Source organism: Arthrobacter sp. AOP36-C1-22 (genome assembly GCF_052377515.1).
In the GTDB taxonomy this organism is placed as follows: domain Bacteria; phylum Actinomycetota; class Actinomycetes; order Actinomycetales; family Micrococcaceae; genus Arthrobacter_H.
Map to the genome: position 1 here is coordinate 1 of NZ_JBQSWW010000007.1, position 57330 is coordinate 57330.

Genomic DNA, 57330 nt, shown 5'->3' on the forward strand with positions numbered 1-57330 from the left:
ATCTAACTTACCCGGTGGCTGGATCCCGGTCAAATCGACCGTTTCTCCAACTTTTCGGAAGTCTGCACCGTCCCGTGGGCCTCTCCGTGGAGAAGTTTTATTGGCGACCGGCGCGGGAAATAACTATACCCATATCCTGCTGGTTCACCTAATCGGAGGCTTCCTCCCCGACTGGCCGCCCCAAGAACCCCGTGTTTCCGGGGTTCTTGGGGCCGGGTCAGCTGATGCTGCCGGGGACCAGGTAGATCACGCCCAACGGGGGCAGGTCCACGGTGGCCGAAACCGGCTGGCCGTCGTGGGCGGGGCCATCCGCCTCGAGCGTTCCGGGGTTGGCGACCCCGGAACCACCAAACTCCTCGGCATCTGTATTGAGCGCCTCGGTCCAGGCCCCGGCAGCCGGCAGGCCGAGTCGATAGCCGCTGTGGGGTTCGCCCGAGAAGTTCGCGACGCAGACCATCGCCTCGCCCTGCTCGTCCCGCCGGATGAAGCTCAGGGTGTTGCCCGCTGCCTCGTGGTCATTGATCCAGGCGAAGCCCGCCGGGTCGTGATCCAGTTCCCACAGTGCCGGCAGTTCCCGGTAGATTCCGTTCAGCGCCTTCACGGTCAGCTGGACCCCGCGGTGCTGGTGGGTATCGGCCACCCACCAGTCGAGCCCGTGCTGTTCGCTCCACTCCCCCTCCTGGGCGAATTCGGTGCCCATGAAGATCAGTTGCTTGCCCGGGTGGGCCCATTGGAAGGCCAGGTAGGCCCTGACCTGGGCGAGCTGGCGCCAGCGGTCACCGGGCATGCGGCGCAGCAGCGAGCCCTTCCCATGGACCACTTCATCGTGGCTGATCGGCAGCAGGAAGTTCTCCGTATAGGCGTAGGCCATGGAGAAGGTGATCTTGTTGTGGTGGTAGGAGCGATGGATCGGGTCCTCCGACATGTACTCCAGCGAGTCGTGCATCCAGCCCATGTTCCACTTCAGCCCGAAGCCGAGCCCACCTCCGCTGGTGTCGCCGGTGACCCCGGGGAAGGCCGTAGATTCCTCGGCGATCATCGCAATGCCGGGATTCAGCCGGTACGCCGTGGCGTTGAGCTCCTGCAGGAAGGCGATCGCTTCCAGGTTCTCCCGCCCGCCATGGATGTTGGGTTCCCATCCTCCGTCTTCGCGTGAATAGTCTAGATAGAGCATGGATGCCACGGCATCCACGCGCAGCCCGTCGATATGGAACTCGTCCATCCAGTACAGCGCGTTGGCCACCAGGAAGTTGCGGACCTCGTTGCGTCCGAAGTCGAAGACCAGGGTCCCCCAGTCGGGATGCTCCCCGCGGCGCGGATCGGGGTGCTCGTAGAGAGGCTGCCCATCCATCCGGGCCAGGGCCCATTCATCCTTGGGGAAATGGGCGGGAACCCAATCCATGATGATCCCGATACCCGCCTGGTGCAGCCGGTCCACGAAGTATCGGAAATCGTCGGGGTGGCCGAAGCGCGAGGTCGGGGCATAGTAGGAGGTCACCTGATAGCCCCAGGATCCTCCGAACGGGTGTTCGGCCACGGGCATCAGCTCCACATGGGTGAATCCCTGCCAGGTCACGTATTCGCTGAGCTGCTCGGCCATTTCGCGGTAGTCCAGTCCGGGGCGCCAGGAGCCCAGATGCACTTCATAGACGCTCATCGGGCCGGCATGCGGGTCGGTCTGGGCCCGGGACGCCATCCATTCGGCGTCCTGGAAGCCATAGGAGGATTCCACGACGACGGATCCGGTCAACGGAGGGATCTCGGTGTGCCGGGCCATCGGGTCGGCCTTCTGCCTCCAATGGCCGTCCTGGCCGAGGATCTCGAATTTGTAGATCGCCCCGGCGACGACCCCGGGGATGTAGAGCTCCCAGACCCCGGACCGTCCCAGCGAACGCATGGCGTTGCCGGTTCCGTCCCAGTCATTGAAGTCCCCGACCACCCGGACCGCCTGGGCGTTGGGGGCCCAGAGGGCGAACCCCGTGCCCTCGCAGTTGCCCATCACCGTGTGGTATCTGCGCACCCGGGCCCCGAGGACCTGCCAGAGGCGCTCATGGCGCCCCTCCCCGATGAGATGCAGGTCGATCTCCCCCAGCGTGGGCAGGTAGTGGTAGGCATCGTCGACCAACACCGGGGCAGACCCCGGATAGCCGACCTCGAGCCGGTAGTCGGGCACGGTCCCTTCGCGTCCCGTCGGAGGAGCCAACACCGCCACCCAGACGCCGTCGTACTCATGGGTCATCTCCCGGCGGTCGTTGTCGGTGACCAGGGTGACGGTGCTCGCAAGTTTGCGCAGGGTGCGCACGGTGATCGAGCCGTCGTTGCCCAGATGGGCCCCGAGGACTCCGTGGGGTGCATGGAAGCGGCCTTCGGCGACGGCTTCCAACACCTCGGCCGTGATCGGGCGGGGTGTCGAGGCGCCCTCCGCGGCACCGGGGGTTGCTGCGGCGCCTGTTTCGGCCCGCCGGGGTGAATCCGCTGGGTGCTGCATGGCTGAGAGGACCTCCTGGACCGCCGAGGCCGGTACCTGTTCCCAGGTCGGCCTGTTTTGCCGTTCGTACACGACTTCATAGAGGGCCTTGTCCAGCCAGAGGGCCAGAAAGAGCGGCGACTGGATGTCGACGGCCTCGCCCGTTTCCTCACGGTACCCCCTCAGGAACGCCTTGCGGGTCCGCGCCGACCATTGGCGGGCCGCCTGGTGGGCCGCCTCGGGAGCCGGGGCAGCGGTTGAGGAGGACACCTCGGGGTGGGTGGCCCGTCCCGCCGCGTAATCGAAGGACCGCAGCATGCCCACCACGTCGCGCAGCGCCACATCCGGCGCCCGCCGCTCCCCTGCACTGCGCAGAGGTTCGCCTTCGAAGTCCAGGACCACCCATCCGTGGTCTTCGGTGGCCAGGACCTGGCCCAGATGGAGGTCCCCGTGGATCCGCTGCAGCAACGGCAGCCGGCCCAGGGCGCCCAGTGATTCCAGGACCTCGCCGAACGCATCGGCCAGGGCCCCGTCGGCAGGGGCCGCCCGTTCCCACCCCCAGACGAGCCGGGCCCGCAGGGCCGCGATGAACGCCGCGGTTTCCGCCGCGCTGGCCACGGCGGTGGGGGCGACCTCGGTCAGTTGGTGGTGCAGACGGGCCACGGCCCGCCCGAGTTCGGCGGCCTCGGTGGTGAAATCCCGGTCGTCGAGGGCCGCGAGGCTGGCCAGCCGCCAGGCGTCGCGGGCCGCGTCGAAGAATTCACGCATGACGGACAGGGTTCCGCCGACCTCGGCCCCGCCGGCCGTCCACCGCCCGTCCAGCGTGGCCACGGTCCGGGGCACGTCCTGCGATCCGGCCTCCGAGAGCAAGGAGCCCAGTTCCACATCGGGGTTGGTCCCCGGCGACGGGACCCGGAAGAACTTGATGATGACCGGGCCGCGGGGCCCCTCAAGCACCACCGAGGTGTTGGATTGCTCCCCGTCCAGGACCCGCATCGGGGCCAGCTCCGGCCCCTGGCCGGGCGGGCTCTGGAGCATCAGGGCGGCCCAGTCGTTGACGAAGCCCTGATCCTGGGTTCCATCGTGGACCAGCCAGCTGCCCCCGGCCCGCAGGCCGGTCGTTTCCGGGGCCAGCGACCGGACGGCGTGATCGTCCAGGACCCCCAGGACGGGCGGCGGTTCCTGGGCGGGAGATCGCCGCAACACCACGGGGACCTGCACGACCGAAACATTATGAGTAGATGATTTATCGCCTGGTTGCCCGGTCTCCTCATCGGAGGTTCTGCTGGGGTGGATGGCCAGCAGGAGGCTGAGCATCAGGGCGTCGGGATCCGGCTGCGGGACCGGCTGCACCCCGACCACCGACAGCGTGAACGTCCCCCGGGGTGCCGGACACCACCGTTGCTCCCCCACCCAACCGGCCAGCGCACCGGTGATCTCGGCGTCGGACCTCATCGCCGCCGCCCCGGGTCGATGACCGGAAGCGTCGAGGTCGAGGTGGCATTGACGTCCGAGCGCACCGAGCGCAACCGCAACCAGTAGAACCCCTGCGAGCCCAAGGCCAGTGACAACCGCCCTTCGGGGGACACCGGAGGGAAGGGGGAGCCGCCGAAGATGTCCCGCAGGCCGCGCCCCGCATAGTCGGGCAGTTCCAGTTCGGTGGCCACCGGGTGTTGGGACAGGTTGTAGACGCAGAGCAGCGTCTCCATCTCCTGATCGGTCTCCTCGGGGGTGGATTTGTGGCCCCCCAGGTCCTCGGGGAAGCGCAGGAAGGCCAGCACGCTGGGGCTGGAGGCCGGGACGTTGCGGTAGTCCCCCAGGCCGAAGACCGGATGTTCGCGGCGCACCCCCAGGATCTGCCGCACCCAGTGCAGGAAGGACCCGCTGTGCTCGAGTTGCTGTTCGACGTTGATGCTCGTGTACCCGTAGACCAGGGATTGGACCACCGGAAGATAGAGCTGGCCGGGGTCGGCGACGGAGAACCCGGCATTGCGGTCGGGGTTCCATTGCATGGGGGTGCGCGAGGCGTCGCGGTCATCGAGCCAGATGTTGTCGCCCATCCCGATTTCGTCCCCGTAGTACAGGAACGGGCTGCCGGGCAGACCAAAGAGCAGGGCATGGATCAGTTCGAGTTCGGACCGCGAATTATCCAGCAACGGGGTCAGTCGGCGGCGGATGCCCACGTTGGCGCGCATCCGCGGGTCCGGGGCATACCAGCCGAGCATGGCTTCGCGTTCGGTGGGGGTCACCATTTCGAGCGTCAACTCGTCGTGGTTGCGCAGGAAGGTCCCCCATTGGGTGCCGGACGGGATGTCGGGGGTCTGGCCCAGGGCCTCGATGATCGGGGCGGCGACCTGGTCGCGGAGGGCATAGAACAGCCGCGGCATGATCGGGAAGTGGAAGCACATATGGCATTCCGGCTCCTCGGTCGTACCGAAGTATTCAACCACTTCCTGCGGCGCCTGGTTCGCCTCGGCGATGATGATGCGCCCGGGATACTCGGAATCCACGAGCTGTCTGAGCCGGCGCAGGAAGTCGTGCGTCGCCGGCAGGTTCTCGCAGTTGGTCCCCTCCTCCTCGAACAGGTAGGGGATCGCGTCGGCACGGAATCCGTCCACCCCCAGATCAAGCCAGAACCTCACGACGTCGAACATGGCCTCGTGCACCCGGGGGTTCTCGAAGTTCAGGTCCGGCTGGTGGTCGAAGAAGCGGTGCCAGTAGAACTGGCGGCGCACCGGGTCGAAGGCCCAGTTCGATTCCTCGGTGTCCACGAAGATGATGCGGGCCTCGGAGTACTTCTCGTCGGTATCGGACCAGACGTAGAAATCCCCGTATTCGCCTTCCGGGTCCCGGCGGGAGGCCTGGAACCACGGGTGTTCATCGGAGGTGTGGTTCATCGGCAGGTCGATGATGATGCGCAGCCCGCGCTCGTGCGCTTCGGCGACCAGGCGGCGGAAATCGCCGATGGTGCCGAATTCGTCAAGCACGTCGTAGTAGTCGGAGATGTCGTAGCCGCCGTCACGCAGCGGGGATTCGTAGAACGGGGGAACCCAGAGGCAATCCACCCCCAACCATTGCAGGTAGTCGAGCTTGTCGATCAACCCGGCGAAATCCCCGCTCCCGTCGCCGTTGGCGTCGGAGAAGGCCCGGACCAGCACCTCGTAGAACACCGACTTGCGATGCCATTGCGGATCATGGGTCAGACCCGGAACGTTGAGCTGGTACGGGTTGGCCATCAGGTGCCCCGGCGGATGTGCAGGATATGGGCCGGTTCCTGGTGCGGATCCAGCCGGACGTAGTTATGGGCCGACCACTTCCAGCTTCCCCCGGTGAGCAGGTCGTCCACGGTGAACCTACCGTCCTCGTCCAGGTCCTGCTCTCGCAGGTCCAGCGCCTCCAGGTCCAGGCTCACGGTGCATTCGCGGGCGCCATGGGGGTCCGTATTGACCACGATGATGAGGGTGTCGATCTCCTGGCCCTCTTCCTGTGGGGGCTCGACCGGCGCTGCCGCGGAGGTCCCCGGGGCGGGCAGGCCCACGGGGTGGGTCCGTCGGGATTTGGAATAGGCGATGGTGGCGTCGTCGCTGGTGGGGTGGATCACGAGGTTCTGCAATTCGCCCAAGGCCGGGTGGTCGGCGCGGATGGCGTTGAGCCGACGCAGGTAAGGGGCCAGGGAACGGCCCTCGACCTCGGCGCTGTCGAAGTCGCGGATCTTGTATTGGAACTTCTCATTGTCGATGTACTCCTCGGCTCCGGGCCGGGCGACGTGTTCATAGAGTTCGTATCCCGCGTAGACCCCCCAGAGCGGGGACGCCGTCGCGGCGAGGGCGGCCCGGATCCTGAAGGCCGCAGGTCCCCCGAACTGCAGGTACTCGGTGAGGATGTCGGGGGTGTTCACGAAGAAGTTCGGACGGAAGAACGCCGAGGTCCCGGTGGAGACCTGCGGGAGGTACTCCTCCAGCTCCTCCTTCGTGTTCCGCCAGGTGAAATACGTGTAGGACTGCTGGAACCCGGCCCGCCCCAACGCATGCATCATGGCCGGCCGGGTGAACGCCTCGGCCAGGAACACGGTGCCTGGGTGATCCTCGGTGACCTCGGCGATGAGCCACTCCCAGAACCCGACGGGTTTGGTATGGGGGTTGTCCACCCGGAAGATCCGCACCCCGCGTTCGATCCACACGGTGACGATGCGCAGCACCTCGGCGCTGAGACCCTGCGGGTCGTTGTCGAAGTTCAGCGGGTAGATGTCCTGGTATTTCTTCGGCGGGTTCTCGGCGTAGGCGATGCTCCCGTCGGCCCGGGTGGTGAACCATTCGGGGTGCTCAGCCACCCAGGGATGATCGGGAGAGGCCTGCAGGGCCAGATCCAGGGCCACTTCCAGCCCCAGTGCCTCGGCGCGTTCCACGAACGCGGCGAAATCGGCTTCCGTGCCCAGATCCGGGTGGATGGCGTCGTGGCCGCCGGCGGCGGAACCGATGGCCCAGGGTGAACCGGGGTCGTGGTCCCCTGCGGTCAACGTGTTGTTCGGGCCCTTCCTGAAGGTCCTGCCGATCGGGTGGATCGGCGGCAGGTAGATGACGTCGAAGCCCATCCCGGCCACCGCTTCCAGCCGGTCGGCGGCCGTGGCGAAGGTCCCCGAGGTGTAGGTCCCCGTGGCAGGGTCGAAGCGGGCCCCCTCGGAGCGGGGGAAGAATTCGTACCAGGCGCCCCGGCCGGCCAGGACGCGTTCGACCAGCAACGGGAACCGGCCGCTGCCGGTGACCATGCGCCGCAGCGGACGCTGGAACAGTTCGGCGCGGACCTCCCCGCTGGAGGCGGCGGCCATCCGGGTGGCGTCGGGCAACGAGGTATCGGCCGCGGTGGCCGCGGCGGTTTCCAGTATCCGGGCGTTCGGGGATGCGGCGGCGGCCTCGCGCAACAGCAACACCCCTTCGGCGAACATCAGTTCGGTGTCGAGGCCCGCGGCGACCTTGATTCCGGCGTCGTGCCACCAGGTGCCCAGCGGGTCGTCCCAGGCTTCGACCTCGAAAGTCCAGTCGCCCTCGGTGGTGGGGCGCAGGCTGCCGACCCATTCATCGAGCCCGGGGGCCCCGGGACGCATCCTCACGCGGTGGGCTTCGCGGTCCTGAGGGTCGTAGAGGACCGCCTCCACGGCGAGGGCGTCATGGCCTTCGCGGAAGGCCGTCGACCGGATCAGGACATCCTGGCCGGTGATGGCCTTCGCAGGGAACCGTCCGCCCTCGATGACCGGGAAGACGTCGGTAACGGGTATGCGGCCGAATCTGGACCTGCGCCTGATGCTCACGTCATAGACGCTAGTCAGTCCGGGCGGTAAAGCCAAGGACTCTGTGCCGCCCGCCGTCCTGTGGTGGCTGCCGCGGCGCAATATGACGGCCGGCCGTCCACATTGGCGACTTTCTAGGCTAGCGTTCAGCACGTGAAGGCCATTCGAGGTTTTACCGTCCATACCGTCCTGCCGGAGAAGATTTCCGGGCTGGAACGCCTTGCTGCGAATCTTCGGTGGTCGTGGCACCGACCCACCGCCGAGCTGTTCCGTGATCTCGACCCGCTCGGCTGGGAGGCCGTGGGGCAGAATCCGCGGGCCCTGTTGAGGCGTTTCGATCGGGCCGGACTGGCTCGCCTGGCCGACGATGCCCCGCTGGTGGCCCGGATCCGGGAGCAGGCCGGGGAACTCGAAGAGTATCTTCGGGCCCCGCGCTGGTATCAGGCCCTGGAATCCCCACCGCCGGCGGCCATCGCCTATTTCTCCCCCGAGTACGGGATCAGTGCCATGTTGCCGCAGTATTCGGGCGGCCTGGGGATCCTGGCCGGCGACCATCTCAAGGCGGCCAGCGATCTGGGGGTTCCGCTGGTGGCCGTCGGGCTGCTCTACCAGGCCGGCTATTTCAGGCAATCACTCTCCCGCGAAGCCTGGCAGCAGGAAACCTACCCGGTCCTGGAACCGGCGGGGCTGCCCCTGTCCGTCGTGCGTGAGGCCGACGGCTCCGAGGTGACGGTGACCCTGCCCTTGCCCGACGGCCGGCAGTTGCACGCCCGGATCTGGCGGGCCGATGTCGGCCGCGTGCCGTTGCTCCTGTTGGATTCGAACGTCCCGGCCAACGACGAGGCGGCCCGGGCCATCACCGACCGGCTGTACGGCGGAGGCGGGGACTACCGGTTGCAGCAGGAACTGCTCCTGGGCATGGGCGGGGTCAAGGCCCTGCGCGCCCATGCGCGTCTGACCGGGACGGCCGCCCCCGAGGTCTTCCACACCAATGAAGGCCATGCGGGATTCCTGGGCATCGAACGCCTCCGCGAACTGATGGGTGACGGCCTCGATTTCGAGACGGCCTTGGCCGCGGTGCGGGCCAGCACCCTGTTCACCACCCATACCCCGGTCCCGGCGGGGATCGACCGGTTCGAGGCCGACCGGGTCGCCCGTTTCCTGGACGCGGGCCTGGCCCCCGGGGTGCCGACGGCTTCGGTGCTGGCCCTCGGCTCAGATACGGCGTTGGGCGGTGGGCAGGACGTCTTCAACATGGCCGCCATGGGTTTGCGGTTGGCCCAACGGGCCAATGGGGTCTCGAAGTTGCATGGGCAGGTCTCCCGCGACATGTTCTCGGGTCTGTACCCCGGATTCGAGGCGGAAGAGACACCGATCGGGTCGATCACCAACGGCGTCCACGAATCCACCTGGGTCGATCCGCGGATCACCCGGCTCACCGCAGCCCGGCAGTTCACCGACGAGGAGCTGTGGGCGGTGCGCCGGGAACTGCGCGTCCAACTCATCGAGGAGGTCCGGGCCCGGCTGAAGGCCTCCTGGCTCGACCGTGGTGCCGGTGCCGCGGAGCTGGGATGGACCGATGCGGTGCTGGATCCCGACGTGCTGACCCTGGGCTTCGCCCGCCGGGTGCCGACCTATAAGCGCCTGACCCTCATGTTGCGCGATCCGGCCCGCCTGAAGGCTGCCCTGCTGCATCCGACCCGGCCCATCCAACTGGTCATCGCCGGCAAATCGCATCCGGCCGACGAGGCCGGAAAGCAGATGATCCAGGAACTCGTGCAGTTCACCGACGATCCCGAGGTCCGCCACCGGATCGTCTTTTTGCCCAACTACGACATGGCCATGGCCGGGACGCTCTTCCCCGGCTGCGATGTCTGGTTGAACAACCCGTTGCGCCCGCTCGAAGCGTGCGGCACCTCGGGGATGAAGGCCGCGCTGAACGGCGGGCTGAACCTCTCGGTCCTGGACGGCTGGTGGGACGAGATGTACGACGGCGACAACGGCTGGGCCATTCCCACGGCGCCCGAGGGCTCCGCGGCCGAGGACCGCGACGATTTCGAGGCCACCGCACTGTACGAGCTGATCGAGGCCACCGTGGCCCCGCGTTTCTACGCCCACCAGCCCGGGCAGTCCGTCGACGATGGTTCGGCCCCCGGTCACGGGCCGGTGCCGCGGAAGTGGTTGGCGATGATCCGCCATACCCTGGCGAGCCTGGGACCGCAGGTCTCGGCCGAACGCATGGTCCGGGACTATGTGGAGACCCTGTACCTGCCGGCGGCCCGTTCGGGGCGCGTTGCCGGGGCCGAGGACTTCGCCGGGGCCCGTTCGGTGGCTTCCTTCATCCGGGAGGTCACCGCCGCCTGGCCGGAGGTTGTCATCGAACACGTCGAGGCTCCGGGGCTGGGACCCGACCCCTCCCTGGGGGATGTCTTCCGGCTCGAGGCCTACCTGCGGCTCGGCGGGCTCTCTCCCGCGGCGGTGCAGGTCGAGGCCGTCCAGGGTCGAATCGACGCCGACGGCCAGCTGACCGAGTCCACGAGGCACCCCTTGGAGGTGGCCGGGGATCTGGGCCACGGCCGGTTCCGCTTCCGGGGCAGCTGGTCCCTGGAGCGCGCCGGTGAATTCGGGTACGCGGTCCGGGTGGTTCCGGGACACCCGTTGCTGGCCTCGTCCGCCGAACTGGGGCTGGTGGCCACTACGGGGTAGTGGTCCCCCGGCTCCGGGGCGCCTCACAGCGATAGATGCTGATCGTATTGGCTTCCACGGTGTCCTGGTCCCCGGCGGTGAAGACGGTGCCCTGGCGTGACCGCAGGCCCGTCCCGGTGCCGTAGCGCAGTTCGAAGGTCGTTTCGGCGGCTTCGGAGGGGCGGAAATCCTTCAGGGAGTCCGCGGCGGGAAGGCGGATCCCCTGATCGTCCAGATGCCCGTTGAACACGACCAGCCCGTCGATGCTGCCCGAGGCGGAACCCATCAGCAGTTGCACCAGCCGGGTGCCGCCGTCGGTCCACTCCTCCTGGCGCATGGGCACGCCCTCGGCGTTGAGCCACAGCAGGTAGGAGCTCTCGGCGATGGTCGGATAGACGAACGGCTGATGCTGCAGGAATTCCTTGCGGATCCGGGAGAAGGCCTTGGTGCGGCGCAGGATCTTCTCGCCGAAGTCATCCGGGTCCCAGTCCAACCAGGACAGTTCGTTGTCCTGGCAGTAGGCGTTGTTGTTGCCCCGCTGCGTCTTGCCGAACTCGTCACCCGCGGTGATCATCGGGACCCCCAGCGAGAGCAGCAGCGTACCCATGACATTCGAGGCCGTCTGCAGGCGGGCCTCGTCGATGGTTTCGTCGGCGCTCATGCCCTCGATGCCGTGGTTGTAGCTGCGGTTATCGTCGGACCCGTCCCGGTTGGATTCGCCGTTGGCCTCATTATGTTTGCGGTCGTGGCTGACCAGGTCCCGCAGTGTGAAACCGTCGTGGGCGGTGACCAGGTTGATCGACGCCAGCGGGCCCCTCCCCGAGGCGGCAAAGGTCTCCCGGGAGCCCGCCAGCACGCTGGCCAGCCGGGCGACGTTCGGCGCCTGTCCTCCGCCGTCGAGGGCCCCGCGGCCGGCGACCCAGAATTCCCTGACCGTGTCGCGGTATCCGTCGTTCCAGTCGGCGAAGTCCGCGTTGAAGCGGCCGGTCTGCCAGCCGTCGTAGCCCACATCCCACGGTTCGGCGATCAGCTTCACGCGCGAAAGTAACGGATCGGTGGACAGGGCCTCCAGGAACGGGTGGTGCGGGGTGAAACGGTTCTCCTCGTCACGGCCCAGGGTGACCGCCAGATCGAAGCGGAAACCGTCGATATGGTAGTCGGCCACCCAGTGCCGCAGCGAGGCCAGGGCCATCTCGATCACCGGCAGAGTGGAGAAGTCCAGGGTGTTCCCGCACCCGGTGGTGTCCACATAGTTGCCTGCGTCGTCGTGCCGGTAGTAGGCCAGGTTCCCCAGCCCCCGCCACGAATACGTCTTCTGGTCGGCCCCGCCTTCGGCGGTGTGGTTGTAGACGACGTCCAGGATGACTTCCAGCCCCGCCTGGTGCAGCAGCCGGATCATGCCCTTGAGCTCGTCACGGACCGCGGCCGGTCCTGCCTCACGGGCGGCGGCGCTGGCATAGTCGGGGTGCGGGGCGAAGAAGCCCAGGGTGTTGTATCCCCAGTAGTTGGGCAGCCCGAGCTCCTGGAGGTGGGGTTCGTCCAGGTGGAAGTGGATCGGCAGCAGTTCCACCGCCGTGACGCCCAGGGACAACAGGTGGTCGATGACGGAAGGGTGGGCCATCCCGGCATAGGTGCCGCGCAGTTCCTCCGGCACCTCGGGGTGCAGCATGGACTGCCCGCGCACATGGGCTTCGTAGATGACGGTGTTGCGCCAGGGAACCATCGGCGGGGCGTCCCCGCCCCAGTCGAAGTCTTCGCTGACGTGGACCCCCCACAGGACCCCGTCGTCGTCCTCGGTGATGGCGCGGGCGTAGGGATCCAGCAGGAGCTGCCCGTCCTGCGGCAGCTCGGCCCCGTGGGCCCAGAAGGCATAGCTGGCGCCGGGGCGCAGGCCCTTGACCAGACCATGATGCGTCTGTCCGGTATGCCCGGTCAGCACGGTGAGGACCGGTTGCCCCGAGGGGTCCGTGTAATGGACGTCCACGGAATCCAGGTCCGGGGCGAAGACGGCGACGTTCACGGCGTCGTCCACCGTTTCGCCCCCCGGGCCCGGAACCGCCGCGGAGATCCCGGAGATCACGGCCGTGGATCCACCCGTCGGGGGGTCCAGGCGTGTGCTTCCGGCCTCGGGATTGTGCTTCATCTGCTCGTCCAGCTCAGTCGTTGCGCAGGCGCGCGATCTCGTAGAGCGTGATACCCACCGCCATGGAGGCGTTCAGCGATTCCATCGCGGATTCGATGGGGATCGAAACGATCTGGTCGCAGTTCTCCTTCACCAGACGCGACAGGCCCTTGCCCTCGGATCCGACGACGATGCACAGCGGTTCGGTGGCCAACGGCAGGCCGGTCAGGTCCACGTCCCCGTCCCCGTCGAGTCCGACGACATACACCCCGGCCTGCTTCATGGCCTTGAGCGTGTTCGTCAGGTTGGTGGCGCGGGCCACGGGGACCCGGGCCGCTGCCCCGGCGCTGGTCTTCCATGCCGAGGCGGTCAGTCCGGCGGAACGGCGTTCCGGGACGATGACCGCGTGGGCGCCGAAGGCCGAGGCCGACCGGATGATGGCCCCGAGGTTGCGCGGATCGGTGATCCCGTCCAGGGCGATGAACAGCGGGGTGTTGGCCAGATGGCCCTTGGCCACCTTCGCCAGTGTCGCCTTCACCGTTTCCAGTGCGTCCGGGTAGTCGTAGGGAGGCACCTGCAGGGCCAGGCCCTGGTGGATGGATTCGTCGGTCATCCGGTCCAGCTCGGGTTTGCCGGTTTCCATGACGGCCAGTCCCCGGTCGGCGGCCAGCTTCAGGATCTCCCGCACCCGGTCGTCCACATCGATGCGGATGGCCAGGTAGAGCGCCTTGGCCGGGATGTCGGCGCGCAGCGCCTCGAGCACCGAGTTGCGTCCGCTGACCATTTCCTCGGCGTTCCTGCTGCGGCCACCGCCGCGGCCGGCGGGGCGTTGGCGGGTCGCGCCGGGCTTGGCCGCCGCCCGCTCGGCGAGCTGGCGGCTGCGGTAGGCCTGATGGTAGGTCCGCTCCTCGGCCTTGGGCGTGGGGCCCTTGCCTTCGAGTGACTTGCGGCCGTGGCCGCCGGTGCCCACGGTGGGGCCCTTCTTCTTCTTCGGTGCGCCGCCGTGACGCTTGGGTGTTGCCATGGGATGAAATCCTCGATGTTGGTGGGGTCGGGGTCCGCGCGGTCGCAATACCCGCCAACCTTCCATTTTACAGGTGGAACGGCAGGTTTTTGACGAACCCTATTTCAGCGTCCACCGGGCCCCGTCCGCGGAGTCCTCGACCACGACGCCGGCGGCGGACAACGTATCGCGGATGGTGTCCGCCCTCGCCCAGTCCTTGGAGGCGCGGGCCTGGTCGCGTTCGGCCAGTTGGGCCCGCACCAGATCGTCCAGGACGGCATTGCCGGGGACGGCCCCGTCGCCGGCGCCGACGGCGTCGTCGAGCCCGAGCGTGGAGGTCATGGCCATGACCTGTTGCAGCGCCCGGTCGGCGGTGGACAGATCATTATCGGCCAACGCCGTGTTCCCCGCCCGGACCACCTCGTGCAGTGCGGCGAGGGCCTGCGGGACGTTGAGGTCCTCGTCCATGGCCGCGGCGAAATCGTCGGTGACCGCGAAATGCTCCAGCTCCAGGTCGAAGTCGGCCCCGGCGTCGACCGCGTAGAGACGGTGCAGCGCGTGGGAGACGAAGCTGTCGATGCGTTCCAGGGCCGCACCGGCTTCCTGCAGCGAGCTGGGCTTGTAGTCCAGCTGTGAACGGTAGTGGGCCTGGCCCAGGAAGTAGCGGACCACGCGGGCCGGAGCCTGCTCGAGCATCTCCTCGGGGGAGATGGTGTTGCCGATCGATTTCGACATCTTCTCCCCCTCGTAGGTGACCATCCCGTTGTGCATCCAGAAGTTCGCGAAACCGTCGCCGGCCGCCGTGGACTGGGCCAGTTCGTTTTCGTGGTGCGGGAAGCGCAGGTCCAGGCCGCCGCCATGGATGTCGAAGGAGGCCCCCAGGTATTTGCGGGCCATGGCCGAGCATTCCAGGTGCCAGCCGGGGCGTCCGCGACCCCACGGGCCGGGCCAGGAGGCGCTGGCCGGGTCGGTGGATTTGCTGCCTTTCCACAACGCGAAGTCGCGGGGGTCGCGTTTACCGCGCGGGTCGGCATCGGCGGCGTCCTGCAGGTCCTCGAGCCGTTGCCGGGTCAGGGCCCCGTAGTCGGGGAAGGACCTCACGTCGAAGTAGACGTCGCCGGAATCGTCGTCCGCGGGGTAGGCGTGCCCGGCGTCGATGAGGCGGGTGATGAGTTCATGCATTTCGGTCACATGGCCGGTGGCCCGCGGTTCGTAGGTGGGCCTGCGGACACCGAGTCCGTCGTAGGCCCGGGTGAAGGCCTGCTCGAACCGGTAGGCCAGGGCGAACCATTCCTCCTCGGGGAGGTAGTGGTCGTCTCCCTCGAAGTCCCCGGCGAAGGAGGCGGCTGACTTGTCGAGGATCTTGTCGTCGATGTCGGTGACGTTGCGGACCACATCGACCCGCAGGCCGCGGTATTCGAGCCAGCGCACGAGGATGTCGAAGGCGATGGCCGACCGGACGTGCCCGACATGCGGGACGCCCTGGACCGTGGCACCGCAGTAGTAGAGGCCCACCCGTCCCGGTGTCAGCGGGACGAAGTCGCGGACCTGTGCTTGCCTGGTGTCATAAAAACGGATGCTCACCGCACCAGATTAGCTGACGGGCGGGTGGACCAATGCCGTGGCGTAGACGGTCAGCCCCTCACCGGCCCCCTCGTAGCCGAGCCCGTCCGAGGTGGTGGCGGTGACGGTGATGCTGGCCCCTGCCGCCGCGGAGAGCACCGCGTTGGCCTCTTCGCGGCGTGCGGCGAATTTGGGTCGCCGGGAGACGAACTGGATGGAGACGTTGCCGATCTCCCAGCCCGCCTGACGCACCAGCCGGGCCGCTTCGGCCAGCAGTCGGGGGCCTGAGGCGCCGGCGAATTCCGGCCGGTCGGTCCCGAAATGGGTGCCCAGGTCCCCGATCCCTGCGGCGGAGAACAGGGCATCGCAGGCGGCGTGGGCCACGGCGTCGCCGTCCGAGTGGCCGCTGAGCCCGCGTTCGCCGGGCCAGTGGAGCCCGGCCAGCCGGAGTTCGCGCGTCCCGGTCTCGTCGAAGGCGTGCACATCCACACCGATGCCGGTGCGCGGGATGAGGGGGCGGGGGGTCATGGCTGCTCCTGGGAGGGGGTCGACGGGGTGCGGCTGGCCAGCAGGGCCTCGGCCAGTAGGAGGTCCAGCCCGGTGGTGATCTTGAAGGCGTCGGCGGCCCCGGGGACCACGAGCACCTCCGATCCAGTGGCTTCCATCAACCGGGCATCATCGGTGATCGCTTCGGCTTCGGCCGCGCCCAGCGTCGCGGCCCCGGCATGGGCGGCGTCCAGGGCCCTGGCGTCGAAGCCCTGGGGGGTCTGGATGGCGCGCAGCCCCGAGCGGTCGGGGGTTCCGGTGACCCGGTGGGCCCCGGGGATCCCGGCGGTTGCCGGGGCCTTCGGGTCGATCGATTTGATGGTGTCGGATACGGCGACACCGGGGACGACGGCGGTGGCCCCCGCGGCGAGGGCCGCGGCGACCCGGACGAAGACGTCGGCAGGGGTCAGGCAGCGGGCGGCGTCGTGGACCAGCACGTGGTCGACGTCGCCCAGTTCCGCCAGGCCGGCCCGGACGGAGTCGTTGCGTGAGGAGCCGCCCGTCGCCGTGGACAGCGGAATAGCCGCCTTCCGGGCGGCCTCCGCGCAGAGCTCGAGCAGCCGCTCCTCCCCCGGCGGGAGCACCACGACCATTTCGTGGGCGGTCCGGGAGGTCAGGGCGGCCCGGAGGGCGTGTTCGAGCAAGGTCGTCCCGGCCACTTCGACCAGGGCCTTGGGGATCCCGTGGCCCAGCCGGGTGCCGGAGCCGGCGGCCACGAGGATGATGCCGACACGGGGCCCGGTGGAGGTGGTTGCAGTCACGGGTCCAGCTTAGCGGCGGGCAGCAGAAAGGCCCGTCCACCCGGGTGGGTGGACGGGCCTTTCGACGTACGTGGACGGCCGTGCTGGACGGCCTTCCCTTAGGAGGCCAGCACCTCGTCGAGGACGATTTCCGCCTTCTCCTCATCGAGCTTCTTGGCCAGGGCCAATTCGCTGATCAGGATCTGGCGCGCCTTCGCGAGCATGCGCTTTTCGCCGGCCGAAAGTCCGCGGTCGTTGTCCCGGCGCCACAGGTCGCGTACGACCTCCGCCACCTTGACGACGTCCCCGGAGGCCAACTTCTCCAAGTTGGCCTTATAACGGCGGGACCAGTTCGTCGGTTCCTCCGTGAATTCGGCACGTAGGACATCAAATACGTGATCCAGGCCTTCCTGATCAACGACGTCCCTCACGCCGACCAGGTCTACATTCTCTGCCGGAACCTCGATTGTCAGATCGCCTTGCGCCACCTTGAGCTTGAGATACATCTTCTCTTCGCCCTTGATGGTGCGCATTTTGATCTCTTCGATCTTCGCCGCACCGTGGTGAGGGTAAACAACCGTCTCGCCAACCTCAAAAACCATCTGGATAAACCCCTTTCCCACCATCAAGTTTACCATGAAATACCCCTGCCCTCGGCGAGTTGCCGGTCTTCCTCGGGAAAGGGGACCATAATCAGCCCTTGTCATTTCGGGGATTGATGTTATGTGCGCGCGGTCGGCCGCGGTCCGCTTTAAAACAGGGTTGCTTCATCCGGGGTGCGGCCGAGTCATACTTTTGCTGCGATACCGATTAGGCTGGGGCCAACGCTTATTCACGCCCTGACGCGGGATCACTCGTCCGCAGGGGTGCGACAACACCAGAGATGAACCTTATAGAGGAGTTTGTGCCGTGATCACCGCACAGAAGTTCCGCGGCCGCCGAACCGCATCCGTTGCTGCCGCCGCCCTGCTGGCGGTCGGCCTGACCGGTTGTGGCGCAGTGAACCAGCAAGCCACCACGATGCACTACGCGGCCTCGGATGGCATCGTCTTCGACGTCGCCGATGTCGAGGTGCGCAACCTGCTGCTGGTCACCAACACCGCCGATGAGCCGGCCCGCGCCATCGGCAGCCTGATCAACGACACCTCCGAGCCCGCTTCGGTTGAGCTGGTGGTCGACGGTACCTCCACCAAGATCAAGGTTCCGGCGAAGACTTCGCTCAAGCTCGAGGACGACGAGAACAAGACCGTCATCCCCCAGGCCGGCGCCGAACCCGGATCCCATGTGGACGCCACCCTGAAGGTCGGCTCCAACAGCGTCCAGGAATCGATCCCCGTGGTCAACGGTGCCCTGCCCGAGTACCGCCCGTTCCTTCCGGAGGGCTACAACAAGGACACGGTCAAGCATCTGGAGCCCACCAAGCCGATTCTCGACAGCGAGTAATCCTCCACCACGGCTGGAGATGGCCGGGGCCCGTGGAAGTTCTTCCACGGGCCCCGGCCATTGCTCTCTGGTCCTGCTGCCGGGGCGCCCCGGCAGCTGCTCAGGACTCGAACTTATAGCCCAGCCCGCGCACCGTCACCAGATGCACCGGGGCCGCGGAGTCGGGTTCGATCTTTGAGCGCAGCCGTTTGACGTGCACATCGAGCGTCTTGGTGTCCCCGACGTAGTCCGAGCCCCAGACCCGGTCGATCAGCTGGCCCCGGGTGAGCACGCGCCCGGCATTGCGCAGCAGCATCTCCAAGAGCTCGAACTCCTTCAACGGGAACGACACCGCCTCGCCGTGCACGCTGACGGTATGCCGTTCCACATCCATCCGCACCGGCCCGGCCTGGATGGTGGAGGCCACCAGTTCCTCCGGTTCGCCCTGCCGGCGCAGCACGGCCCGGATCCGCGCAATCAGCTCCCGCGCCGAATAGGGTTTGGTCACGTAGTCGTCGGCGCCGATCTCCAGACCCACGACCTTGTCGATTTCCGCGTCCTTGGCCGTCAGCATGATCACCGGGACCGATGAGCGCTGGCGCAGCTGCCGGCAGACCTCGGTGCCGGATTGGCCCGGGAGCATGAGGTCCAGCAGGACCAGATCGGCCCCGTTGCGGTCGAATTCGGTGACGGCATCGAGGCCGTTGTCGACGACCTGGATCTCGAATCCCTCCTTGGTCAGCAGGTATTCCAGCGGGTCGCTGAGCGACTCCTCGTCTTCGACCACCAGGATGCGGGTCAAGTTCGGTCTCCTTCTGCAATCGCCCGGCGCGCCTCGGCGTCGCCGGTCGGATGGTCGGTGGCGGTCTCCACGCCCGGGGTCGGCCCCTGGTCGCGTGCCGCCCCGTGGGCGTCTTCGTGCCGGGGCATGCGCACCGTGAAGGTGGAGCCCTGCCCCGGGCGGGACCACAGCGTGACTTCGCCGCCGTGGTTGGAAATGACGTGCTTGACGATGCTCAGTCCCAGGCCGGTGCCGCCGGTCTGGCGCGAGCGGGCGGCATCGACGCGGTAGAAGCGCTCAAAGATGCGTTCCTGTTCCTCGGGGGCGATGCCGGGGCCCTGGTCGGTCACCGAAACCTGCACCAGCCCGTCGCGGGAGCGCACGCCCACCCCGACGTTGGTGCCCTCGGGCGAATAGCGGATGGCGTTGTCGATGAGGTTGCGGAAGGCGGTCATCAGCAGATCACGCTCCCCGAAGATCCGGTCCCGGGTCTCCCCGCCGACGGTGATCGTGATGGCCTTGCCCTCGGCGGTGAGCCGGTTGCGGTCCACGGCTTCGGCCACGATCCGGTTCACATCCACCGGTTGGCCCTGCAGGACGACGTCGGTGCCCTGCAGGCGGGACAGTTCGATGATGTCCTGCACCAGGGCCGCGAGCCGATGGGCTTCCTTATACAGCCGGGTGGAAAAGCGTTTGACCGCCACTTCGTCATCCGCGGCCCCGTCGATGGCCTCGGAGAGCAGCTGGATGGCCCCCACCGGCGTCTTCAACTCGTGGGAGACGTTGGCGACGAAGTCATTGCGGATGGCCTCGGTGCGGGTGATCTCGGTCCGGTCGTCGGCCAGCAACAGGATGTATTCCTCGCCCAGCGGAGCCACGCGCACATGCACCACGATCGTCCCCTGGCCCAGCGGGCCCAGGGGCAGTTCGAACTGGCGTTCCTCGATGACCCCGTCCGAACGCACCCTGCGGGCCAGGGCCAGCAGTTCCGCATGGACCACGGTGTGCCCGCGGACCAGCCCGTAGGCATAGGCGGCCGGATTGGCCCGGACGACCCCGTCGATGTCATCGACCACGACGAAGGCCCGTCCGACGACGGAGAGGATCTCCGCGGCGCCGTCGGGCAGTGTCGGCTCTCCGACGTCGGTCACCGCCTCGCGCTGCAGGCGGCTGTAACGGTAGGCCAACAGACCCACGACGCCCAGCGCCAGCCCCACGAGCCCGGCGATCACTATGATCAGTGCATCATCCACGATCCCACCCTAACCGGGCCGCTGTCCGGCTCCTGCCCCTCGGGACGGGCCCCGGCGCCCATTCACCGAATGTTCATGCGCGAGGGCCCGGAGGTTAACGTTGGGGTGGCAGTGTTGATGACTACAGTGCCCGTCCCCTGCCTGACCGTGGGGGAACACCATGATGAAAGGACACCCCATGCGCAAGGTCTTCCAGGCGGAACTCCTGACGATCGGTGAGGAACTGACCCAGATGGCCGGACTCGTGGCCGATGCCATGGAACGCGCCTACACGGCGTATGCCGAGGCCGATACCGAGATCGCCCAGGAGGTCATCGCCGCGGACGCCCGGGTGGACTTCATGCAGACCCAGCTCGATGAGCGGGCCATCGACGTCCTGGCCCTGCAGGGACCGGTGGCCTCGGATCTGCGCATGATCGTCGGTTCGCTGCGCATGAGCGCCTCGCTCGAGCGTATGGGCGATCTGGCCCGCCACGTCGCCCAGCTCACCCGGCTCCGTTTCCCGGTCCCCGTGGCCCCGGCCTCGGTGACCCCCGTCTTCGCGGAGATGGCCGGACTCGATGTGCAGATCGCCCGGAAGCTGATCACCCTGCTCGAAACACGGGATCTGGAGATCGCCCGGGAGATCGTGGCGCTCAACGCCCGGATCGACGACCTGCACGCCAGCGTCTTCAAGACCGTCGCCGGCCCCGAGTGGAACGAGTCGGGGCCCCGCACCGCCGATGTGACCCTGACCAGCCGCTATCTGGAACGCTACGGCGACCACGGGGTCTCCGTGGCCCGCAAGGTCAACTACCTGGTCACCGGGGAATGGGAGCCCGGGAGCGCGGCACTCTGATCCACCTCTGACACAGCCGGGGCCGGTCCGCGTCGATACGCGGGCCGGCCCCGGCTGTGTGGTCTGGATTCCTCCCGGGAACGGGCTATTTGCGTCCCTGGTTGGCAACGGCCTGGATGGCGTCGGCCGCCGCGTCCGCGTCGAGGTAGCGTCCGCCGGGGGTGACGGGGGTGAAGTCCTCGTCCAGTTCGTAGACCAGCGGGATGCCCGTGGGGATGTTCAGCGAGGCGATGTCCTCGTCCGAAATGCCGTCGAGATGCTTGACCATGGCCCGCAACGAGTTGCCGTGCGCGGTGACCAGGACCGTTTTGCCGGCCTCCAGATCGGGGCGGATGGCACTGTTCCAGTAGGGCAGCATCCGCTCGAGCACGTCCTTGAGGCATTCGGTGCGCGGCGCGTCATCGCCCAGGTCCGCGTAGCGGCGGTCCCCGATCTGGGAGAACTCGGAGTCGTCGTCCAGCGGCGGCGGCGGGGTGTCATAGGAGCGACGCCATTCCATGAACTGCTCCTCTCCGAACTCGGCCAGGGTCTGGGCCTTGTCCTTGCCCTGCAGGGCCCCGTAGTGGCGCTCGTTCAGCCGCCAGTCACGCCGGACCGGGATCCATGAGAGATCCGCGGCTTCCAGGGCGAGGTTGGCCGTGATGGTCGCGCGTTTGAGCAGCGAGGTGTGCAGCACGTCGGGGACGAGGCCGGCCTCGGTGAGCAACTCACCGCCGCGGATGGCCTCCGCGCGTCCCTTCTCGGTCAGCGGCACGTCGTACCAGCCGGTGAAGAGGTTCTTTTCGTTCCATTCGCTCTGCCCGTGGCGGAGCAGGATCAGGGTGTGCGTCATGACTTCATCCTATCGGGCGTGAAGTCGGTTACTTTCACCGGCTTCTGGTCATGACGGGGCCCGGGGCGGGTCTATATTTTTTTCGTGGTGCAAAAGTCTCGAAGACTCGGCGGCCGGCATCAGGCCGGACGCCCTGTGGGCAACCCCACCCGCGGGACGACGAATCCGAACAGGATGCGTCGGGTGGACCGCTGGATGACCGGCACGCAGAACTTCCGGCTCCGCCCCGATGTCACCGGCGCACCCCCGATCTGCGTGGATCTGGGCTACGGGGCCTCCCCGCGCACCGCCGTCGAATATTTTCAACGTCTGCGTGCGGTGAACCCCCTGGTCTGCGTCGTCGGACTGGAAATCGATCCCGGCCGGGTGCTGGCGGCGAAGCTGTTGGAGGTCGAGGGGCTTTCCTTCGCCGTCGGTGGTTTCGAGATCCCCACGGACCGCAACCCCCTGCTCATCCGGGCCTTCAATGTCCTGCGTCAATACACCGAGGACGATGTGGCGGCCATCTGGTCTTCGCTGGCCGCCCGGCTGGATCCTGCGGGGCTGCTCATCGAGGGGACCTGCGACGAGATCGGTCGGGTGAGCACCTGGGTGGGCATCTCCCCCGAGGGTCCGCTGACCTTGAGCATCTCGATTCGTTTCGGTGCCGTCCAACGCCCCAGCGAGGTGGCCGAACGCCTGCCGAAGGCGCTGATCCACCGCAACCATCCCGGCGAGCGGGTCCACGATTTCCTGGCCGCGGCCGATGCCGCCTGGCTGGCTACGGCGCCTTGGTCCACGTTCGGGCAGCGGCAACGCTGGATGGCCATGTGCCGGGCCCTGCGGGCGGCGGGCTGGCCGGTCCGTGATGGCCCCTCACGGTGGCGATTGGGCGAATTGACCGTGGACTGGGCGTGTGTGGCCCCGCGGACGGGGTCGTTGGCGCTCCAGGAGCCGGGGCTCTAGTAGTTGTAGTATCCCGGGGCGCCCCTGCCGCCCACGGCAGGCCGCACGTCGGCGAGGTAGACGCAGCTGATACAGGCGGCGATCAATTGCAGGAAACCGGCGCCACCGGGGCCGAGGAAGCTGAAGACGCAGACCACGGCGGCCACGCCGGTCATGCCCATCCAGAAGCCCTTGGTGCGCTTGTTTTCGCGTTCGTAGTTCTGCGCCGGGTGGCGCAGGGCATCGATGAAGGCCCACAGCCCCAGGACCAGGGCCACCAGGCTCAGGGCCTTGAAGAGATAGATCTCGAACAACAATGCGGTTTCCACGTCTGCCAGTCTAGGGGAACCGCAGCCGATCCGTCTTTAGCGCGTGCTCTCCAGCGCGGCGCTCAGATCGTTCCACAAGTCCTCGACGTTCTCGATGCCCGCGCTGAGCCGGATCAGGTTCGCCGGCACGGTATCCGGCTCCCCCGGGTGGCGCCGCCGGCGTTCGGCCAGGGACTCGACCCCGCCCAGGCTCGTGGCCGGGGTCCACAACCGCAGGGCGGCCAGGACCGCCTCGGCGGCCGCTTCTCCCCCGGCGACGGTGAGGCACAGGATCGAGCCGAATCCCTCCATCTGGGCCGCGGCCCGGGTGTGCCCGGGGTCCGCTTCCAACCCGGGGTAGCGCACGGCCTCCACCGCCGGATGGGCGTCGAGGCGGCGGGCCAGCTCCCCGGCGTTGGCCTGGGCGCGTTCGACCCGCAGAGCCATGGTCCGCAAGCCGCGCAGGGTCAGCCAGGTTTCGAAGGGTCCCGGGACCGCCCCGTGCAGCGAACGGTAGGCATGGAGCGTGCTGCGCAGCTCGGCATTGCCGGTGATGACGGCCCCGAGGACGACGTCGGAATGCCCGCCCATGTACTTGGTCGCCGAATGCACCACGACGTCGGCGCCGAGCTCCAGCGGACGCTGCAACAACGGCGTGGAGAAGGTGTTGTCCACGACGCAGAGCACCGAGGCGGCGCGGGCCCCGGCAGCCAGTGCGGCGACGTCGGCGACCTCGAGCATCGGGTTGGTCGGGCTTTCGAGCCAGAGCATGTCGGCGCCCTCGAGCAGGGCCAGGGTGGCTTCGGTGTCCTCGACATCGGCCAACCGGACCTGCAGTCCGATGCGGGCCTGCAGATCGGCCACCAATGACAGCGACCCGTTGTAGCTGTGCCGGGGGATGACGATGGTGCCGTTGCGGGGCAGCAGCGACATGGCCGAGGCGACGGCGGCCATGCCGGAGGCGTAGACCAGCCCGGGCAGCGGGCAGGATTCCAGTTGGGCCAGGGCCTCTTCCAGCGGGTCCCAGGTGGGGTTGGAGAACCGCGCGTACGTCCGCTCCCCCTGGCCCGGGGTCCCGGTGCCCACGAAGGTGGAGGAGAGCACGATCGGTGGATTCACCGGCGCATCGGGTTCGCGCGGGGGCCGTCCTGCGGCGACGACGACGGTATCCGGGGCAAGATCCTGCGGGTGTGAAGTGGGCATGTCAGCATCGTAGACCGCCGGATCGGGCCCCTTCGAAGTCGCGACCGCGTATTACCGGCCCGGGCCGATAGGCTGAACGGGTGAATGAAATGCAGCGCGCGCCCGGAGCCCTGTTCGTCGTCCTCGAAGGCGGCGATGGTGCCGGCAAATCCACCCAGGCCGCCCTGCTGGCCCGCAGGCTCCAGGACGGCGGCCGCGAAGTCGTCCGTACCCGTGAGCCGGGAGGCACCGTCATCGGCGAGGAACTGCGTTCCCTCGTGCTCGAACACGACCGCGGCGAGGTCGATGCCCGCACCGAGGCCCTGATGTTCGCCGCCGCCCGCGCCGCCCATGTCCAGCAGCTCATCCTTCCTGCCCTGGGGCGCGGGGCCACGATCATTTGCGATCGCTTCATCGACTCATCGGTCGCCTATCAGGGGGTCGGACGCGGGTTGGGGGCCGGCGAGGTGCTGCGGCTGAACCGTTGGGCCACCGACGGGCTCCGCCCGGATCTGACCATCCTGCTCGACGTCGATCCGTTGGCCGGCCGGCAACGCCGCACGCAGGGCCACGGGGCCGAGGACCGGCTCGAATCCGAGCCCGACGACTTCCATGCCCGAATCCGTCGAGCCTTCCTGGAGCGGGCCCGGAACGACGACGGCGCCTACGTGGTCCTCGATGCCTCCTTGGAGGTCGAGGACCTGGCCGCCCGCATCGCCACGGCCGTGGACACCGCGATCCAGGCTGCCGGGGCCTCGTCGTGAGCGCCCCCGCCGAACTGACCGGGGTCTGGGCCGACCTGCCGGGACAGGATGCGGCCATCGGCGCCCTGCAGCGGGCCGCGGCCCTGGGCGCCCCCTCCCATGCGTGGCTGTTCACGGGCCCTCCGGGGTCGGGTCGTTCGAATGCCGCCCGGGCCTTTGCCGCTGCCCTGCAATGCGATGCCCCCGATCCGCACGACCGGGGGTGCGGGCAGTGCCACGCCTGCCGCACCGTCATGGCGGGCACCCACCCCGACGTCTCGCTGATCGCCACGGAGAAGGTCAACTACCAGATCGTGGATGTCCGCGAGCTGATCACCCGGGCCCAGGACCGGCCCTCGGCGGGTAAATGGCGGGTCATCATCGTCGAGGACGCCGACCGGATGACCGAACGGACCACCAACGTCCTGCTCAAGTCCATCGAGGAGCCCCCACCGCAGACCGTGTGGATCCTGTGCGCCCCGAGCCCGGCCGACGTGCTGGTGACCATCCGTTCACGCTGCCGACCCATCTCCCTCGGCGTCCCCTCCCGCCAGGCGGTGGCCGAACTGCTGGTCCGCCGCGACGGACTCTCTGCCCACGACGCCGATTTCGCGGCCCGGGTGTCCCAAAGCCATATCGGCATCGCCCGCCGGCTCGCCCGCGATGACGGCGCACGACGGCGCCGCGATCAGACCGTCCGCATGCCCCTGCGGTTGAATTCGGTTTCCGATGCGGTGGTCGCCGCCGGGGAGTTGGTGAAGCTCTCCACCGAGGAGTCCACCGCCTCGGCGGAGGCCCGGGCCCTCGCGGACACCGCCGCCCTGCGCGAAACCCTGGGCCTGGAGGCCGACTCCCCCGTCCCCCCGCAGCTCCGTAGCCAATTCAAGGCCCTCGAAGAGCTCAATAAGCGTCGGGCCAAACGGGGGGTCAACGACTCCCTGGACCGCGCGCTGATCGACCTGACCACCGTCTACCGCGATGTGCTGACCCTGCAGCTGGCCAGCGGGAGCGAACTGGTCAATGACTACCTGTCCCGCGAACTCACGGCGGTGGCCCACCGCACCACCGCCGAAGAAACACTGGCGCGCATCGACTACATCTCCGAGGCCCGCCGTCGCATCACCGCCAACGTCCAACCGCTGCTGGCCATGGAGGCCATGATGGCCGGGCTGCTGCCGGCCAGGAACCAAGGAGACACCACCGCATGATTCCCACCCGACGACGGCTGCGCTGGGCGGCCGCTGCGGCCGCCTCGTTGTTGCTCCTGACCGCCTGCAGCAGCCAACCCGCCGACGACGCCGCGCAGCAGTCCGAGGCGGCCATGCCTTCGGCTCCGGCGGACCTGGGGAAGTACTACTCCCAGGACGTGGACTGGACGAGTTGTTCAACACAGTTCGAATGCGCCGAGGTGGAAGTGCCCCTGGACTACGAGCAGCCGGATCAGAAGTCCATCGACCTCTCCGTCATCAAGCTCAAGGCCAGCGGGAAGAAGCAGGGGACCCTGCTGGTGAACCCCGGCGGCCCCGGCGGCTCCGGGGTGGATCTGGTCGAGGATGCCGGGACGTTGATCTTCTCCGCGGATCTGCGCTCCGGCTACGACCTGGTGGGCTTCGACCCCCGCGGGGTCAGCCGGTCGGCGCCGGTGAGCTGCCGGACCGATGCCCAGCGCGATGCCGATCGCACCCTGGAGATCGACCCCGACACCAAGGCCGGGTTGAAGGAGCTCGAGGAGGAAAGCAAGGAGTACGCCCGGGATTGTGCCGAACGCTCCGGTGCGTCCTTGGGCCATGTCGACACGATCAGCTCCGCGAAGGACCTGGACATCCTGCGGGCCATCAGCGATGCCCCGAAGTTGGACTACCTGGGCTTCTCCTACGGAACGAAGCTCGGTGCCACCTACGCCGATCTCTTCCCCTCCCACGTCGGGCACATGGTCCTGGATGGGGCGATGGACCCTTCGCTGACCAACGAGGAAGTCACCCTGGGCCAGGCTGAAGCCTTCGAGAAGGCGATCACCAGCTACCTCGAGGAGTGCCTCCGCACGCAGGACTGCCCCTTCGACGGGGATGTCGACCAGGCCCGCGACCAGCTCCGGGACCTCTTCGATTCCGTCGAGGAGTATCCGTTGACCGCCGAGGACGGGCGGGAGGTCGGCATCAACGACTTCGTCAGCGGCTTCCTGGTGGCCTTCTACGAGGACGCGTACTGGCCGCAACTGACCGACGCGCTGAACTCCGCGGTGGCGGGGAACCCCACCGCGATGCTCGAGTTGGCGGATATGAGTGCCAGCCGCAACGAGGACGGCTCCTACACCGGCAATGCCGAAGCCGCATTCACCGCGATCAACTGCCTGGACTACCAGGTGGACACGAGCATCGACGGACAGCGCCAGGACGAGAAGGACCTCATCGAGGCCTCCCCGACGATCGGCAAATACCTGGCCTTCGGCGGTTTGGCCTGCAAGGACTGGAAGTTCGAACCCACCGGGGAGGCCGCCCCGGTCTCGGCGCCCGACGCCGCCCCGATCGTCGTCATCGGCACCACCGGCGACCCGGCCACCCCCTACCAGTGGTCCAAGGCGCTGAACCAGCAACTCGACTCCTCCGTGCTGGTGACCTTCGATGGCCGCGGGCACACCGCCTACGGTCGCAGCAACGAGTGCATCGGCGACGCCGTCGACGACTATTTCCTGGACTCCATCGTCCCCGAGGATGGTTTGAAGTGCTGACGAAGAGGCCGGCGGCAGCGCCCGTTTTGACCGCTGGCGAAATGCTCCTATAAACTATCGGCTGGTGGCCCTCCAGGCCACCGTGCCTCCTTAGCTCAGTCGGTAGAGCGTTTCACTCGTAATGAAAAGGTCGCCAGTTCGATTCTGGCAGGGGGCTCCACCACGAAGAACGCCATATGCCTTGACCACCCAAGGAAATGGCGTTTTTTCATGCGTTGGTTGACCGCGCGAACCTCCCGGGCCCTGATCGATGGGCCCACCCGGGCCTGCTTCTACCGAAAGTTGCTGCCGGGGCCTGGCCCGCCGGATGTTTCCCATTCGGGCTCCTGCTCGTTCCGTCGCGTGGTGCGGATCGCCAGGACGATGCTGAGCAGCACGGAAATACCGATGGAAACGAGCAGACGGTGTGCCGTCGTCAGATCCGTGTAGACGTCCAAAATGATGTTGGATCCCACCGCGGTCAACGCGACCATGATTCCGTTTCGAGTCTCCTTCATGCACCCCAGCATGGCAGGGAAACGCCCTGACATGGGCAGTTACCCCGAATCACTCCACATCATGGATCCCTACGGAGCATCCCGTGACAGTGTTCACTCCCCCGGCACGGGCGGTGAGGGTGGGCGCCGACCGCTCGCAGGCGTCCCTAGTTCATGGGCCGGTAGGTGGTGTCGTCTTCGTGGAGTTCGAAGATTTTCGGCGCCCCCTCCTCCCCGGCCACGGCCTCCATGAACATCCGGCCCAGGTTGCCCGTGAGCGAGACGATGTACTGCCGGTCCCGCCCCAGATGGTCGAACACGGTGCTCATCATGTCCTTGGCGATACCGTGCTTGCGGTATTCGGGGGCGACGATGAAGTCGCCCAGATAGGTCAGCCGGGAATCCTCTTCCCAGCTCCGGTAGGCGGCTTCCCCGACGTTCGTGCCGTCTTCGGTGAAGGCTGCCAACCAGCCCGATGATTCTGTTGGTGGGTCGCCGACCCAGCGGATGCTAATCGTCGTCATCCCTACATCTTGGCAGGTTGTGGCTCCTCCGCAATACCGTAGACTTCGACATTTCTTCCGGAAGCCTCCATCCGGGCCGGCCGCGGGAAGCACGGTCTTCCAGTTCGGCCTCCCCCCGATACGGTGCGGCCGGCACGGGCCAGTGGCAGCTCTGCGATCGGTTGGTCCTGCCCGCTGGGTTCAGCGGGGCACCGCGGCCCTGGGGGGTTGTTCATTGGCCGGTATCGACGCCCCTGGCATCGAAGGCTGTGAGTTGAAACACCTTTCAAAAAATCGATTGGCTTTGAGGCCGATGTTGGCCTAATATGTCGCTTCCTACCACACGAAATACCAGGAGTACCGCATGGCTGTCGACTACGACGAAGTCCGCCCCGATGTCGCTGAACGAAGCGAAGAAACCCTCAAGCAGGTCAAGGCGATGGACGCGCCGAACCAGAAGACTGCCGTCCAGCAATTGGACGAGGACGAGCCGCTTGATGGCGGTGAACTGCCCGGAGCCATCATTGATGACGAGTTGGTCGTCCAGGTCCGGCCGCAGGGCCAGGACGAGTTCACGTGCGGCGAGTGCTTCCTGGTGCGCTACCGCTCGCAGCTGTCCCGCGAAAAGAACGGCGTGAAGATCTGCCGCGAATGCGACGGCTGATCAGCCCCGACCCATCGTCGCCTTGCACAGGAAAGGCCCGTCACCCCACGGTGACGGGCCTTTCCTGTTTCAGGGGTGGATCCGAGCGGTTACTCGAAATCGCTCTCTGCGGGGTCCGGGCCGATACGCCCTTCCTCGCCCCGATCCAGTCCGTTGATCGCGGCGATGTCCTCCTCGTCCAGCGTCACGCCCAGGGACTCCCAGTTCTCCACGATCCGTGACGGGGTCTCCGACTTGGGGATCACCACGAGTCCGAGCGCCAGATGCCAGGCGATCACGATCTGGGCGGGGGTGGCGTCGTGCTTGACGGCGATATCGGTCAGCACCTGGTGCCCGAGCAGTTCCGAGCCCTGGCCCAGCGGGGACCACGACTGGTGGAGGATGCCCCGGGAGGCCTCGTATTGACGCAGTGCGGTCTGGGGGAAGAACGGGTGGGTCTCCACCTGGTGGATGGCCGGGACCACCCCGGTGGCATCCTCGAGCTCCTGCAACGCCTCGGCGGTGAAGTTGCAGACGCCGATGGACCCCACGCGACCTGACTTCTGCAACTCGATCAGGGCCTTCCACGTGTCGACGTGCTTGCCCTGCTTCGGCTGCAGCCAGTGGATGAGGAAGAGGTCGACGAAGTCCATCCCCATGCGCTCCAACGACGCGTCGAAGGCGTCGAGGGTCTGCTGGTAGCCCTGGTCGGCGTTCCAGACCTTGGTGGTGACGAACAGCTCGGACCGGTCCAGGCCGGAGGTGGCAACGGCGCGGCCCACCCCTGCCTCGTTGCCGTAGATGCGGGCGGTATCCACATGGCGGTATCCGGCGTCGAAGGCCAGGGAGACGACCTTCTCCGCGACGTCGTCCTTCACCTTCCAGACCCCGTAGCCGAGCTGGGGGATGGTCCTGCCATCGTTGAACGTGAGTTTCGGTGATTCGTAGGTGGTCATCGGCCCATCCTGCCACCGCCATCCGCGGGGGAGGGAAGCGTGCCTCGGCTCTCCGCGTTCGGCGAACGCCCGGCCTCAACCGGCGTCGGCGAGCGCCTCTTCGGCGAGGCGGACCCCCTCGACCACCAGATCGGCACGGAAGGCCACGTTCTCCAGACCCGCGGAGTTGTATCCCCACCGTTCCCCATCCAGTCGCGACATGGCGGCGGCTTGGGCTGCCGCCGCCAGGTCGTTGGCCGCCTTGGACAGGGCCCGGTGGACCGAGGCATGGCTTCCCGGGATGTCCTGTCCGGTGCTGGGCCGCTGGGTCTGGGCTGCCATGCATACGGCGCGGACCCTCGGTTGCAGGTCCGCCAGGTGGTTGGCGATCATCACCAGGGCATTGTGCAGGTCATCGGCTTCGATGCCTTCGAGGACCTGGTGGAAACGGTCCAGTCCCCGCCCGAAACGGTCGTTGGCCCGACGCCAGACACCATCGCCGAGCTCCTGGTCATCGCGGCGGGCACCGCGCATCCGAGCAACCCATCCCATGCTCAGAGGTACTGTCCCGGTCCGCCGTCGGTGTCCTCGTCCGGCGCCTCCCCGGCGCCCGGCCGGCCCGGGGCCACCCGTTCGGGTTCCCCGCGTTCGTTGATGACGATGCCGGGGGCCACCGGGGTCCCCGGCGGCAGCTCGCGCAGCTGGATGCGCCGGGCCAGCTGTTCGCTGGCGACCTGTTGGGCGGCCAGAGCGGTCTGGATCCCGTGGAAGACCCCCTCGAGCCAGCCCACCAGTTGCGCCTGGGCGATGCGCAATTCGGCTTCGGTGGGGGTCTGGTCCTCGGTGAAGGGCAGGCGGATCCGGTGGAGTTCCCCGACCAGTTCGGCGGAGAGCCCGGATTCGAGTTCGGCGACCGAGCGTTCATGGATATCCGCCAGGGTGGCCCTGGCGCCGTCGTCGAGCGGGGCGGTCCTGACCTCTTCGAGGAGCTGCTTGATCATCGAACCGATGCGCATGACCTTCGCTGGTTCCTCCACCAGCCCCTGGACCCTGAAGGAAGACGGGGCGGCGTCCGTCCCGGCCCCGTCGGCCGGGGCGGGCGGAGACTGCGGCTTCTCGTGTTCGTTCATGCTTCCATCTTGCCACGACGCGCTCGGGCCCGTCCCGGTCCCCCGGGCGGCCCTAGACGGTCAGCAGGATCTTGCCGCGGTGTTCCCCGGAGTCGAAGTATTCGTGGGCGGCGGCTGCTTCGGCCAACGGGAACGTCTTCTCCACCACCGGACGGACCGTACCCTCCTCGACCAGCGGCCAGACCCCGGTCCGCACCCCCTCCACGACCCGGCCCTTGGCCTGAAGGCTGCGGGCCCGCAGGGTGGTGCCGATGACGCGCAGGCGTCGGGTCATCAGCCGGGCCAGGTTGAGCTCGGCCTTGGCCCCGCCCTGCAGGGCGATGACCACCAGCCGGCCGTCGGGGGCGAGGACCTCCAGATTCCGTGCGAGGTACTTCGCTCCCATGATGTCCAGGACGACGTCGGCCCCGTGGCCATCGCTGATCGTGCGCATCCGTTCGACGAAGTCCTCCTCGCGGTAGTTGATCCCGTCCACGGCACCGAACCCCCGGCAGTAGTCGATCTTCCCGGCACTGCCGGCGGTGACCACCACCTGGGCGCCGTAGGCGGTGGCGAGCTGGGTGGCCATGGTGCCGATGCCCCCGGCCCCACCGTGGATCAGGGCCCACTGCCCCGCGGACAGCCCGGCCTCCATGAACAGGTTCGACCACACGGTCGACGCCACCTCCGGCAGCCCGGCGGCTTCGACCAATCCGATGCCCGGCGGGACCGGCAGGACCTGGACGGCCGGGACCGCGACGTACTCGGCGTACCCGCCGCCGGCCAGCAGCGCACAGACACGGTCACCGGCGTCGTACCCCTCCACATCGGGGCCGCTGGCGGCGATGGTTCCCGAAACCTCCAGGCCAGGGACGTCGGAGGCCCCCTCCGGCGGCGGGTAGTTTCCCTGCCGTTGGGCGACATCGGCGCGGTTCAGGCCGGCCGCGGCGACCCGGATCAGCACTTCCCCGGCCCCCGGGGTCGGGACCGGGCGTTCGGCCAGGCGGATGACCTCGCTGCCCCCGGGTCCGGAATACTCCACGGCGCGCATGGTGGTGGGCAGATCGGCTGCAGTGTTCGGGCTCAATGGCTGGATCCCTTCAACATGGAAATCGGTGTCCACCCCGAGCCTATCGCCCACGGTTTTCCTGCCCGGGGCCGCTCGCGTATAGTTCTCATGTCTGGAAGGTTGTCCGAGCGGCCTATGGAGCTGGTCTTGAAAACCAGTGTGCGGCAACCCCGCACCAAGGGTTCAAATCCCTTACCTTCCGCGTCGAGGCAGGGAAGCCGGTCCATCATGGACCGGCTTCCCTGCCGTCGTTGACGCCCGGAACTCAGATCCGGGCGGCCATCCTCAGCACCTCGGAAGCCACGGCATCCGCATCCCCCAGCGTCCGGGCCCCTTCGGTGAAACCGGCGCCGGCTTCCGCGGCGATCGCGGTCCCCCATTGCACGCTGGACAGTTGCAGCCCCAACACGAAGATCCCGCGGTGGGCGATCCCTGCCTGGTCGACGAGCCGGTAGGGCTGTCCGACGACGTCGAGCCCCGACCCGTACACCCCCTCGCCTTCGGGGTTGAGCATCAGGCGGGGCCGGGCCATCCCCTCGGCCCACAACTGTTCCAGCAGGGGCGAGGCGCTCTGGGCGACCCGGTTGGCGGGCATCATCGCCTCGACCATGTACCGGGCGGTGATCGGTTCGTCCTGCACCCACGGTGAGGAGGCGGCAAAGCAGGCGGCCTCCTCGTCCAACGAGAACACCGGGTCGGGGCCGATGAACTGCACGATGCCGGCACGCGCCAACGCCGCCAGTTCCTCGATCCGTTGCAGGGGCGGACCACTGGCCAGTCCTTCGACCAGGGGTTCGAACCAGCGGCCGAGCTCGTCGAGCCGGCTGGCATCATCGACCATCCCCTCGGCGACGAGTCGTTTGATGATCCCACGGCCGGCATTCAACGCACCGATCGCCATCTTCAACGGGTCCTCCTCCCCGCGGGCCGAGGTTTCGGCGTCGTGTTCCAGATAGGCCAGCACCGCCCCCTGGTAGGCGGAGTGGCCCACGAATCCCCGGTCGGCGAAGGGGTGCCCCAGTCCGGCGACGTCGAGCCAGCGGACCCCGGGGGCCGCCCGTTCGACGAGTTCGCGGGCCACCGTGCGCCAGACTTCCTGGCCGTTCACATGCGGGGCGTCGAGGATCTCGTCGAGTTCGGCAAGGAAGGGGCCGGGCTCCTCGAACAGTTCGGGTGAGACGCGGGCCAGCGTCGCATAGTAGGTATGCAGCACGTCGCGGTGCAGCAGCGGCCAGACATGGGCGTTGAAACCGACCTTGCCCCTCGGTTCGCCCGGCGCCCCGTCGGCGGCGAGGGCATGGACGGCCTCGAAGCTCAGATGGCGCAGGGACACCGAGGCCGGAAGATAGGAGTCGATGCACGCCTTCGCGCGGTAGGGGGCCCCGCGTCGCGAGGCGGCATGCAGGATTGGTTCGCTGCCGCTGCCCCGGTATTCGAGGGCATGGCCCGGGCCGTCACCGGTGGAAACATAGGATCCGCCGCGGCCGACGGTCATCGCGGTCATCGCATCGAAGAAGTTCAGCCCGAGCCCACGCACCAGCACCGGTTCCCCGGCCGGGTAGAGCCCCCAATCCACGTCGGCAGGCACATTCGGGCCTTGGTAGTGCAAACCCACGGCGGTGGCGCGTTCCCCGGCGGTGCGCTGCAGCGGGTTCGGGTGCGCCGGAACATGTCCGACGGCGAGCACAACGGCTTCGGCCACCAGCTCGGTCACTGCGGGCCCCGACCCCGCTCCCCCGTCCAGGGTCAGGCGGTAGCCGTTGGCTTCGCGGCGGAGGCAGGTGGCTTCGGCACGGATCACGGTGAATGAGGCGACGGCCGGATGGGCCTGGAGCCGGGCCCGTACCCGGCAGAACACATGGCGCAGGTACCTCCCGTAGATCGCCCGGCTCGGGAATCCGCTGGCGGACAGTCCAGCCAGTTCGGCCCGTTCCGCCGGATCCAGGTCGGCGCCGTCGCCGCCCCCGACCCGGAATTCCTCGAACGTCAGTCCCGCCGCGTTCCCGGTCCCGCGTGGCGGGGCGACCGTGGGGTAGAGCGCCGGGGTGTTCATCAAGTAGTAGCGCGGCTGTTCGGGGGCCCAGACGTGCCCGGGCCCGGGTTCGCAAGGGTCCACGACCGTGATCTCCAGGCTCCGGGCCGGAGGCGTGTCCTCGGCTCCGCGCCGCTGGTCGGCGGCTTCAAGCCGGGCCAACACCCGTTCCAGGGTCGAGGTCCCGCGGGGTCCGGAACCGACGATCACCAGGGTGAACGGGGGTGCTGCCACGTGCTGCTCCTTCGCTTCGGCCGTGCGGATGCCCCGCCTGCTTCCCCGCCGATCCGCAGGAGGCCGGGGTTCCCAGCGTACCGCCCGGCCGGGCGGCCACTCGTAGACTGGGGGCCATGGACAGCACCTCAGCAGCCCCGATGGCGGGGCCGACCACTGATTCCGAGACCGACGACCGCTTTGCCTGGCTGGAGGAGATCCACGGGGAAACGGCCCTGGACTGGGTGAGGGCCCGCAATGCCGCGACCGGGAGCATGCTGCACGATCAGGCCTACCAGAGGCTGGAATCCTCGGTGCTGGAGGTCCTGGATGCGCAGGATCGGATCCCGATGGCCACCAAACGCGGGAGCTACTACTACAACTTCTGGCGCGATGCCTCCCACCCGAAGGGCCTGTGGCGGCGGACCACCTGGCAGTCCTACGCCAGTGAAGACCCCGACTGGCAGATCCTGCTCGACGTCGATGCCCTGGCCGCTGCGGAAGGCACCGACTGGGTCTTCGCCGGCGCGGCGCTGCTGCGTCCCGAGACCGGCGGGGACTACCACCGCGCCCTGCTGCGCCTGTCCCCCGATGGCGGGGATGCCGTGGAAGTGCGTGAATTCGATCTGCAGGCCGCCCGGTTCGTCCCCGACGGGTTCTCGCTGCCGGTCGGGAAGACCCAGGTCAGCTGGGACGGCCCCGACGCCTGGTACGTGGCCACCGGGTTCGGCGCGGATTCGCTGACCCGTTCGGGCTATGCTCGCACCGTCCGCCGGGTCGAACGCGGCATGGACCCCGCGCAGGCCCTGGAGGTCTTCGCCGTCGAGGCCTCCCATGTGATGGCCCATGTCTCGGTGGACCAGACCCCCGGCTACCGGCATGTCACCGCCACCGACGTCATCGATTTCTTCAACACCTCCACCTCGATCCTGCGCGAGGGGCACTGGGTGCCGATCGAGGCCCCCACCCATGTGCGGATCGGACTGCACCGCCAATGGGTGATGTTCAGCCCACAGCAGGATTGGGAGCTCGACGGCCAGGCCCTTCCCTCCGGTTGCCTGGCCGTGGCCGATCTGGACGCCTTCCTGTCCGGGGACCGCACCGTGACCCGGGTCTTCACCCCGGATGCCGACACCTCGTTGCAGTCCTCCTCCTTCACCGCCGACCACCTGTTGCTGACCGTGCTGCATCACGTCTCCTCGAAGATCCTGGTGGCGGATCCGGCCGATGGCTGGCGGTTGCGTCCCCTCGAGGTCGGCGGGGAGGAACACCAGGACCTGTCCATCGGGCCGGTCGACGACGAGGACCCGGAGACGGCGAACGACTACTGGTTGGTCTCCACCGGGTTCCTGACCCCGGCCACCCTGTCGCGCGGGACCATCGGTGCGGGGCTCCCGCAAACGGTCAAGTCCTCCCCGGCCCGCTTCGACGCGACCGGTCTGGAGGTCCAGCAGCACTTCGCAACCAGCGACGACGGAACGGCGGTCCCCTACTTCCAGGTCGGCCCGGCGGATCTGGTCCACGACGGGGCCAACCCGGTGTTGATGAACGGCTACGGCGGATTCGAAACCAGCCTGACGCCGTCGTACTCCGGGGTGGTGGGCCGTGCCTGGCTCCGCCGCGGTTCCGCCCCCGGCCGGGACGGGGTCTACGTGCTGGCCAACATCCGCGGCGGCGGCGAATACGGTCCCGCCTGGCATCGGGCGGCACTGCGGGAGAACCGGCCGCGGGCATACGAGGACTTCGCGGCCATCGCCCGGGACCTGGTGCGCCGCGGGATCACCCGCCCCGACCATCTGGCGGCCACCGGACGCAGCAACGGCGGCCTGCTGGTGGGGAACATGCTCACCGTTCATCCCGAACTCTTCGGGGCGATCTCCTGCGGCGTTCCGCTGTTGGACATGCGCCGCTACACCCGGCTCTCGGCCGGGCATTCGTGGATCGCCGAATACGGGGACCCGGATCTCCCCGAGGAGTGGGAATTCATCCGCGGGTTCTCCCCCTACCATCTGCTCGATGAGGCCCTGGAGGCCGGGAAGACCTTCCCCGCCACGCTTTTCTGGAGTGCCACCAGTGACGACCGGGTGGGACCGGTGCAGGCGCGCAAGATGGCCGCGAAGATGCTCGAGGCGAAGGTTCCTCGGATCTGGTACAGCGAGTCGCTGGAGGGCGGCCATGCCGGGGCCTCGGACAACCGTCAGAGCGCCCGGATGCTGGCGACCAGCTACGAATTCCTGTGGCGGTCGGTGAACCGGGAGGCATTTTGAATTTGGGGGCCACTGTTCGGTAGTCTTGGGGGGCTGCCACGGCAGCGCTGGAGACGTGCCAGAGCGGCCGAATGGACTTCACTGCTAATGAAGGGTCGGGGTTAAACTCGACCGGGGGTTCAAATCCCCCCGTCTCCGCTGAAAAACCCCTACCCAGGTAGGGGTTTTTTTGTGCCTACTTCTTTCCGAAGGCCGTCAGCAGTTGTTCGACCATCTCGGCGGGAAGACCCGTATGCCGGTGGACGATCTCCGCGGCCTGCCCCAGTTCCCCGGCCCGGACGAAACCCAGGAAACGGTCCTTGTCCTCCCCCGGGAGGTCGCTGGCACTGAATTGCACGTGGCCTTCGGGGCCGTCCCCCTCGAAGCTGAAGTCCGCGATATCCTCACCCATCGATGCCGGATCCCCATCGACGGGGGCCGTGTCCAACAGTTCCCTGATGGAATCCCGGTCCAGGCCCGAGAACTTGGCCAACAGGTCGGCGGCACCGTCGAGGTCATGGTCCCGCAGCAGCGACTGGAACTGGTCGAATTCCGCCGGGGGAAGCTCATCGGTGCCGAATTCGCGTTTGACGCCGTCTTCTTCAGCGGAGATCCGGAAGTTGGAGGTCTTGCGGCTGGCCCCGCTACCGAATTTCTCGGTCCATTCCTCCGGGATGGTGAAATCGTCGAGGTCCTGGCCCGGGGCGGGATCCGCCAGCGGGGCGGCAGCGGCATCCGCCGCGGGCTCCGGTACCGGTGCCTCGGCGTCGACCGCTTCTCCGGCCACCGGATCGGTGGCCGGCTCGGTGGCCGGACCGCCGGATGGTTCGCTCTCGCCGTTCCCCTCCGGGGGCTCGGTCTGGGGCCCCGGCCCCTGCGGGGCGATCCGCGGGCCGCCCTCCTGATGGACCTGCGGGTGGGCTTCGAGGCTGCGCACGGCGATGATGCTGGCCTTGACCCCAACACCTGTGGCGGCACGGTAGGCCTGCACGGCGCCCATGAAGTTGCCCTGGGCGAGTTGGCGGTACACATCGCGATGGGCTTCAGCCCCCAGCTGCCCGGCGGCCTCGCGTGCCGATTCGGGCCCGACGGAGCCGTTGACCTCCGCAGAGGTCTTCCGACGCAGTCGAGTGACCCACCACCAACCGGCGGCAAGGACCAGCAAGGGGACCAGAACCCATAACAACAACTCCATGCCCCAAGTCTAGGGCGTGGGTCCAATCCCTAGGCGGAGACCGCCAGGACGAAGGGCAGGACGGCGTCGGCCCCTGCCTCGCGCAACACCCGGGTGGCCTCGGTGATGGTCCACCGGCTATCGACGTAGTCGTCGATGAGCAGGACCGGGCCGTCCAGTGCCGCCAGTTCCCCGGCGAGTTCGTCCCCGACGGCAAACTGCCCCCAGACGGCGGCGAGCCGGAAGGCACTGTTGCCTCCCGAAGCCCCCCGAGGTCCGCCGTGCGGATAATCCAGGGCCCCGAGATAGGGAAGCCTGCCGATTCCGGCGATCCCGCGGGCGAAGGAGCCGACGAGTTCAGCGCGGGTGCGTGAGGGCAGGCTGACCACCGCCACCGGCCGTTCGGCCCAATCCCATTCGGAGAGCACCTGCACGCAGGCGCGCAGCATCGCGTCCTCGATGGCTGCGTCGGGGGCCTCGTCGACGGGGGTCGAGAGCAGGGTCCGCAATTTGGCCCCCCAGCCCAGATCGGTCAGCCGGGCCAGGGCCCGGCCGGGACGGGCCTGGTCCGCGGGCTTGATCTTTCCCTTCAGCGGGACCCCGAGGCGGTCCATGCCGCCGGGCCACATCGCCCGGGGATCGACCTGGACCCCCACCCGGCCCAGGGCCGCCTGGGAGCGGTCCCGGGCCTCGTCACCGATCGAGTCCTGGTACCAGGGGCCCGCGCAGTTGTCGCAGCGGCCGCAGGGTGCCGCCGCAGGGTCGTCCAGGACGCGGGAGAGGAACTCCATCCGGCACCCGGTGGTGCGTTCGTACTCCAACATCGAATTCTGTTCGTCCACGCGGGCGGCGGCGACCCGGGCATACCGGGCGGCGTCGTACGCCCAGGGTTCGCGGGTGCGCGCCCATCCCCCGGCGACCCGTTCGACGGCCCCGTCCACGGCCAGGACCTTGAGCAGCAGTTCCAGCGGGGAACGGCGCAGGTTCACCCGGGCCTCCAGGGCCGGGACCGAGACCGCCGTTCCGGCCGCCTCCAATTCGGACAACACGGCATGGGCCCGTTCCTCGTCCGGCATGGAGGAGGTGGCGAAGTACCGCCAGATCTCCCGGTCCTCCGGCCCCGGCAGCAACAGCACATCGGCGTTGTCGGTTCCACGGCCGGCACGACCGACCTGCTGGTAGTAGGCGACCGGGGAACTGGGGGCGCCCACGTGGACGACGAATCCGAGGTCGGGTTTGTCGAAGCCCATCCCCAGCGCACTGGTGGCGATCAGCGCCTTGACCTGGTTCTCCTTCAGCGCCTGTTCGGAGGCGGCGCGTTCCTCCGGGTCGGTCCGCCCGGTATAGGAGCGCACGTCGTGCCCCGCCTCCCGGAGCAGTCGGGTGATGTCCTCGGCCGCCGAGACGGTCAGGGTGTAGATGATGCCGCTGCCGGGCAGATCGGCCAGATGGGTCAGCAACCAGGCCAGTTGCGAACGCGGGCTCGGCAACCGCAGGACCCCGAGCCGCAGCGATTTGCGGGCCAACGGTCCGCGCAGGGTGAAGACCTCCGCGCCTCCGACGGCCAGCTGTTCCTGCACGTCGTGGACCACCCGTTCGTTGGCCGTCGCGGTGGTGGCCAGCACCGGCACGTTTCCCGGAAGGGCGGCGATGAGATCGCGGATCCGCCGGTAGTCGGGCCGGAAGTCATGGCCCCAGTCGGAGATGCAGTGGGCTTCGTCGATCACCAGCAGGCCCATCCGGCGGATCAGTTCGGGGAGCTGCTGTTCGCGGAAGGAAGGGTTGTTCAGCCGTTCGGGCGAGACCAGCAGGACGTCGACTTCATCGGCTTCGAGCTTGGCGATGACCTCCTGCCATTGGACCGCGTTGGCCGAGTTGATCGCTTCGGCCCGCACCCCGGCCCGCGCCGCGGCGGCGACCTGGTCGCGCATCAGGGCCAGCAGCGGGGAGACGATCAGCGTCGGCCCCGCGCCGCGGGCACGCAGCAGCAGGCTGGCCACGAAATACACCGCGGATTTGCCCCAGCCGGTGCGCTGGACCACCAGGGCCCGACGGCCGCCCTCGACGAGGGCCTCGATCGCTTCGAACTGCCCCTCGTGGAATCGGGCCCCGTCGTTTCCGACCAGCCGGCGCAGGACCGCAGTGGCGTCGTCATGCAATTGTGAGTTCCGCGTTTCAACCATGGACCCAGTATCCCAGCGACCACCCACGCATGGGCACCGACCCGGTGGAGTGGTTGGATGATCGCGTGGATACGCCCCGAACGGCTAAGCTCGACCCCGTGAGCAGCGAGATTGATCTTTCCCTTTCCTTCAAGGCCTACGACGTCCGCGGCATCGTCGGCGAAACCATCAATGAGGAGATCGTCGAGGCCGTGGGCGCCGCCTTCGTCGACGTCCTGTCCCTGGCCGGCAAACAGGTCCTCGTCGGCGGTGACATGCGCCCCTCCTCCCCCGCCTTCAGCGCCGCCTTCGCCCGCGGGGCCTCCTACCGCGGGGCCGAGGTCTGCCTGCTCGGGTTGATCTCCACCGATGAGCTCTACTTCGCCTGCGGCCAACTCGATGCCGCCGGCGTCGTGTTCACCGCCAGCCACAACCCCGCGGCCTATAACGGCATGAAGATGGCCCAGGCCGGTGCCGTGCCGGTCTCCTCGGATACGGGCCTGTATGAGATCCGCGATCTGGCCCAGACCTACCTCGCCGAAGGCCTGCCGGTCTCCGGGGACGCGCCCCAGGGGGACATCAGCACCCGGGACGTGCTGGAGGACTACGCCGCCTACCTGCGCTCCCTGGTCGACCTCTCGGGCATCCGCCCGCTGAAGGTCGTCGTCGACGCCGCCAACGGGATGGCCGGCATGACCACTCCCGCGGTCCTGGGCGATGACCTGTTGCCGGCCCTTCCACTGGAGATCGTGCCGCTGTATTTCGAATTGGACGGGACCTTCCCCAACCACCCGGCGAACCCGCTGGAACCGGAGAACCTCAAGGACCTGCAGGCCGCCGTCCTCGAACACGGCGCCGATATCGGTCTGGCCTTCGACGGCGACGCGGATCGCTGCTTCGTCATCGACGAAGCAGGTCTGCCGGTGTCCCCCTCGGCGGTGACCGCATTGGTGGCCCGACGTGAAATCGCCCGGGCGCAGGCCGCCGGCGAGCAGACCCCGGTGATCATCCACAACCTCATCACCTCCCGCGCGGTCCCCGAACTGGTGGAACACGACGGCGGACGGCCGGTGGTCACCCGGGTGGGCCACTCCTTCATCAAGGCGGTCATGGCCGCCGAGGGGGCCGTCTTCGGTGGCGAACACAGCGCCCACTACTACTTCCGCGATTTCTACAACGCGGACACCGGCATGCTCGCCGCGATGCATGTGCTGGCCGCCCTCGGCTCCCAGGACCGTGCCCTGGGAGATCTGGCCGCCGAATACGAACCGTATTTCTCCTCGGGCGAGATCAACTCCGAGGTCGAGGACAAGGACGCGGCCGTGGCCCGGGTGCTGGAGAGCTTTTCGACCCCGGAGACGGTGGTCGATAGGCTGGACGGCACCACGGTGAAGGCCACGGACGGATCCTTCTGGTTCAACCTCCGCCCCTCCAACACCGAACCCTTCCTCCGTTATAACGGGGAAGCCGTAGACACCCCGACCATGGAACGCGTCCGCGACGCGGTCCTCACCCTTGTCAGGAGCAATGCATGAGCGAAAACCCCACGGAAAACCGGCTGGCCGAACTCGGTGAGGCCGCCCACCAGGACCTGAACAAGGTGCTCGGCACCGCCTTGGGCGTCGCCCGCGAACAGCTTGAAACCAACGGGGTCTTCCTGCCCTTCGCCATCGGCCTGGAGCCCGACGGCGAGGCCGAAGGGGAACTGCGCCTGCTGGCGGTCCAACCCGATGAGGACGACGAGGATCCCGAAGCGGATATCGATGCCGAAGTCATGATGGATGACCTGGTCACCTTGCTGATCGGTCAGCGTGAGAACTTCGTGGCCGTGGCCCTGGTCTCCGATGTGACCCTGCTGCAGGAGGATGTCGACGCCGTCCATGCCCTAGCGGAGCACAGCCTCGGCGGGGCAGTGGCCATCATCCAGCCCTATGCCTCCCCCGCCGCCGAAGGCAGCGAGTGGACCTTCCAGGAGCCCACCCCCGAACCAGCTGATTTGAGGATCTGGGCCTGATCCGTGGGGACCGGGCGTCGACATCATGAAGATCAACGCCTTTTCCGATGTGTGCCTGCGCATCCTGATGCTGCTCGCCGCCCGGTCCGATCCCCTGCTGAGGACCCGGGAGATCGCCGAGGCGATCGACATCCCCTACAACCAGGTCTCCAAGGCCGTGCACAAGCTCGGCCAGTTGAAACACATCGACGTCAAACGCGGGCGCACCGGTGGCGTGCAGATCAACGAATCGGGGCTGTCCCTCGGCGCCGGCACGTTGCTGCGCAGCCTCGAGGGGCAGGGCGATCTCGCCCAGTGCACCACCGACGACGGCACGGCCGCCTGCCCATTGATCGCCGGTTGCCGGCTCCGCACAGCCCTGGCGCGCGCCCAGGAGGCCTTCTACCAGGAGCTGGACCACTGGTCGATCCGCGATCTGGCGTCCTCCCCGGCGCTGGTCCCCCTTCCTTTTCCCATCTCGCGATAGCCGATTTGCCCCAGTTTTCTACAAGGTGTAGAAATGTATCATAATACTTGCGGATCAGACGCAAGTAATTCGACCTCGAGGAGATTCGATGCTCTCAGAAACGTCCCGCCCCGTCGTCCAGGCGACACTTCCCGTGATTGGCGAACGGATCGGTGAGATCACCAAGAAGTTCTATGCCGGGATGTTTGCGGCACGTCCTGAACTCCTGGACGGCTTGTTCAGTCGCGCCAACCAGAAGAACGGAGCCCAGCAACAGGCCCTGGCCGGCAGCATTGCCGCCTTCGCCTCCCACCTGATCGAACACCCCGAATCGCTGCCCGAATCAGTGCTGTCCCGCATCGCCCATAAGCACACGTCGCTGGGCATCCAGCCCGACCAGTACCAGATCGTCTTCGACCACCTGTTCGCGGCCATCGCCGAGGATCTGGGCGAAGCAGCCACCGAAGAGGTCGTCGCCGCCTGGTCCGAGGTCTACTGGCTGATGGCCGACGCCCTGGTCAAGATCGAAAAGGGCCTCTACGCCGAACAGGCCAACGACCGGATCTACGCCCCATGGAAGGTCACCTCCACGGAGGCTTCCGGCCAGGATTGCATGACGTTCCGCTTCGAGCCGGCCGATGACACCGCCGTCACGGTGGCCAAGCCCGGCCAGTTCGTGAGCATCCGCGTGCCGCTGGCCGACGGGCTGCGCCAGTGCCGCCAGTACTCCCTCTCCGACAACGTCGAATCCACCACCGAGCGGGTGTTGACCACCAAGCTGGATGAAGGCGGGGAGGTCTCCCCCTTCATGCACCGCAATCTCGAGGTCGGCGACGTCGTGGAACTGTCCAACCCCTACGGTGACATCACCCTGGACATGGAGGGCGGGCCGATCATCATCGCCACCGCCGGCATCGGGTGCACCCCGAGCGCCTCGGCCCTGCAGTCGCTGGTCTCCACCGGGTCGGACCGCCAGGTGCTGGTGCTCCACGCCGAGGCCATGGAATCGAACTGGGCGCTGAAGGACCAGATGCTCGCCGCCGTGGAGCAGCTGCCCAACGTCGAGATGCGCCTGTGGCTCGAGGACACCACCGGCACCACCGCGGACCTGCAGGCCGTCGAGGGGTTCATGAACCTGACCGGCGTCGAGCTGCCCGAGGATGCCCGGATGTACCTCTGCGGTCCGCTGCCATTCATGCGTGCGGTGCGCAGCCAGGCCATCGCCGCCGGCGTGGCCCCGCGGAACATCCACTACGAGGTCTTCGGTCCCGACCTCTGGCTTGCCGCCTAGGCACGAGCCCGCTGCCCCGGAGGGGCGCCACACCGGAGCGGCCCGCGAACTGGATTAGCCAGATCGCGGGCCGCTCCGTTACGCTCGCAACGTCCACACGGGTGCCCCAGGAGGGGCTGAGATCGAGCTGCCACCGCTCGCGACCGTCGAACCTGTCCGGGTCATGCCGGCGTAGGAAGTTGAGGGCTCAAATGAGCGATTCCACAGTAAAACCCACCACCCCGTCCGCCACCGCGTGGGAACAGCACCCACAGCACCGGTTGCAGTGGATCGAGGATCCGGAACACGGCCTGCGGGTCCCGGTCACCGCGATCTGCCTGGCGGATTCCCCCGACGGCAGCGCCAACGAGCCCCATCTGGCGTATCGGACCGCCGGTCCGGGCTCCGAACCGACCGTCGGCCTCCCGCGTCCGCGCACCCGATGGATCACCGCCCGGGGTGACACCGCCGAATACGCCGGTCGCCAACGCACCCTGCACGACGACGGCCGGTCCGCCGTGCGTCGCGGGGCCGCCTCGGCAGAATGGAGCGGCACGACCCCGGTACCGAGGCGCTCGCACCAGGGGCGTACCGTCACGCAGATGCATTACGCCCGACAGGGCACCCTCACCGACGAGATGCGCTATGTGGCGCTGCGCGAGAACTGCGACGTCGAATTGGTCCGCCGCGAAGTCGCCGCCGGACGGGCGATCATCCCGGTGAACATCAACCATCCCGAATCCGAGCCGATGATCATCGGCAAGGCCTTCCTGGTCAAGATCAACGCCAACATCGGCAACTCGGCCATCACCTCCTCGATCGCCCAGGAGGTCGACAAGCTCACCTGGGCCACCCAATGGGGCGCCGATACGGTGATGGACCTGTCCACCGGCGATGACATCCACACCACCCGCGAATGGCTGATCCGCAATTCCCCGGTGCCCATCGGCACCGTGCCGATCTACCAGGCGCTGGAGAAGGTCGATGGGGATGCATCGAAACTGACCTGGGAGATCTTCCGCGACACCGTCATCGAGCAATGCGAACAGGGCGTGGACTACATGACCATTCATGCCGGGGTGCTGCTGCGCCATGTGCCCTTGAGCGCCGACCGGGTCACCGGCATCGTCTCCCGCGGTGGATCGATCATGGCCGGGTGGTGCCTGGCCCACCACCAGGAGAACTTCCTCTACACCCATTACGACGAGCTCTGCGCCATTTTCGCCCGCTACGACGTCGCCTTCTCCCTCGGTGACGGGCTGCGCCCCGGCTCCCTGGCCGATGCCAACGACGCCGCCCAGTTCGCTGAGCTCGATACCCTGGCCGAGTTGACCCGCAGGGCCTGGCAGTTCGACGTGCAGGTGATGGTGGAAGGACCCGGACATATCCCGCTGCATCTGGTCCGCGAGAACGTCGAGCGTCAGCAGGAGCTCTGCGACGGGGCGCCGTTCTACACCCTGGGTCCGCTGGTGACCGATACGGCCCCCGGCTACGACCACATCACCAGCGCCATCGGGGCCACCGAGATCGCCCGTTACGGCACGGCGATGCTCTGCTATGTGACCCCGAAGGAGCATCTGGGGCTGCCGGATAAGGACGACGTGAAGACCGGGGTGATCACCTATAAGATCGCCGCGCATGCCGCCGATGTGGCCAAGGGGCATCCCGGGGCGACGGCCCGCGACGATGCCCTGTCGGCCGCGCGCTTCGAGTTCCGCTGGAACGACCAGTTCGCCCTGGGTCTGGATCCGGCCACGGCCCAGCGGTTCCACGACCAGACGCTGCCTGCGGAGCCGGCCAAGACCGCGCACTTCTGTTCCATGTGCGGGCCGAAGTTCTGTTCGATGCGGATCTCCCAGGACATCCGCGAGGAGTTCGGGGGAACCGAACGCCAACGGGCACTGGCCGATGACATCGAAGCCGGTTTGCAGGCGAAGAGCCGTGAATTCGCGGATTCGGGGTCCAGCATCTACCTCCAGGCGACGATCCCCGTCGGCAACGGCACCGACTGATCCACCGGGTACGACGACGGCGTCCGCACGGGAGGCAACGGGCGCCTCCAACGTTCCGGGCAACTTCTGCAGCTGCTCCCCTGGCAGGAACGCAGGCGGTTGCCCGGAGCGGTCGTCGGTATATGGACTATGTCATGTAGCCGTCCACGGCCCGGAGGTGATACGGCGCGTCCGCACCTGACGCAGCGAAGCCTTGCGGAGACCGCGATCCAGACCAATCAGTCTCCAGCGGGATCCGGGTCTGCCTGGTGGAGCCCGGGAACCCGCCCGAGCCGGGGGTGGACCTCACCGCGTTCGATCCAGGCGCGGACCATCGCGTTGAAGAACAACGGATCCTCGACGCTCCATTGATGGTGCAGCCCCGGGGCCAGACGGAAGACCGTGTCCCGGCGAACCGCGGCCACATCGGCGAATCCCTTGCGCACCAGGGCCGGTTCACGGGCCCCGGCGACCATCATCAGGCGTTCGGTGTAGTCCCCCAGCCCGTCGGGCAGGCCGCCCGCCTGGACCTCGTCCAGCATCGCCTTCATGTTGTCCGGACGCAGGGTCAGCCCATGTTCGGAGTAGAGCCTGCGGGAGTTCGCGGGAATCCCGAAGGCCCCGGCCTGGACCTTCCAGAACCATTCGGCGTCCCCTAATCGCAGTTGCGCCGCCGTGGATAACCGCGTTCCCGCCCCCACCGGCCGGATCCCTGCCCCGGTGAACAGGGCACTGGCGAAGAGCTCGGGATGCCGGGCCAGTACACGCAGGCCCACGACGCCGCCCAGGGACTGGCCAACCAGGTGGACCCGGCCGTCCTCGATCTCTTCGGCGATGAAGGCCGCGACGTCATCCGCGGCGCTATCGAGCCCGCGCCAGTCCTCATCGGCCCGGCCGCCGAACCCGGGCAGATGCGGGGTGAAGATCCGATAGGCAGGGAAGGCCTTGACCTGGGGATCCCACATCCAGTTGGCCACGTTGCCGCCATGGAGAAAGACCAGCGTCTGGGCTGGTTTGCCGTCCGTGCGGGGACGCACCGGGGGGTGGATCTCCGGGTAGCCGGCCGGATCGGGGCGTTCCCCGACGGAGGGAGGCACCGTGGGCTTTTCGTTCATGGCAGATTCCCTTCGACGGAGTCGAGCCAGTTCAGTTCGGCACCGACGTGGGCGATGCCGTGGTCCAGCGTGGCGGCCATCAGGTAGCCGCGTCGGTCGGCCAGGGCGGCCTCGTCCAATTCCGCGCGCAGGGCCCGGTAGGACCGCTGCAGGTCCTCGTCCTCGGTGCGACGTGCCGCAAGCAGTTCCAGGACCTCGTGGCGCTCGAGCTCCCCGGAGAAGAAGATCCGGCCCAGGAAGGGCTCACGGGCGGGCTGCCGGTCCAGCGTTCCGGTCAGCCAGTCCTGCAAAGCCGCCCGCCCCGCCTCGGTGATGTGGTGCTCCTGGCGCGCCGGGTAGTTCTCCTGCGGAACGGTCCGGACCGTGGCCAGGCCCTGGTCCACCAGTTGGGCCAGGGTGCGGTAGATCTGTGCCTTATCGGCATTCCAGAAGTGGTTGATGCTCGAGTCGAAATGCTTCTTCAGGTCGTAGCCGGTCATCGGCGACAAGCTCAGGAGCCCGAGGATCAAACGTGCGAGGATCATGTGTCCATCATGCCAGCCTGCTAGGTGAACTATCGCCTATCGGCCCAGCGTGTGCCTCCGCGCCACCGGGCGGTCCCGCTGAGGGATATGGGGCGGGAACGTCCAGCGGGCCATCCTTGATGGTCCGCTGGACGTTCCCGCCCCTGATGCTCCTCGCGGTGGAACCGGCTAGGCGCCCAGGCGCTGCTTCAGCCCGTCCAGCTCATCCTGCAGGGACTGCGGCAGGGAGGGCCCGAATTTGGCGTACCACTCCTCGATATCCGCCAGTTCGCGCTTCCACTCCTCCGGGTCGACCGTCACGGCCACCTCGAGGTCCTCGGCGGTGAACGAGTCCAGGCCGCTGAGATCCATCGAGTCGCCGGTGGGCACCATGCCGATCGGCGTCTCCTGGGCGTCCGCAGTGCCTTCGATGCGCTCGACGATCCACTTCAGCACGCGGGAGTTGTCGCTGAACCCGGGCCAGGCGAATCCGCCCTCGGGGGTGCGGCGGAACCAGTTGACCAGGAAGATCCGCGGCAAACGCGCCGGATCGGCCTTGGATTCAATGGAGTCCCAGTGCTTGAGGTAGTCACCGGCGTCGTACCCGATGAAGGGCAGCATCGCCATCGGGTCCCGACGCACCCGGCCCACGGCACCGGCCGCGGCCGCCGTGGTCTCCGAGGAGAGCGTGGAGCCCATGAAGACGCCATTGGTCCACGAGCTGGCCTCGGTCACCAGGGGAATGGTGGTCTTGCGCCGTCCACCGAAGAGGATGGCGTGGATCTCCACGCCCTCGGGGTTGTAGAACTCCTTCGAGAGCATGTCGAGCTGGTCGATCGGGGTGCAGAACCGCGAGTTCGGGTGCGCCGCCTTCGTCCCGGAGCCCGGGGTCCAGTCGTTGCCGAGCCAATCGGTCAGGTGCTCGGGCACCTCGTCGGTCATCCCTTCCCACCAGACCCCGCCGTCATCGGTCAATGCGACGTTGGTGAAGATGGAGTTGCCCTTGGTGATCGCGCGCATGGCGTTGGGGTTGGTGCTCCACCCGGTCCCCGGTGCGACGCCGAACAGCCCGTATTCGGGATTGACCCCGCGCAATTCGCCTTCCTTGCCGATGCGCATCCAGTTGATGTCATCGCCCAGGGTCTCGGCGGTCCAGCCTTCGATGCTCGGCTCCAGCAGGGCGAGGTTCGTCTTGCCGCAGGCGGAGGGGAATGCCCCCGCCACGTTGTAGCTCCTGCCCTCGGGGCTGGTGAGCTTGAGGATGAGCATATGCTCGGCCAGCCACCCCTCGTCCCGCCCCATGACCGAGGCGATACGCAGCGAAAAGCACTTCTTGCCCAGCAGGGCGTTGCCGCCGTACCCGGAGCCGTAGGACCAGATGGCCCGCTCCTCGGGGAAGTGCACGATCCACTTCTCCGGGTTGCACGGCCAGGCGACATCGGCCTCTCCGGCTGCCAGCGGGGCTCCGACGGAGTGCACGGCCGGGACGAAGAAGGCATCGGTGGCTTCCATCTTGGCCAGCACGTCATCACCGATGCGTGCCATGACCCGCATCGAGGCCACCACATAGGCGGAGTCGGTGATCTCCACGCCGAATTGCGGGTGCTCGGCATCAAGGGGACCCATGACGAAGGGGATGACATACATGGTCCGTCCCCGCATCGAACCGCTGAAGCGGTCATTGAGGATCGACTTCATCTCCTGCGGGTCCATCCAGTTGTTGGTGAACCCCGCATCCTGCTCGTCCTGGGAACAGATGAAGGTCCGCTCTTCGACCCGGGCCACATCCTTGGGGTCCGAGAAGGCGGCGAAGGAATTGGGGAACTTCGCCTCATCCAGTCGTACGAGAGTCCCGGCGTCGACCAGCTCGCCAGTGAGGCGGTCGACCTCCCCTTGGCTCCCGTCGACCCAGTGGACACTCTCCGGCTGCGTGAGCTCCACAATGTCGCCGACCCAGGCCAGTAGCTTTGCGTGGGTCGTCGGTGCGGTCTGACGCTCTGCGTCGAGGACCGTTTGATCGGAGCGCTCGCTCATGTCCATTCCCTCCATTGGGCTTGTACTGGTCCCTCGATGCTAGGACGGGGCCGCTCCGCTCCGGAGGTGACGCGGATCGCTTCCCTCCCCGGTCGGGGACTCGACCGCCGTCCATCCGCGGATTCTCGGGGTTTCACCATACCCTATTGTGACTAAGATCACGTAGACCGGTATAGTTGGCTTGAGGCTCCCCGGGGGCCACCCGGTCGAGGCCGGCCCCGATTTTGCGACGCCGCCAACTGTCTGTATAGTTATTCGAGGTCAGCGGCGGTGTCGCAGACCAAGCGCCCATAGCTCAGCTGGATAGAGCGTCTGTCTACGGAACAGAAGGTCAGGGGTTCGAATCCCTTTGGGCGCACCATACGAAAAAACCCCGTTTCGACGGGGTTTTTTTGTGCCCGCCCCCTCATGCGACGAGAACCACGACGCCTCTAATTGAACTGACCGGTCAGTTCGATTAGCATGGTGAAGTGCTCATCGCCGACGAACTATCCATCAAGGGCCGCCACGCGCCGCTCCTGGACCCCACCAGCCTCAAGGTCGCCTCCGGCGAACTGCTGCTGGTCCACGCCGAACCACAGACCACCCGCACCGCCCTGGCCCTGGCCCTCAGCGCCCGCATGCGCCCCGACGCCGGCACGGTGGCCTGGGAAGGCGACCCCGCCCTGGACACGGTCCGTGGCATCAGCATGCTCGTCGACTCCCCCGAGATCAACGAACCCGAGGCCCACCTGAAGGTCAGGGATCTGGTCTCCGAGGACCTGGCCCTGCACCCCGGACCCTTTTGGCGCCGCAGCAGCATCGATTCATGGCTCGAACGCCACCGCATCACCCACCTGGCCGGTGAATTCGTCGACGCCATCGATCCCCTGGACCGCCAGAGGATCCTCACGCATCTGGCCCTGGAGGGGCACGACACCTCCTTGCTGATCTTCGACACCCCCGATCGCCATGGCATCAACGACGGTGAATGGGTCGCCCATCTGGAACAGACCGCAGCCGGCCGCCGCCAACCGGCGATCGTCGCCGTCGTCCGCACCGTCCCCGATGAATGGACCGGACCGGTGGCCGAAGCCGGCGCCAACAACCTCCCCCACCCCACGGAGTCCCCCGAATGACCACCCTTCGCCTGGCCCTGTCCGAGCTCAAGCGCATGACCAGCGGCGTCCTGCCGTGGATGGCGATCATCGCCATGACCCTGGTCCCCCTGCTCTATGGCGCCCTGTACCTGTACGCGAACTGGGATCCGTACTCCAACCTGGACAACGTCAAGGTGGCACTGGTCAACGAGGACCAGGGCTCCCAGCAGGACGGCAAGGACCTGCACGTCGGGGACGAGGTCGTGGAGTCCCTGCTGGAGGACGCGACCTTCGGATGGAACGTCGTGGACTCCGAGGAAGCCGCCGAAGAAGGGGTGCGGACCGGCGAATACGCCTTCGCCATGACCATCCCCGCCGACTTCTCCAAGAACCTCGCCTCCCCCGAGGACTTCGACGCCGCGAAACAGGCGATCCTGGAGGTCACCACCAACGACGCCAACAACTACATGGTCGGCACCTTCGCCGATAAGCTCGCCGGGGAGGTCCACAACACGGTCGCCCAGGAGGTCGGCACCGAAACCGCGGACACCCTGCTGACCGGCTTCGGGCGCATCCACTCCCAGATGGCCAAGGCGGCCGACGGGGCGGATGAACTCCACGATGGCACCGTCAAGCTCGACGAGGGCGTGGGAACCCTCGCCGACGGGGCCAAGCAGTTGGATTCCGGCGCGAATAAGCTCGACGACGGGGCCCGTCAGCTCAAGAGCGGGACCTCCTCCCTGATCGACGGGCAGCAGAAGCTGGTCGCCGGGACCGGGAAGCTGGCCAACGGGGCGGGCCAGCTCCAGGGAGGCGCCGACGAGCTTGCCTCGGGGCTGGGCACCATGAAGTCCAAGACCGCCCAATTGCCACAGAAGACCCGCCAACTCGCCGATGGTGCCGCCTCGGCCAATAGTGCCGGCAAGGAACTGGCGGCCGGCGCGGAACAGGTCGCCGACGGCAATGAACAGCTCAGCGCCAAGGTCGACAACGCTGCGGATACCATCACCGCCCTGGAGAAGGACGCCCAGTCCCGCCTGGACGGCACCGTGGACCAGCTGATCAAGGACGACGTCATCACGAAGGAAGACGCCGCGGAGGCCCGCAAATCCGTGAAGAAACTGGGCGCCGATACCGGAGTGACCGCGGAGGCGGAGAAGACCAGGAAGGATCTGGCCAACGCCAAGGCAAATATCGACAAACTGGGCACCGGCTCCCGCCAGGTCGCCGACGGCGCCAAGAAACTCAGTGGCGGACTGGGCTCCCTGGCCTCGGGCACCGATACCCTCGCGGACTCCTCACAGGCCCTGGCCAACGGGGTCTCCGACGCCGCGGACGGCGCCCAGCAGCTCTCCGCCGCTTCCGGGAAGCTCGCCAGCGGGGCCAACACCCTGCTGGACGGGCAGCGGGACGCCCTGGCCGGGGCCCAGAAGCTCGACGGCGGTGCGGCCTCGCTCGTGGAGGGGACCGGGACCCTGACCGGTGGCACCGCGGATCTGCGCGAGGGCGTCAACGATCTGGGATCCGGTGCCGACCAACTGGTCGACGGTTCCGGGACCCTGGCCGGGAAGCTGAGCGACGGGACGAAGGAGGTCCCCAACCCCACCGACGAGCAAAAGACGCAGGTCTCCAACGTCATCGGCGACCCGGTCTCGGTGGATCGGGCGGACCAGGCCAGCGCAGGAACCTACGGCGAGGGCCTGGCCCCCTTCTTCATGACGCTCGCCGTCTGGATCGGCGCCTTCATCCTGGTCCAGATCATGCGCCCGGTCACCCAACGCGCCCTGGCCTCCAATGCGGCGTCCTGGAAGATCGCGATCGGCGGGTGGCTCCCCTTCGTGTTCTTGTCGATGCTGCAGGCGACGGTGCTCTACGGGGTGGTGCTCTTCGGACTCGGCCTGCAAACGGCCCACCCCTGGCTGACCTGGGGGTTGTTCCTGATGGCGAGCATCGCCTTCACCGCCATCGTCCAGGGCATCTGTGCCCTGCTGGGCACCCCCGGCAAGCTCGTGGTGCTCGTGCTGCTGGTCCTCCAACTGGTCTCCGCGGGAGGCACCTTCCCCTGGGAGACCACCCCCGAGCCACTGCATGTGGCCCATAACCTGCTGCCCATGGGACATGTGATCACCGGGCTGCGCCACCTGATGTACGGGGCCTCGCTCGAGGGACTCGCCCCGCTGGTGCTGGCCCTGCTGGGCTACGCGGCCATCGGACTGCTCATGAGCTTCCTCGCGGTCCACCGGGGCAAGACGTGGACGCTGAAGACCTTGCATCCGGAGCTCTCGGCATGAGCGCCGCCTTCAGCGAGCCCCTGCAGGAGGCCGCGGACTTCGCCGAAACCACTCGCCGGCGGGTGCGGGCCACCGATTCCAAGCACCGGCTCTTCGAAGCCTCGATGAACCTGATCGGCGACCGGGGACACCACCGGGTGACGGTCGACGAGATCGCCGCCGCCGCCGGGGTCTCCAAGGGAACGGTCTACTATAATTTCGGGTCGAAGGCCCAATTGATCGGCCAGCTGATGCGCTTCGGCGCCGATGTGCTCTTCGAACGGCTGGAGAAGGGCACGGCCGACCCGGACCCGGCCTCGGGCTTCCGGGACATGGTGGCCGCCTCCCTGGAATTCATGGACGAATACCCCTCCTTCGCCCAACTGTGGATCAGCGAGCAGTGGCAGTCCCCCAGCGATTGGGGCGAGACGCTGGCCACCTTGCGCGGGGAGATCATCGGGGTCATCCGGGAGGCACTGGACCGCCTGTACTCCACGGGGAACCACCCGGGACTGGGGGCCACCGACCGGGAGGCGATGGCCACCGCCGTCTTCGGGGCGGTCCTGATCATCGGACGCGACCGCCATGTATTCCACCCCGAACGGAGCATCGCCACCTGCGTGCAGGCCGTCAGCGCCTTCACCGGCGTGGCCTGAGCAGCGGGCCTCACTCCCGGGGAACGACGAACCCACTCACCCGGGCATCACGGCCATCGAGCTCGGCCCAGGGTGTGACCGTCTCCAGCAGGGTCAGCCCCAGCGTCGGGTACCGCGTGGCCAGCTCCATGACCGGTTCCTCCTCGGAATCCACCGAGGCCAGGGCCATGGCCACCTCCTGGACCGTGGGCAGATGCCCGATCACCAGCAAGGTGCCCACCGTCTCCGGCGTTTCGTTGATCACCGATACCAGCTGCGTGGCGGAGGCGCCGTAGACCCGTGAATCCAGATACGGCGTCGGGCCCTTCTCCCCCAGCTCACTGGACACCCAGGCGCAGGTCGACCGGGCACGGAGTGCATCCGAGCACAGGATGGAATCCGGAACCCAGCCGTTCTTCACCATCCAGGCCCCGGCGAACGGGGCTTGGCGGTTGCCCCGGGTGGCCAGGGGCCGATCATGGTCCTCGATGCCGAAGGGGAAATCGGATTTGGCGTGGCGCAGGAGCATCAGGCGTTTCAGGTGGTGCTGGCTCATGCCTCCAGCTTAGGGGCCACGCAGGAACGACGACGGCGGCGCCCCTCTAGCAGGCGCCGCCGTCGTGGATGGAGCAGGAATCAGATGCTGTATTCCGGTGCGGCCCAGACGATGACCTCGGGGTGCTCGTAGAAGCGGTAGCCCTGGCCACGGACGGTACGTACCGTATTGGCCAGACGTCCCAGCTTGGAGCGCAGGCGACGGATGTGCACGTCGATGGTGCGTTCATTCGGCACCTCCTCGGCATTGCGCCAGAGGCTGCTCAGCAGCTCGTCGCGGCCGACGGTGCGCGCCCCGTTCTCCACCAGATAGTTGAGCAGCTCGAATTCCTTGAACGTGAGGTTCAGCGTTTCCCCGTCCAGGTGGACCTCGCGGCGCGAGAGGTCGATCAACACTCCCGAGGGACGCGAGGCGGCCGGCTGGTGGCGGATGACCTCACCGCGCGGCCGGCGGGCGACCGTGGGGTCCCCCAGCGCCTGGCGCACGACGTCGATGCTCTCCCCGGGGGCGTTTGCCGGAGCCAGCGCGACGGCGGCATGGGTCTGGGCGTTGGGCGAGAGGGTCTGCAGGAAGGCACGGACCTGGGTGGCCAGCTTGCCCAGCGACGTGCCCTGTTCCTGGGCCGTCGCCTCGTCGAGACCGACATAGAGGACGAATCCACGGGCCTCGGTGTCCCGGTCCACCGACTGCGGTCCGGGGGTTCCGTTGCCGGCAACGACCGGGGTCGGGGCGGTCATCGGCGGGTGGTCCTGCGGGGAGGGGACGGCGTGCAGCTGGCGATATCCCTGGGGCGCCCCGTATTCACCGTGGCCGGCGCCCTGGCGCTGGGCAGCAGCGGCGCGGTTCTGGGCGTTGCGGATGGAGATGTGGACGTATCCGGACGTAACGGACATTGGTGGAACCTCTAACTGTGCGAAAAGTCGGTGAACTGTCTGGTTCGGCTGGCCGACGCCATGGTCGTGGCGTGCGGTTCATCCGTGCTTCGGATCTTCTGGAGGTGGGAAGAAACTAGGCCGACATTCGACAACAGCTGCGCGCACGTCCGACACCATGGCCCCAACGGGGGCCGGGGGCCGCAAGTGCTGCTGGATCGATGTTCACGAGACCTAGTGTTGCCGTAATAATTCGAACCCGCAAGTAATATTCATCGCACTTGTCCACATACTGAGACAAATTCATGAATTTGTGAGGTGATTCACATTATGCACTTCTCTGAAGTGAGCGCTTTGGATCATGCGGTCTGGGCATGCACCCGTCATTCGACTGTTCGATCTGATCAATGGGCCACTCGATTGATGATCCTAAAACATGCAACGCATACTTATGCGTGACAGGGCCGAACCCGGGTCACACGCTTGACTATCCGCCCACCGGCGGAAGCTGCCGGCGTGCGGACAGCCGCCGCTTCCGCCGGTACTGTAGGAACCAGCGCTTCACAGCTCGGTCACAGCGGAATCCCAGCTTGGCCCTATAGGTGCAGAGGAGTATCGACATATGACGAACTCGCAGTTCTCCCCCAACCAGCTTCCGCGGCTGGAACACCCCGATGGCACCCCCATCAGGGCCCTGGTCGTCGATGACGAGCCGTCGCTGGCCGAACTGGTCAGCATGGGGGCACGCATGCTGGGGTGGGAGGTCAAGGTGGCCGGGGACGGCCCCTCGGCCGTCCAGGAGGCCCGTTCGTTCTCCCCCGACATCCTGGTCCTGGATTGGATGCTTCCGGGTTTCGAGGGCCCCGAGGTCCTCCGGAAGATCCGGGCCTTCCAACCCGAGGTCCCGGCCCTGTTCCTGACGGCCAAGGATGCGGTGGAGAACCGGATCGAGGGGTTGTCCCTGGGTGGGGACGACTACGTCACCAAACCCTTCAGCCTCGAGGAGGTGCTCCTGCGTCTGCACCGGCTGGTCGAACGCTCCGGTGCGGCGAAGGCCGATGCCGCCGAGCTCGTCGTCGGGGACCTGAGCATGAACATGGACATGCGTGAAGTCAGCCGAAGCGGCCAGGTCGTGAACCTGACCGCCACCGAATTCGACCTGCTGCGCTACCTGATGGAGAACGCCCGCCGGGTCATGTCCAAGAACCAGATCCTGGACAGCGTCTGGCAATACGACTTCGGTGGCCAGGCCAACATCGTCGAACTGTACATCTCCTACCTGCGCAAGAAGATCGATGCCGGGCGGGAGCCCATGATCCACACCGTGCGTGGCGCCGGATATGTCCTGAAGCCCGCACCGTGACCCACCCCGCCGACCAGGCGCGCCCGACTCCCCCGGCACGACCGGACCATCCGGTTCCCACCCCGCCGACGACCCACGGATGGACCCTGCGCTCGCGCATCTCCGCCTCCTTGATCGGCCTGCTGGCACTGATCTGCCTGGTCATCGGTGTCTTCACCCATACGGTGATGAGTAACAGCCTCTACAGCCAGCTGGACGAACAACTCCACCAGGCCTCCAACCGGGCGGCGAGCTTCGATGGCAGCCAGGGAAGCCAGGGCGGCAAGGGCAGCCAGGGCAGCGAGATGCCCGACCCGCTGAACACCCCCGGCCAAGGTTCGGGGACGCTCAACGCCCGGATCGTCGGGACCACCATCCTCATTGGCGGTGTCCTGGACCAGCGCACGGGCGAGGGCCAGCAGTTGAACAAGGACGACGCCCAGCAGTTGGCCGCGGTCACCCCCGATGCGGCCCCGGTGACCGAGGACCTCTCCGTGGGCAAATACCGGCTCATGGCCGTCACCGCCGCCCCCTCCACGGCCGATGCCGATGGCAAGAGCGCCATCCTCATCACCGGCCTGCCCGTGGAGAGCACCCGGGACACGCTCTTCGCCCTGGACATGACGATCCTGCTGGTCGCCTCCTCCGGGCTCGTGGCCATCGGGCTGATCGGCTCGGTGATCGTGCGCCGGTCACTGCTGCAGTTCGAACGCGTATCGAAAGTTGCCGGTGCGGTCGCCGCACTTCCCCTGGACGCCGGAGAAGTCCGGCTCGCCCAACGTGTCGCCACTCCCGATGCCGACCCCGGCACCGAGGCGGGGAACATGGGCCACGCGCTGAATGCCCTGCTGGACAACGTGGAGTCGGCGCTCGAGGTACGACGCCGATCCGAAGCCAGGATGCGCCGCTTCGTCGCCGACGCCTCCCATGAGCTGCGCACCCCGCTGGCGTCCATCCGCGGATACTCGGAACTCGTCGCCGCCACCGAACACCTCAGCGACGACGGACGCACCTCACTGAACCGCGTGGTCGCGCAAAGCCACCGGATGGGCTCGCTGGTGGAGAACCTGCTCCTGCTGGCCCGGCTCGACGAAGGGCAGAAACCAACCCTGGCCGAGGTGGACCTGACCCGGTTGGCGGCGGAAACCTCCAGGGACTTCCAGGTGGCGGCGCCGAGCCACCAGTGGCGGCTCTCCCTGCCGGACGCACCGGTGCTCGTGC

Annotated in this window: 47 protein-coding genes, 4 tRNA genes and 1 riboswitch (1 of these 52 only partly in view); of the genes, 23 read left to right on the forward strand and 28 right to left on the reverse strand. The window is 67.6% G+C overall.

The window, feature by feature from the left end:
* Positions 1–217 precede the first annotated feature (217 nt).
* The 3 genes from glgB to ACT3S6_RS05670 are packed head-to-tail and all read right to left on the reverse strand — an operon-like array spanning position 218 to position 7772.
* Positions 218–3922, reverse strand: a complete 3705-nt coding sequence (gene glgB / locus ACT3S6_RS05660) for a 1,4-alpha-glucan branching protein GlgB (RefSeq protein WP_444554137.1) — start codon at positions 3920–3922, stop codon at positions 218–220.
* Positions 3919–5703: a maltose alpha-D-glucosyltransferase gene (treS, locus tag ACT3S6_RS05665; RefSeq protein ID WP_444554138.1), complete on the reverse strand. Its 1785-nt coding sequence runs from the start codon at positions 5701–5703 to the stop codon at positions 3919–3921. Before treS ends, glgB begins: the two co-directional genes overlap by 4 nt.
* Positions 5703–7772 carry an alpha-1,4-glucan--maltose-1-phosphate maltosyltransferase gene (locus tag ACT3S6_RS05670; RefSeq protein ID WP_444554139.1) on the reverse strand — a complete coding sequence of 690 codons (2070 nt, stop codon included), beginning with the start codon at positions 7770–7772 and terminating at the stop codon, positions 5703–5705. Before ACT3S6_RS05670 ends, treS begins: the two co-directional genes overlap by 1 nt.
* A 132-nt stretch (positions 7773–7904) precedes the next feature.
* Here ACT3S6_RS05670 and glgP point away from each other — a divergent pair, with 132 nt between their 5' ends.
* The gene (gene glgP, locus ACT3S6_RS05675; protein WP_444554140.1) at positions 7905–10457 is read left to right on the forward strand and encodes an alpha-glucan family phosphorylase; all 2553 of its coding nucleotides are present in this window, start codon (positions 7905–7907) and stop codon (positions 10455–10457) included.
* On the opposite strand, the gene glgX is transcribed toward glgP, so the two are convergent.
* The 6 genes from glgX to ACT3S6_RS05705 form a co-directional block, all read right to left on the reverse strand.
* The gene (gene glgX, locus ACT3S6_RS05680) at positions 10447–12579 is read right to left on the reverse strand and encodes a glycogen debranching protein GlgX (RefSeq protein ID WP_444554141.1); all 2133 of its coding nucleotides are present in this window, start codon (positions 12577–12579) and stop codon (positions 10447–10449) included. The two genes, glgP and glgX, sit on opposite strands and share 11 nt — an antisense overlap.
* A gap of 13 nt (positions 12580–12592) precedes the next feature.
* Positions 12593–13582 (reverse strand): 23S rRNA (guanosine(2251)-2'-O)-methyltransferase RlmB, encoded by a 990-nt coding sequence (gene rlmB / locus ACT3S6_RS05685; protein WP_444554142.1) that lies wholly within the window; start codon positions 13580–13582, stop codon positions 12593–12595.
* Positions 13583–13681: 99 nt separating this feature from the next.
* Complete coding sequence (gene cysS, locus ACT3S6_RS05690; RefSeq protein ID WP_444554143.1) at positions 13682–15145, reverse strand: cysteine--tRNA ligase; 1464 nt, start codon at positions 15143–15145, stop codon at positions 13682–13684.
* A 9-nt stretch (positions 15146–15154) separates the two neighbouring features.
* Positions 15155–15652, reverse strand: coding sequence for a 2-C-methyl-D-erythritol 2,4-cyclodiphosphate synthase (gene ispF, locus ACT3S6_RS05695; protein ID WP_444554144.1), 498 nt, complete (start codon positions 15650–15652; stop codon positions 15155–15157).
* The gene (ispD, locus tag ACT3S6_RS05700) at positions 15649–16431 is read right to left on the reverse strand and encodes a 2-C-methyl-D-erythritol 4-phosphate cytidylyltransferase (protein WP_444554145.1); all 783 of its coding nucleotides are present in this window, start codon (positions 16429–16431) and stop codon (positions 15649–15651) included. Before ispD ends, ispF begins: the two co-directional genes overlap by 4 nt.
* Positions 16432–16529: 98 nt before the next feature.
* A complete protein-coding gene (locus ACT3S6_RS05705) occupies positions 16530–17012 on the reverse strand; it encodes a CarD family transcriptional regulator (RefSeq protein ID WP_086995109.1) in 483 nt (160 codons plus the stop codon).
* Positions 17013–17319: 307 nt separating this feature from the next.
* On the opposite strand from ACT3S6_RS05705, the gene ACT3S6_RS05710 reads away from it, so the two are divergent.
* The gene (locus ACT3S6_RS05710) at positions 17320–17853 is read left to right on the forward strand and encodes a hypothetical protein (RefSeq protein WP_444554146.1); all 534 of its coding nucleotides are present in this window, start codon (positions 17320–17322) and stop codon (positions 17851–17853) included.
* A gap of 100 nt (positions 17854–17953) precedes the next feature.
* On the opposite strand, the gene ACT3S6_RS05715 is transcribed toward ACT3S6_RS05710, so the two are convergent.
* Entirely contained in the window at positions 17954–18634 is a 681-nt protein-coding gene (locus ACT3S6_RS05715; protein WP_444554147.1) for a response regulator, read from the reverse strand.
* Positions 18631–19866 (reverse strand): sensor histidine kinase, encoded by a 1236-nt coding sequence (locus ACT3S6_RS05720; RefSeq protein ID WP_444554148.1) that lies wholly within the window; start codon positions 19864–19866, stop codon positions 18631–18633. The genes ACT3S6_RS05715 and ACT3S6_RS05720 overlap by 4 nt, the downstream gene beginning before the upstream one ends.
* A 178-nt stretch (positions 19867–20044) precedes the next feature.
* On the opposite strand from ACT3S6_RS05720, the gene phoU reads away from it, so the two are divergent.
* Positions 20045–20704 carry a phosphate signaling complex protein PhoU gene (phoU, locus tag ACT3S6_RS05725; RefSeq protein ID WP_444554149.1) on the forward strand — a complete coding sequence of 220 codons (660 nt, stop codon included), beginning with the start codon at positions 20045–20047 and terminating at the stop codon, positions 20702–20704.
* An 85-nt stretch (positions 20705–20789) separates the two neighbouring features.
* On the opposite strand, the gene ACT3S6_RS05730 is transcribed toward phoU, so the two are convergent.
* Positions 20790–21536 carry a phosphoglyceromutase gene (locus tag ACT3S6_RS05730; RefSeq protein WP_444554150.1) on the reverse strand — a complete coding sequence of 249 codons (747 nt, stop codon included), beginning with the start codon at positions 21534–21536 and terminating at the stop codon, positions 20790–20792.
* A gap of 195 nt (positions 21537–21731) precedes the next feature.
* Between ACT3S6_RS05730 and ACT3S6_RS05735 the strand changes: the two genes are divergently transcribed.
* Entirely contained in the window at positions 21732–22481 is a 750-nt protein-coding gene (locus tag ACT3S6_RS05735; RefSeq protein WP_444554151.1) for a class I SAM-dependent methyltransferase, read from the forward strand.
* Here the strand turns inward: ACT3S6_RS05735 and ACT3S6_RS05740 are convergent.
* Positions 22478–22789 carry a DUF2516 family protein gene (locus ACT3S6_RS05740; RefSeq protein WP_444554152.1) on the reverse strand — a complete coding sequence of 104 codons (312 nt, stop codon included), beginning with the start codon at positions 22787–22789 and terminating at the stop codon, positions 22478–22480. The two genes, ACT3S6_RS05735 and ACT3S6_RS05740, sit on opposite strands and share 4 nt — an antisense overlap.
* A gap of 36 nt (positions 22790–22825) precedes the next feature.
* On the reverse strand, positions 22826–23971 hold the full coding sequence (locus ACT3S6_RS05745; RefSeq protein WP_444554153.1) for a trans-sulfuration enzyme family protein: 1146 nt from the start codon (positions 23969–23971) through the stop codon (positions 22826–22828).
* Between the two features lie 89 nt (positions 23972–24060).
* Between ACT3S6_RS05745 and tmk the strand changes: the two genes are divergently transcribed.
* The 4 genes from tmk (at position 24061) to ACT3S6_RS05765 (ending at position 27581) form a co-directional block, all read left to right on the forward strand.
* Positions 24061–24714, forward strand: a complete 654-nt coding sequence (gene tmk, locus ACT3S6_RS05750) for a dTMP kinase (RefSeq protein WP_444554214.1) — start codon at positions 24061–24063, stop codon at positions 24712–24714.
* The gene (locus ACT3S6_RS05755) at positions 24711–25901 is read left to right on the forward strand and encodes a DNA polymerase III subunit delta' (RefSeq protein ID WP_444554154.1); all 1191 of its coding nucleotides are present in this window, start codon (positions 24711–24713) and stop codon (positions 25899–25901) included. The genes tmk and ACT3S6_RS05755 overlap by 4 nt, the downstream gene beginning before the upstream one ends.
* Positions 25898–27421: an alpha/beta hydrolase gene (locus ACT3S6_RS05760; RefSeq protein ID WP_444554155.1), complete on the forward strand. Its 1524-nt coding sequence runs from the start codon at positions 25898–25900 to the stop codon at positions 27419–27421. The genes ACT3S6_RS05755 and ACT3S6_RS05760 overlap by 4 nt, the downstream gene beginning before the upstream one ends.
* A gap of 84 nt (positions 27422–27505) precedes the next feature.
* Positions 27506–27581: transfer RNA gene (locus tag ACT3S6_RS05765), tRNA-Thr, on the forward strand.
* Positions 27582–27693: 112 nt separating this feature from the next.
* Here ACT3S6_RS05765 and ACT3S6_RS05770 read toward each other — a convergent pair.
* Both ACT3S6_RS05770 and ACT3S6_RS05775 read right to left on the reverse strand, forming a co-directional pair.
* Positions 27694–27918, reverse strand: a complete 225-nt coding sequence (locus ACT3S6_RS05770; protein WP_444554156.1) for a hypothetical protein — start codon at positions 27916–27918, stop codon at positions 27694–27696.
* Positions 27919–28064: 146 nt separating this feature from the next.
* Entirely contained in the window at positions 28065–28421 is a 357-nt protein-coding gene (locus ACT3S6_RS05775) for a GNAT family N-acetyltransferase (protein ID WP_444554157.1), read from the reverse strand.
* A gap of 343 nt (positions 28422–28764) precedes the next feature.
* Between ACT3S6_RS05775 and ACT3S6_RS05780 the strand changes: the two genes are divergently transcribed.
* Positions 28765–29064 (forward strand): DUF4193 family protein, encoded by a 300-nt coding sequence (locus ACT3S6_RS05780; RefSeq protein WP_444554158.1) that lies wholly within the window; start codon positions 28765–28767, stop codon positions 29062–29064.
* An 89-nt stretch (positions 29065–29153) separates the two neighbouring features.
* Here the strand turns inward: ACT3S6_RS05780 and ACT3S6_RS05785 are convergent, their stop codons facing one another.
* From ACT3S6_RS05785 to ACT3S6_RS05800, 4 genes are all read right to left on the reverse strand, one after another.
* Entirely contained in the window at positions 29154–29999 is an 846-nt protein-coding gene (locus ACT3S6_RS05785) for an aldo/keto reductase (protein WP_444554159.1), read from the reverse strand.
* Positions 30000–30074: 75 nt separating this feature from the next.
* Positions 30075–30530 carry a hypothetical protein gene (locus ACT3S6_RS05790; RefSeq protein WP_444554160.1) on the reverse strand — a complete coding sequence of 152 codons (456 nt, stop codon included), beginning with the start codon at positions 30528–30530 and terminating at the stop codon, positions 30075–30077.
* 2 nt (positions 30531–30532) lie between these two features.
* Entirely contained in the window at positions 30533–31108 is a 576-nt protein-coding gene (locus ACT3S6_RS05795) for a bacterial proteasome activator family protein (protein ID WP_444554161.1), read from the reverse strand.
* A gap of 52 nt (positions 31109–31160) precedes the next feature.
* Positions 31161–32138, reverse strand: a complete 978-nt coding sequence (locus ACT3S6_RS05800) for an NAD(P)H-quinone oxidoreductase (protein ID WP_444554215.1) — start codon at positions 32136–32138, stop codon at positions 31161–31163.
* Between the two features lie 132 nt (positions 32139–32270).
* Here ACT3S6_RS05800 and ACT3S6_RS05805 point away from each other — a divergent pair.
* Positions 32271–32358, forward strand: a tRNA-Ser gene (locus ACT3S6_RS05805).
* A gap of 63 nt (positions 32359–32421) precedes the next feature.
* On the opposite strand, the gene ACT3S6_RS05810 is transcribed toward ACT3S6_RS05805, so the two are convergent.
* Positions 32422–34422, reverse strand: a complete 2001-nt coding sequence (locus ACT3S6_RS05810) for an FAD/NAD(P)-binding protein (RefSeq protein ID WP_444554162.1) — start codon at positions 34420–34422, stop codon at positions 32422–32424.
* A gap of 116 nt (positions 34423–34538) precedes the next feature.
* Between ACT3S6_RS05810 and ACT3S6_RS05815 the strand changes: the two genes are divergently transcribed.
* Positions 34539–36668 (forward strand): prolyl oligopeptidase family serine peptidase, encoded by a 2130-nt coding sequence (locus tag ACT3S6_RS05815; RefSeq protein WP_444554163.1) that lies wholly within the window; start codon positions 34539–34541, stop codon positions 36666–36668.
* A 49-nt stretch (positions 36669–36717) separates the two neighbouring features.
* A tRNA-Ser gene (locus tag ACT3S6_RS05820) sits at positions 36718–36806 on the forward strand.
* A gap of 37 nt (positions 36807–36843) precedes the next feature.
* On the opposite strand, the gene ACT3S6_RS05825 is transcribed toward ACT3S6_RS05820, so the two are convergent.
* Complete coding sequence (locus ACT3S6_RS05825; protein WP_444554164.1) at positions 36844–37842, reverse strand: hypothetical protein; 999 nt, start codon at positions 37840–37842, stop codon at positions 36844–36846.
* A gap of 29 nt (positions 37843–37871) precedes the next feature.
* Complete coding sequence (locus ACT3S6_RS05830) at positions 37872–40004, reverse strand: RecQ family ATP-dependent DNA helicase (protein ID WP_444554165.1); 2133 nt, start codon at positions 40002–40004, stop codon at positions 37872–37874.
* A 98-nt stretch (positions 40005–40102) separates the two neighbouring features.
* On the opposite strand from ACT3S6_RS05830, the gene ACT3S6_RS05835 reads away from it, so the two are divergent.
* From ACT3S6_RS05835 to thiC, 5 genes are all read left to right on the forward strand, one after another.
* Positions 40103–41518 (forward strand): phosphomannomutase/phosphoglucomutase, encoded by a 1416-nt coding sequence (locus ACT3S6_RS05835; RefSeq protein WP_444554166.1) that lies wholly within the window; start codon positions 40103–40105, stop codon positions 41516–41518.
* Complete coding sequence (locus ACT3S6_RS05840) at positions 41515–41997, forward strand: hypothetical protein (RefSeq protein WP_444554167.1); 483 nt, start codon at positions 41515–41517, stop codon at positions 41995–41997. The genes ACT3S6_RS05835 and ACT3S6_RS05840 overlap by 4 nt, the downstream gene beginning before the upstream one ends.
* 25 nt (positions 41998–42022) lie before the next feature.
* Complete coding sequence (locus ACT3S6_RS05845; RefSeq protein ID WP_444554168.1) at positions 42023–42463, forward strand: RrF2 family transcriptional regulator; 441 nt, start codon at positions 42023–42025, stop codon at positions 42461–42463.
* Between the two features lie 88 nt (positions 42464–42551).
* Positions 42552–43733, forward strand: a complete 1182-nt coding sequence (locus ACT3S6_RS05850) for a globin domain-containing protein (protein WP_444554169.1) — start codon at positions 42552–42554, stop codon at positions 43731–43733.
* 87 nt (positions 43734–43820) lie between these two features.
* A riboswitch (TPP riboswitch) is annotated at positions 43821–43928 on the forward strand.
* Positions 43925–45724 carry a phosphomethylpyrimidine synthase ThiC gene (gene thiC, locus ACT3S6_RS05855; protein ID WP_444554170.1) on the forward strand — a complete coding sequence of 600 codons (1800 nt, stop codon included), beginning with the start codon at positions 43925–43927 and terminating at the stop codon, positions 45722–45724. (Overlaps the previous riboswitch by 4 nt.)
* Positions 45725–45942: 218 nt before the next feature.
* Here thiC and ACT3S6_RS05860 read toward each other — a convergent pair whose 3' ends face one another.
* From ACT3S6_RS05860 to ACT3S6_RS05870, 3 genes are all read right to left on the reverse strand, one after another.
* Positions 45943–46818, reverse strand: a complete 876-nt coding sequence (locus ACT3S6_RS05860; RefSeq protein WP_444554171.1) for an alpha/beta fold hydrolase — start codon at positions 46816–46818, stop codon at positions 45943–45945.
* Complete coding sequence (locus ACT3S6_RS05865; RefSeq protein WP_444554172.1) at positions 46815–47342, reverse strand: PadR family transcriptional regulator; 528 nt, start codon at positions 47340–47342, stop codon at positions 46815–46817. The genes ACT3S6_RS05860 and ACT3S6_RS05865 overlap by 4 nt, the downstream gene beginning before the upstream one ends.
* 168 nt (positions 47343–47510) lie before the next feature.
* Positions 47511–49355: a phosphoenolpyruvate carboxykinase (GTP) gene (locus tag ACT3S6_RS05870; protein ID WP_444554173.1), complete on the reverse strand. Its 1845-nt coding sequence runs from the start codon at positions 49353–49355 to the stop codon at positions 47511–47513.
* Between the two features lie 284 nt (positions 49356–49639).
* Here ACT3S6_RS05870 and ACT3S6_RS05875 point away from each other — a divergent pair.
* From ACT3S6_RS05875 to ACT3S6_RS05890, 4 genes are all read left to right on the forward strand, one after another.
* Positions 49640–49716 (forward strand) — tRNA-Arg (locus ACT3S6_RS05875).
* A 109-nt stretch (positions 49717–49825) separates the two neighbouring features.
* The gene (locus tag ACT3S6_RS05880; RefSeq protein WP_444554174.1) at positions 49826–50473 is read left to right on the forward strand and encodes an ABC transporter ATP-binding protein; all 648 of its coding nucleotides are present in this window, start codon (positions 49826–49828) and stop codon (positions 50471–50473) included.
* Complete coding sequence (locus ACT3S6_RS05885; RefSeq protein ID WP_444554175.1) at positions 50470–52725, forward strand: YhgE/Pip family protein; 2256 nt, start codon at positions 50470–50472, stop codon at positions 52723–52725. The genes ACT3S6_RS05880 and ACT3S6_RS05885 overlap by 4 nt, the downstream gene beginning before the upstream one ends.
* Positions 52722–53360, forward strand: coding sequence for a TetR/AcrR family transcriptional regulator (locus tag ACT3S6_RS05890; protein WP_444554176.1), 639 nt, complete (start codon positions 52722–52724; stop codon positions 53358–53360). The genes ACT3S6_RS05885 and ACT3S6_RS05890 overlap by 4 nt, the downstream gene beginning before the upstream one ends.
* Before the next feature lie 10 nt (positions 53361–53370).
* Here ACT3S6_RS05890 and ACT3S6_RS05895 read toward each other — a convergent pair whose 3' ends face one another.
* Complete coding sequence (locus tag ACT3S6_RS05895) at positions 53371–53895, reverse strand: SixA phosphatase family protein (RefSeq protein ID WP_444554177.1); 525 nt, start codon at positions 53893–53895, stop codon at positions 53371–53373.
* Positions 53896–53975: 80 nt separating this feature from the next.
* A complete protein-coding gene (locus tag ACT3S6_RS05900; RefSeq protein WP_444554178.1) occupies positions 53976–54788 on the reverse strand; it encodes a winged helix-turn-helix domain-containing protein in 813 nt (270 codons plus the stop codon).
* 601 nt (positions 54789–55389) lie between these two features.
* Between ACT3S6_RS05900 and ACT3S6_RS05905 the strand changes: the two genes are divergently transcribed.
* The gene (locus tag ACT3S6_RS05905; RefSeq protein ID WP_444554179.1) at positions 55390–56130 is read left to right on the forward strand and encodes a response regulator transcription factor; all 741 of its coding nucleotides are present in this window, start codon (positions 55390–55392) and stop codon (positions 56128–56130) included.
* Positions 56127–57330: the 5' portion of a sensor histidine kinase gene (locus ACT3S6_RS05910; RefSeq protein ID WP_444554180.1), read on the forward strand. 389 nt of this gene lie beyond the right edge of the window; only the first 1204 of its 1593 coding nucleotides appear in the window; its start codon is at positions 56127–56129; its stop codon lies beyond the right edge, outside the window. Before ACT3S6_RS05905 ends, ACT3S6_RS05910 begins: the two co-directional genes overlap by 4 nt.

What these genes read in the sequence shown, in the direction of transcription:
- glgB (WP_444554137.1), bottom strand. Translation starts at nt 3,922, where the DNA reads ATGAGGTCCGACGCCGAGATCACCGGTGCGCTGGCCGGTTGGGTGGGG.
- treS (WP_444554138.1), bottom strand. Translation starts at nt 5,703, where the DNA reads ATGGCCAACCCGTACCAGCTCAACGTTCCGGGTCTGACCCATGATCCG.
- glgX (WP_444554141.1), bottom strand. Translation starts at nt 12,579, where the DNA reads ATGAAGCACAATCCCGAGGCCGGAAGCACACGCCTGGACCCCCCGACG.
- rlmB (WP_444554142.1), bottom strand. Translation starts at nt 13,582, where the DNA reads ATGGCAACACCCAAGCGTCACGGCGGCGCACCGAAGAAGAAGAAGGGC.
- ispF (WP_444554144.1), bottom strand. Translation starts at nt 15,652, where the DNA reads ATGACCCCCCGCCCCCTCATCCCGCGCACCGGCATCGGTGTGGATGTG.
- ACT3S6_RS05705 (WP_086995109.1), bottom strand. Translation starts at nt 17,012, where the DNA reads ATGGTTTTTGAGGTTGGCGAGACGGTTGTTTACCCTCACCACGGTGCG.
- phoU (WP_444554149.1), top strand. Translation starts at nt 20,045, where the DNA reads ATGCGCAAGGTCTTCCAGGCGGAACTCCTGACGATCGGTGAGGAACTG.
- ACT3S6_RS05730 (WP_444554150.1), bottom strand. Translation starts at nt 21,536, where the DNA reads ATGACGCACACCCTGATCCTGCTCCGCCACGGGCAGAGCGAATGGAAC.
- ACT3S6_RS05735 (WP_444554151.1), top strand. Translation starts at nt 21,732, where the DNA reads ATGACCGGCACGCAGAACTTCCGGCTCCGCCCCGATGTCACCGGCGCA.
- ACT3S6_RS05745 (WP_444554153.1), bottom strand. Translation starts at nt 23,971, where the DNA reads ATGCCCACTTCACACCCGCAGGATCTTGCCCCGGATACCGTCGTCGTC.
- tmk (WP_444554214.1), top strand. Translation starts at nt 24,061, where the DNA reads ATGCAGCGCGCGCCCGGAGCCCTGTTCGTCGTCCTCGAAGGCGGCGAT.
- ACT3S6_RS05760 (WP_444554155.1), top strand. Translation starts at nt 25,898, where the DNA reads ATGATTCCCACCCGACGACGGCTGCGCTGGGCGGCCGCTGCGGCCGCC.
- ACT3S6_RS05770 (WP_444554156.1), bottom strand. Translation starts at nt 27,918, where the DNA reads ATGAAGGAGACTCGAAACGGAATCATGGTCGCGTTGACCGCGGTGGGA.
- ACT3S6_RS05775 (WP_444554157.1), bottom strand. Translation starts at nt 28,421, where the DNA reads ATGACGACGATTAGCATCCGCTGGGTCGGCGACCCACCAACAGAATCA.
- ACT3S6_RS05780 (WP_444554158.1), top strand. Translation starts at nt 28,765, where the DNA reads ATGGCTGTCGACTACGACGAAGTCCGCCCCGATGTCGCTGAACGAAGC.
- ACT3S6_RS05785 (WP_444554159.1), bottom strand. Translation starts at nt 29,999, where the DNA reads ATGACCACCTACGAATCACCGAAACTCACGTTCAACGATGGCAGGACC.
- ACT3S6_RS05790 (WP_444554160.1), bottom strand. Translation starts at nt 30,530, where the DNA reads ATGGGATGGGTTGCTCGGATGCGCGGTGCCCGCCGCGATGACCAGGAG.
- ACT3S6_RS05795 (WP_444554161.1), bottom strand. Translation starts at nt 31,108, where the DNA reads ATGAACGAACACGAGAAGCCGCAGTCTCCGCCCGCCCCGGCCGACGGG.
- ACT3S6_RS05800 (WP_444554215.1), bottom strand. Translation starts at nt 32,138, where the DNA reads ATGCGCGCCGTGGAGTATTCCGGACCCGGGGGCAGCGAGGTCATCCGC.
- ACT3S6_RS05815 (WP_444554163.1), top strand. Translation starts at nt 34,539, where the DNA reads ATGGACAGCACCTCAGCAGCCCCGATGGCGGGGCCGACCACTGATTCC.
- ACT3S6_RS05825 (WP_444554164.1), bottom strand. Translation starts at nt 37,842, where the DNA reads ATGGAGTTGTTGTTATGGGTTCTGGTCCCCTTGCTGGTCCTTGCCGCC.
- ACT3S6_RS05830 (WP_444554165.1), bottom strand. Translation starts at nt 40,004, where the DNA reads ATGGTTGAAACGCGGAACTCACAATTGCATGACGACGCCACTGCGGTC.
- ACT3S6_RS05840 (WP_444554167.1), top strand. Translation starts at nt 41,515, where the DNA reads ATGAGCGAAAACCCCACGGAAAACCGGCTGGCCGAACTCGGTGAGGCC.
- ACT3S6_RS05845 (WP_444554168.1), top strand. Translation starts at nt 42,023, where the DNA reads ATGAAGATCAACGCCTTTTCCGATGTGTGCCTGCGCATCCTGATGCTG.
- ACT3S6_RS05850 (WP_444554169.1), top strand. Translation starts at nt 42,552, where the DNA reads ATGCTCTCAGAAACGTCCCGCCCCGTCGTCCAGGCGACACTTCCCGTG.
- thiC (WP_444554170.1), top strand. Translation starts at nt 43,925, where the DNA reads ATGAGCGATTCCACAGTAAAACCCACCACCCCGTCCGCCACCGCGTGG.
- ACT3S6_RS05860 (WP_444554171.1), bottom strand. Translation starts at nt 46,818, where the DNA reads ATGAACGAAAAGCCCACGGTGCCTCCCTCCGTCGGGGAACGCCCCGAT.
- ACT3S6_RS05865 (WP_444554172.1), bottom strand. Translation starts at nt 47,342, where the DNA reads ATGATCCTCGCACGTTTGATCCTCGGGCTCCTGAGCTTGTCGCCGATG.
- ACT3S6_RS05870 (WP_444554173.1), bottom strand. Translation starts at nt 49,355, where the DNA reads ATGAGCGAGCGCTCCGATCAAACGGTCCTCGACGCAGAGCGTCAGACC.
- ACT3S6_RS05885 (WP_444554175.1), top strand. Translation starts at nt 50,470, where the DNA reads ATGACCACCCTTCGCCTGGCCCTGTCCGAGCTCAAGCGCATGACCAGC.
- ACT3S6_RS05890 (WP_444554176.1), top strand. Translation starts at nt 52,722, where the DNA reads ATGAGCGCCGCCTTCAGCGAGCCCCTGCAGGAGGCCGCGGACTTCGCC.
- ACT3S6_RS05895 (WP_444554177.1), bottom strand. Translation starts at nt 53,895, where the DNA reads ATGAGCCAGCACCACCTGAAACGCCTGATGCTCCTGCGCCACGCCAAA.
- ACT3S6_RS05900 (WP_444554178.1), bottom strand. Translation starts at nt 54,788, where the DNA reads ATGTCCGTTACGTCCGGATACGTCCACATCTCCATCCGCAACGCCCAG.
- ACT3S6_RS05905 (WP_444554179.1), top strand. Translation starts at nt 55,390, where the DNA reads ATGACGAACTCGCAGTTCTCCCCCAACCAGCTTCCGCGGCTGGAACAC.